Raw genomic sequence first — 57,360 nt, 5'->3', positions numbered from 1 at the left:
CGGCCGCGCCCGCGGGCCCGACCCCGTCTTCGGCTCCGGCTCCGGCTCCGGCTCCGGCCGCGGCCTGCTCCGCGATGCCGCCCCCGCCCTCGCCCCACGCCCGGGCCCCGGCGGGCCCGCCGGGGCGGGCCCCTCCCGTGCCCCCTGCGCCGGCGGGCACGGGGGCAGGAGCGGGAGCAGGAGCAGAGGCAGGGGCGGGCGCAGGGGCGGCGGCAGGAGCGCCGGGAAGCGGACCGGCTTCGGCCGCCGCCCCCGAGCCGGCCCCGCCCGAGAACCCGGCGGCCGCCGCGGTCGCCGTCCTGGCTGCGGGCTCGGCGGTGGCGGGCACCGCCCCGGCGCCGGTGCGCGCCTGCGGGACGGCGGCCGGGGCCGGGGGCGCCACCCGGGCGTCGCCCGTCTCGTCGGCGAGCTGGTGGACCAGCACCCCGTGCCGGAAGGCCGCTTCGCCGACCTCGGCGCAGCTGCTGCCGTACACGCAGAGCCGGGTACCGCTCTCCTCGACGATCTCCACCACCCGCCGGCCGGCCCGTGCCTCCCGGCCCAGCACGTCGGCCAGCCGCGCTGCGTGCGGGGTGTGCACGGCGACCCGCGGCCGCAGCCGGGTCCGGGCGAAATCGGCGACGTCCTGGTCGGCGACGAGCCGGCCCGAGGCGATGCTGACGACCCGGTCGGCGCTGCGGGCGGCCTCCTTGGCGTCGTCGGTGGTGAACAGCACCGCCCCGCCGAGCTCCGCATGCCCGCGCAGCAGCCCGTACAGCCAGCCGCGGTCACGGGCCGACAGGCCTGCGGCGGGCTCGTCGAGGAGCAGGGTGCACGGGTCGGCGAGCAGTGCCGCGGCGAGCGCCAGCCGCCGGTCCATGCCGAGCGAGAGCGAGCCGAGCGGCTGGTCCCGAAGGCCTGCGATGCCGACGACCTCCAGCAGGGTGTCGGCGCGGGAGGCCGGCACTCCGGCCGCCGCGCACAGCATCCGCAGCTGGCCGCGGACGGTGCGCGCCGGGTTGCCGGGGACGTCGCCGAGCAGCACGCCGACCTCGCGGCCGGGATGCGGGATCCGGTGCAGTGGGCGACCGCGGAAGTAGGTGACGCCGCGCCCCGGTTCGAGCTCCAGCATCAGCCGCAGCGCGGTGGTCTTGCCCGACCCCGGCTCGCCCAGGAGCGCGGTGACGGTTCCCGGGCGGGCCTCGAAGGTGAGGTCGTCCACGAGGGGCGGGAGGTTTCGACGGGGTCTGCTGGTGAGTCCGATGGCCTGGAGCATCGCTTCTCTCGCGGGGGGTGAGACCGCTCTGCGGCAGAGTGAATACCCTAAGCAAGATAACGCGATATGTCCGATTTTCGCCGTATCTGGTGTACGGGCGCGGTCGTGTCGGCGCTGGGGCGTCAGGCTTCCGGGCGCAGCATCGGCGGGTTGAGGAGGGTGGCCCCGCCGGCGCGGAACAGCTGGGCGGGCCGCCCTCCCTGACGGGTCGTCGTCCCCCCGGCCGGCACCAGGAACCCGGGGGTTCCGGTGACCTTGCGGTGGAAGTTGCGCGGGTCGAGGGCCACGCCCCACACGGCCTCGTAGACCCGGCGCAGCTCGCCGACGGTGAACTCGGGCGGGCAGAAGGCGGTGGCGAGGGAGGAGTATTCGATCTTGGAGCGGGCGCGCTCCACACCGTCGGCCAGGATCCGGGCGTGGTCGAAGGCGAGGCCGGAGGCGGCCTCCTGCTCGGCCGCGAGCAGCTCGTCGACGGGGGCCCAGCGGGCGCTGTTGGCGTCTCCGCCGGCCCGGGGGGCGGGCAGGTCCGGGGCGAGCACCAGGTGCGCCACACTGACGACGCGCATCCGCGGGTCGCGCTTGGGGTCGCCATACGTGGCCAGCTGCTCCAGGTGCGCCCCGTTTCCGGCGCCGGGGGCGGCGGGGTCGTGCGCGCACAGTCCCGTTTCCTCGGCGAGCTCCCGGGCCGCGGCCGCCGACAGGTCCTCCTCTCCGCGCACGAAGCCGCCGGGCAGGGCCCAGCGGCCCTGGAACGGCTGTTCACCGCGCCGGACGACGAGGGCACAGAGCGCGTGGCGCCGAACGGTGAGGACGACCAGGTCGACGGTGACGGCGAACGGCGGGAAGGCCGACGGGTCGTAGGGAGACATGCCGCGATCATAGTCGTCTTCCTGACGATAAACAGAGCTTTGGTGATCCCGAAGACGACGACCCGCAGGCTACCCGCCCAGTTGCAGGGCATCTGCCGCCTCCTCCACCATGCCGAGGCCGAGCCGGCTGATCCGCACGGCGAACGGCTCCCCCGCCACCCGCAGGCCCGCGAGGCGCAGGGCGCCGAGGGGCGCGCCGGGCATCGGGACGAGGGCGACCGTGCCCGCGGGGGCGTCGGGGCGGATCCCGGCCAGCGCGGCCAGGGCGTGGACCCCGGCGGCCGCGGCGACCGCGGCCGGGCGGCACGCGGCGGGGTGCGGGAGCGGCGCGCTGCCGGCGGTGCGCTGCTCGGCGGCGTACATCTCGGGCAGCCGGTAGCCGAAGCGCTCGGCGGCGTCGAGCAGTCCCCGCAGCAGGGCGGCGGCCTCCTTCTCGAAGCCGGCCTGGGCGAGGCCGGCGACCGCGACGGCACTCTCGTGCGCCCGCACCGCGCCGGAGCGGTGGCCGAACGGGTTGTGCCCCGGCTCGCGGGCGGCCATGCTGCGCAACCCCCATCCGCAGTCCATCGCGGGGGCGCCGAGCAGGCGGGCGAGCTGCTCGGTGCGGACCCGGTCCAGCAGTCCCGGCGCCAGTAGGCCGCCGCCGAGCAGTCCGGTGTCCAGGAGGTGGGCCGTGGCGCCGGTCAGGCGGGGCAGCGGGCGCCCGTCGGGATGCAGGGCCGCGGCGGGCCGGCCGCCATCCGGACCGTCGATCCAGAACGCCTCCCGGAACCGCGCCCGCAGCGCTGCCGCCCGTTCCTGCCACTCCGCGGCGCCGGGCCGCCCGCATCCGGCGAGCAGGTCGGCGCCGAGCAGTGCGGCCCGGTGCGCATGGGCCTGGGTCTCGCAGCGGCGCGGCCCCGGGTCGGGATCGGCGAGGAACCCGTCCCCGCCGAGGGCGCCGCGCAGCCAGTCCAGGCACCGCTCGGCCGCGGGGAGCAGCCGCTCCACCTCCCCCTGCGGGAGCCCCCAGCGCCGTGCCTCGGCGAGGACGGCGGGGAAGGCGAGCGTGGCCTCGGTGCCGGTGCAGCCGGGCGGCAGGTGGGGGCCGGCCCCGCGCAGGGGACCGGGGATCTTCCCGGCGTCGGGGCCCCGGCCGCCGGTCTGGATCCGGGCCAGGGTGCGCAGGGTGGCCGCGGCGAGCCCGGTCCCGAGGGGCAGCGCCATGCGGGCGGCCCACAGCGACTCCGCCGGGGCCAGTCCGAGCCGCCACGGCACGCCGGCGGCGGCGTAGGCGTCGGCCGGCTCTTCGTGGTCGCGCAGGAGGAGGGCGCCGAGGTCCTCGACGCTGGTCCGGAACCAGGTCTCGGCCCGCGGGTCGTCCCCCTCGGCCCGGGCGTCGGCCAGCGGGTTCGCCACCTGCCCGGCCGGGGCCCGGGAGGCGCGGGCCTGGCCGGTGCGCAGTTCGATGGTGCGGGACTCCCCGGGCCCCAGTTCGAGTTGCCAGCGCAGCAGGCCCGAGGAGGCGAGGGCGTCGTCCGGGGCCGGTTCGGCGGTGGTGACGGCCTGGGCCTCCCCGGTGCTCCAGCGCAGCCCGGCCGCATGCACGCCTGCGGGCAGTTCCGGGCCGGCCCGGCCAGCGGCGACCGCGGCCAGCTGGGCGAGGTCGGTACCGAGCCGGATCTCCACCGGCAGCCGCAGCGGACGGGAGGCGAAGCTGCGCAGGGTGATCCGCTCGGTGCCGTCCGCGTGCCGCACCCGCTCGACGCCGATGTCGGGGTCGGGGCCCGCCTCGGCGCCGGTGCGGACGGTGGCGGTGAACGCCGCCCGGTCGGCGCCGAGGCTGCGCCCCTGCACCGCGACCGGGTCCCGGCCGCCGACCCGCAGCACGCAACGGGACAGCAGCCGGCGCCCCGAGCGGTAGATCCCGTCGAGCCCGTGCCCGGTCAGCTGGCCGTGCTCGGGCGAGATGACCAGGCAGGGCGCCGAGACGCAGATGACGGCGGCGTGCACGGGCGGCAACTCGGGCCTGCGGGCGGGAGGTACGGGAGGGGCCATGGGTCGCCTTGTCTGGAGGCTCTGCGCCCGGTCCGGTTGCACCGGGCGGCACGGCCGGGCCCGGGCCACCCTCCAGGGGAACGCCCTCGCCCCCGCCCGGGTCACGGGGACCGCCGCCGACCGGGTCTGCGGCCCGCGGTGCCCGCCCTGGGGCCGCCGTACCGGCTCCGCGGCCGGGCGCCGCCCTCCGGGATCCCGCCGGACACCGCCCCCGCAGCGGTGCCCGGCCTGCCGGCCGGCGGTGCGCGCCGCGTTCACCGGTCGCTCCGTGCGGTGCGGCGGGGGTCGCGCCGGGCCGGCTTGCGCTCGCGGCGGCCGGGCGGGCGCACGGTGGGGCGGCGCTTGCCGCCGGGCTCGCGGCGCTGCCGCTCGGCCCGCAGGCAGGCCCGCAGGCCCTCCGGGTCGATGCCTTCGTTGCAGGCGTGGTGGAGCAGTTGGGCGAAGCGGTACTCGGCGTCCGCCTGCAGGGCCATCCCGAAGGCGATGCGGGCGGTCGGCTCGTCCCCGGTGGACCACGAGACCCAGCCGGCGAGGGTCAGCGGGGCCGCCGCATGCTCCCCGTAGGCGCCGACGCACCGCCTGGCCAGCGCCCGCCACAGGCGCAGGGCGGGGGCCGCCTCCTCGTCCTCCATCCACTCGGCCGCGACGTCTCGGGTCTCGCGGTCCTGCAGGCCGAGGATCAGCGCGGCGGCCTCGTCGTGCCCGAGGAGGGCGTCGTCCCAGTCGTCCGCACAGGGGCCGCCCTCGACGGGGGGTGCGAGGGTCAGGCGCCGCATGAGGGTGCGGGCCAGGGTGACGGTCTCGGCGCCGACCTCCTGCCGGGTGGCCCCGTCGAGGATCTTCGGCACGAGCTCGGCGGCCGCCCGGTCCAGGGCCAGTTCCATCTCCCGCGCGACCGGCCCGCGCAGCGGTGCGAGCCGGCCTTCCAGCTCCCGCAGGGAGCCGCGGATCCTCAGCCCGGCGAAGGTGGCCGCCGCGGCCGCGACCGAGGTGCCGCCGGCAGCCAGCGCAGTGCCCTCGGCGGGGCAGCAGCGCTCGTCGGGGCAGCAGTACGACCAGTACCGGCCCGCGGAGAGGCACAGGGCCTCCAGGACGGGCACGTCCAGCGCCCCGCAGGCCAGCCGGATCCGCTGCGCCAGCGGCCGCAGCCGGGTCATCACCCGCTGGCCGCTCTCCCCCGCGGCCGGGTCCTGGCAGAGGAAGACGATGATCCCGTCGGGCTTGCCGGCGCGCCGCTCGCTGCCCTGGACCAGGCATTCGGCGACCTGCCGGGCGGTGTCCTCCCATTCCGCCGGGGACGGGGGGATGCCGAGGCGGAGCCGGCCGCCGAAGCGCCCGCCCTCCCCGTGCACGGCGACCAGGACGAGGGAGTCGGTGGGGTGGAACCCGAGCATGTAGGGCAGGGCGTCGGCCAGTTCGGCCGGACTGCGCAAGGTGATCTGGGGTTCGGCCGGTGAGCCGGAGGGGCTGATGCAGGGCCGTCCGGACGGGGTGCGAGGTGCGTGGTTGTTCGTCATGCCCCGACGGTCCCGCGCACCCGCCGATCCCGAAAGGGCTGTGGATAACTCTGTTGATCATTCAACGTCCACAGGTGCGCGCCGCCATTGGCGCGATGTCGGAGGCATCGGGTTGCATGGGGGCATGAACGCAGACCTGAGGTCCTCGGCCGACTCCGTACTCGCCCGTTTGGTGGGCGACCCCACGGGCAGCGCACGCCTGCGCGAGGACCAGTGGCGCGCCATCGAGGCCCTCGTCGCGCACAAGCGGCGCGCCCTGGTGGTCCAGCGCACCGGCTGGGGCAAGTCAGCGGTGTACTTCGTCGCGACCTCGCTGCTGCGGGCCGCCGGCGCCGGCCCCACCGTGATCGTCTCCCCCCTGCTCGCGCTGATGCGCAACCAGGTCGAGGCCGCCGCCCGCGCCGGGATCCACGCCCGCACGATCAACTCGGCCAACCCCGAGGAGTGGGAGCAGATCCAGGCGGAGGTCGCGGCGGGCGAGGTCGACGTCCTGCTCGTCAGCCCCGAGCGGCTCAACAACCCGGACTTCCGCGACCAGGTGCTCCCCAAGCTCTCCGCCGCGACGGGTCTGCTCGTGGTGGACGAGGCGCACTGCATCTCCGACTGGGGGCACGACTTCCGCCCCGACTACCGGCGCCTGCGCACCATGCTGGCCGACCTGCCGCCGGGCGTCCCGGTGCTGGCGACGACCGCCACGGCCAATGCCCGGGTGACCGCGGACGTCGCCGAGCAGCTGGGCACCGGAGCCGGCACGGACGCGCTGGTTCTGCGCGGCCCGCTGGACCGCGAGAGCCTGAGCCTCGCCGTGCTGTCGCTGCCGGACGCGGCGCACCGGCTCGCCTGGCTCGCCGACCACCTCGGCGAGCTGCCGGGCTCCGGCATCATCTACACGCTGACGGTGGCCGCCGCCGAGGAGGTCACCGCCTACCTGCGCCACCGCGGGCACACGGTGGCCTCGTACACGGGCAAGACGGAGAACGCCGACCGCCAGCAGGCGGAGGACGACCTCCAGGCCAACCGCGTCAAGGCCCTCGTGGCGACCTCCGCCCTGGGCATGGGCTTCGACAAGCCCGACCTGGGCTTCGTGGTGCACCTGGGTTCGCCCTCCTCGCCGATCGCCTACTACCAACAGGTGGGCCGCGCCGGCCGCGGCGTGGAGCATGCGGAGGTACTGCTGCTGCCGGGCCGGGAGGACGAGGCCATCTGGCAGTACTTCGCCTCGGTCGCCTTCCCGCCGGAGGAGCAGGTGCGGCGCACCCTCGACGTGCTGGCGCAGGCGGGCCGCCCGCTGTCGCTGCCCGCTCTGGAACCGCTGGTGGACCTGCGGCGCACCCGCCTGGAGACCATGCTCAAGGTCCTCGACGTGGACGGGGCGGTGCACCGGGTCAAGGGCGGGTGGACCGCGACCGGCGAGCCGTGGGTGTACGACGCCGAGCGCTACGCGTGGGTGGCCCGCCAGCGGGCCGCGGAGCAGCAGGCCATGCGGGACTACGCGGCGACCTCGGGCTGCCGCATGGAGTTCCTGCGTCGCCAGCTGGACGACGAGCAGGCCGCCCCGTGCGGGCGCTGTGACAACTGCGCCGGCGCCCGCTTCACGGCGGACGTCTCCAGTACGGCACTGGACACCGCCCGCGGCGAGCTCGGCCGCCCCGGCGTGGAGTTGGAGCCGCGCAAGATGTGGCCGACCGGGCTCGCCGCCGTCGGCGTCGACCTCAAGGGCCGCATCCCCGCGGCGGAGCAGGCCTCCACGGGACGGGCGCTCGGTCGGCTCTCCGACATCGGCTGGGGCAACCGGCTGCGCCCGATGCTCGCCGCGGGGGCCCCTGACCAGCCGATCCCGCCGGACGTGGCGCAGGCGGTGGTGGCGGTCCTCGCCGACTGGGCCCGGGGGCCGGGCGGTTGGGCGTCCGGCGCCCCCGACGCGTCCGCCCGGCCGGTCGGCGTGGTGTTCCTGCCCTCGCGCAGCCGGCCGCAGCTCATCGGCTCGCTGGCCGCCCGGATCGCGGAGGTCGGCAGGCTTCCGCTGCTCGGTGCGCTCGCGTACACCGACCGGGTCCCGGAGTTCGGCCTGCCCTCTTCCAACAGCGCCCAGCGGGTGCGCGGGCTCCACCAGGCCCTGGAGGTTCCCCCGGCGCTGGCCGCGACGCTGGCCGAGGCGGCGGGTCCGGTTCTCCTCGTCGACGACCGCTCGGAGAGCGGCTGGACGCTCGCGGTGGCCGCCCGGCTGCTGCGGCAGGCAGGGGCGAAGGAGGTGTTTCCGCTGGTACTCGCGCTCCAGCCATAGCCGTTTGAGTCATCCTCAGCGCGGCGGGGCAAGGATATGAACGGCATACCGGCGAATTCCGGTCGGCCGCGCCAATTGCTCGTTGCCGCATGCTCGCAGGCCACGCGAGAATCGGAGTGCTCCCGCTCGGCTCGACGGCACTCCCTGGGCCGTGCTGCGGCGCGCCCGCACGTCAGCTGTGCCCGTCCGCGGGCGAGTACCCGAAGGGAGGACCGTGGCCTTCGGATTCGCCCCGCCCTCGACGACGTCACTGACGACGACCGGCGGCGCCAGCCGGCACGGAAGACTGCTGGAGCCCGCCGAGTGGACGGCGGCGGGCATTCCCCTGCTGACCAATCCCCGCGAGGTCGTCAGCGGACTGCACTCCCGGCACGACCCGAGCCCCTCGACGGCGGTCATAGCCGTCCTCGGCCCGGAGGAACGGCTCGTGGCCAGCGCCTCGTTCGTCCCGCGGTCGGCCTCCGCCGACGGCTGGGACTACCGCAACGCCCTGCTGGCCGCCCTGCGCCGGGTCATCCCCCACGACCTGCGGCGCCGCACGCCGGTCCGCACGGCGGTGCTGATGTACTGCCGCGAGGGCGACGAGCGGTGGACCGAGGAGGACGGCGCCTGGATGTGGGGGCTGCGGGACGCCTGCACCCTCCACGGGCTGCGCTGCGGGGCGTACATCACGCTGACCCGAGGCGGCTGGCAGGTGCTCGGCGAGGGCCGGGGCGGCCGGCACCCCAGCTCGGATTCACGGCCCGAACGGCTCGGCGACACCGGGGCCGACTTCCCCCCGGTGAACCTGCGCACCGGGGGCGGCGCGGCCGAGGCCCTGCGCCGTACCGCTGCCCGCTGACACCGCGCTGCGCCGAGGCGCCCCTCGCCGAGCGGCCGTACGCCGGTACACGCCCGCCGTCCCGCGACGGCGACGGCGACGACTGCTACAGCCGCACCCCGTGCCACCCGCCGCGACGGCGGTGTCGGCCCCGCCACCGCGCACGTCCGGCGTGCATCCGGGCAGGCGTCGCGGCCGTACACCCCGGGAGCGGGCGTACGGCGGTCGGGCCGAGGGCTTCAGCGGGGCCGGCACCCGGCCAGCCCCGCCCCTCGCCCGCACCGGGTCACGGGGCGTCAGACGCCCGCGCCCAGTACGGAGTTGATCTCCTTCGGGTCGCCGCAGACGATCAGCAGCGCACCGGCCCGCGCGAGCGCGGCGGGCAGTGCCGCGGCGGCCGCTTCGGCAGGTCCGCCGTTGGCCGCGAAGACCACGACGGGACGGCCCGCAGCGCGCTCGACCTGCGCCGCGTCCGCGTAGAAGACGTCGTCCCCGGCGTCGTGCAGGGCCCAGTACGCGGCCTCGCCGAAGGACAGCTCGTGGGCGGCCCACGGGTGCAGGTCGCCGGTGGTGAGAACCAGGACGTCACCGGGAGCGCGCCCGGTGTCGAGCAGCAGGTCGACGGCCTCTTCGGCCGCGTCCAGCGCACCCTGGGCGGAGGCCGGGATCAGCTGGATCTGCGGAACCGCCGCGGAGACGGACGGTGCGGCGGTGGCGGGAACGGACCCGGGGGCGGCCTGTGGTGCCCGCTGCGCGGGCGGTGCGGGCCGGGCGGGGCCGGGGCGCCCGGGCCGCGGGACGGCGGCGGGACGCGGACCAGGTACGGGGCGGGGGGTCGGCGCGGTGCGGCTCGCGGCCGGCGTGACGCGGGGACCCTGGGCACTCTCGTGAATCTGAGGCTCCTCGTGGGTGAGAGGCATGAGTGGGTGACTTTCAAACACCGGTACGAAACGTACCGGCCGGTGGCACGTGGGTGCGATCAGAAATCGAAGCCGAGTTGGCCTCCGTTTTCCAGTTCCATCGACTCCTCGCTGCGGCGGACCTTCTTCAGGTGGCGCCAGCGCGGCAGGGCGTCGAGGTAGGACCACGAGAGCCGGTGGTACGGGGTGGGACCCAGCTCCTCGAGCGCCGCCCGGTGCACGGGCGAGGGGTATCCGGCGTTGTCGCCGAAGCCGAAGACCTCGAAGCCGCCGCCCTGCGTGCTCAGTTCGGCCATCATCCGGTCGCGCCGGACCTTGGCGATGACGGAGGCGGCTGCGACGGCCACGCACGACTGGTCCCCCTTGATCACCGTACGGACCTGCCAGGGTGAGCCGAGGTAGTCGTGCTTGCCGTCGAGGATCACCGCGTCGGGCCGGACCGGCAGCGCCTCCAGCGCGCGCTCCGCGGCCAGCCGCAGTGCCGCGGTCATCCCCAGCTCGTCGATCTCCTCCGGGGAGGCGTGTCCCAGGGCGTATGCGGTGACCCAGGCCTCCAGGACCTCGAGGAGGGCGTCGCGCCGCCTCTGCGTCAGCAGCTTCGAGTCGGTGAGCCCTGCGGGCGGGCGGCGCAGTCCGGTGATCGCCGCGCACACGGTGACCGGACCGGCCCAGGCCCCTCGTCCGACTTCGTCGACCCCGGCGATGACCTTGGCGCCGGTGGTTGCGCGGAGGGAGCGTTCGACGGTGTGGGTGGGTGCTTCGTACGGCATGGCGCCAGTTAGGTTACGCCGCCCCGAGCCGCCTGCACACCCCGGCCCGGGCACAGTGGGCGCGGCGGCTCACGGACTGCGCTGCGGCCCCCTCACCCGGTCGGGCCTTTCCTCGGCGCCCGGATCCCCTCCTTCGCTTCCGCACATCTTCGGGCGATGCATCAGGCATCACCGCAAGGACGTCCAGCGCAAACGGACCCGCCTCATCCGTTCGCCCATCACCCCTGTCAATCCCCTGCCACAGAAGATCCCCGATCATCCGGTTCGCGGCTGGCGCAGCCCCACCCGGATCGCGCCCGTGCACGCCGCACAGGGATGGGATCGCATTCGTGAAGGACCACACGGAGCGTCTGACCGTCGGGCGACCGCATGCCGCCCACACCCGCAATCGCAGCCAAAGCCACGGCCACAGCGGCACAGCCCGCCCCGGACCCACCCGCAGTCCGGGACCTCACCGATCGGCGTCCCAAGGCCGCGTCGGAAATCGCCCGTTCGAGTTCCGGGGCCGCCTGCACACCCGCGCGCCGTGCGTCTGTGCCGTCACTGCCGTCATAGCCGTCACAGCCGGCCCACGTGCCCCTCGCACGCATTTTCCGCCATGGCGAACGGTTGTCTCCGGTTACGGCTGCCTCCTACGGTGGCCCCCGGTGAACGGATGCGTTCACTCTTTCACTACGGGGGGTTCCATGGTGAAAAGCCAACAACTGGCCGCGGCCCGGATACCCGGCGCGGCCCGCCGCGAGGGCCGTCCCGGCGTGGCACTCGTCGTCATCGCCGCATGCCAGCTCATGGTCGTGCTCGACGCGACGATCGTGAACATCGCGCTCCCGCACATCCAGACCGCCCTCGCCTTCTCCACCACCGACCTCTCCTGGGTGATCAGCGCCTACACGCTGGCCTTCGGAGGTCTGCTGCTCCTCGGCGGCCGGGCCGGCGACATCCTCGGCCGCAGGCGGGTGTTCCTGACCGGAATCCTGCTCTTCACGCTGGCATCGCTGCTGGGCGGCTTCGCCCAGGAGCCGTGGCAGCTGCTGGCCGCCCGCGCCCTGCAGGGGGTCGGCGGGGCCATCGCCTCGCCCACCTCGCTGGCCCTGATCACCACGACCTTCGCCGAAGGCCCCGAACGCAACCGCGCCTTCGGCGTGTTCGCCGCCGTCTCGGCGGGAGGCGGCGCCATCGGCCTGCTGGCCGGCGGCATGCTGACCGAGTGGCTGGACTGGCGCTGGGTCCTGTTCGTCAACGTCCCCATCGGTGTCCTGATCGCCGTCCTGACCCCGCTCTACATCGCCGAGTCCGAGCGCCACCCGGGCCGCTTCGACATCGCCGGGGCGCTCACCTCGACCGGCGGCATGGCCTCGCTCGTCTACGGGTTCATCCGCGCCTCGGAGGACGGCTGGCGGGACGGGCTCACCCTCGTGTCGTTCACCGCCGCCGCGGTCCTGCTCGGGCTGTTCGCGGTCATCGAGTCCCGGGCCCAGGACCCGATCGTCCCGCTGCGGATGTTCGCCGACCGGAACCGGGCCGGCACCTATCTGATCATGCTGGGCCTCGCGGCCGCGATGTTCGGCATGTTCTTCTTCATCGTCCAGTTCGTACAGAACGTCCTGGACTTCTCCCCGATCGAGGCCGGATTGGGCTTCCTTCCGGTCACCGCGGCGATCATCACCGCCGCAGGCCTCTCGCAGCGCCTGCTCCCCCGGTTCGGCCCCAAGCCGTTCATGGTCGCCGGATCGGGCCTGACCGGCATCGGGCTGGCCTGGCTGGCGTTCATCCGCACCGACAGCTCGTACGTCTCCGGCGTCCTCGGGCCGATGCTGCTGTTCGGCTTCGGCATGGGCCTGAACTTCGTGACGCTCACCCTCACCGCCGTCTCGGGGGTCGCCCGGCAGGAGGCGGGCGCGGCCTCGGGGCTGCTCAACGCCAGCCAGCAGGTGGGCGGCTCGCTGGGCCTGTCGATCCTGGTGACCGTCTTCGGCACGGCCGGCCGCACCGAGGCCGAGAAGCAGGCCGCGGACTTCGCCGCCCGCGCCGACGCCGCCCAGCTGGCCGCCTTCGAGCAGACCGGGCGGCTGCCCGACCCCTGGGGGGACGTCGTCCTCACGCAGGGCATGGCGACGGCCTTCCTCGCGGCCGTCGCCATGGCCGGCCTCGCCCTGGCGACGGCGCTGCTGGTCATCCGGGTACGCAAGAGCGACCTGGCGGCCCTCGCCGGAGCAGCCGCCGAATCGGGACCGCCGGCCTGAGCCCGGCGGCCGCGGCCGGCGCCGCCGGACGGCCGGGGCCGCCGGACGGCCGGGCTCGGGAGCGCCGTGCCCGAACCGCGCCCGCTGCTAGCCCATGCTGCGCGCGAAGGTCCCCAGCCGCGAGCAGACCTCGTACGAGGCGGTCACCGGCCGCGAGTCGAGGATCCTGCGGGCCCGGTACTCGCCGAGGCTCATCGCGTACCACGGCACCCGGCCCGCCTTGGACAGGTCGTCGTTGATGCCGCGCAGCGCGCAGGAGCGATGGGGTTCGGGCAGCCGGTCCAGTGCCGGCACCGCGTCCGCCGACAGCGACTGGAAGTACGCCAGGTCGATCTTGCCGGTCCGGTGGAAGCGGTCCGCGTTGTTCTCGGCGACCATGCCGTCGGGCGAGAGCAGCCCGAAGGCGAGGACGGTGGCGGCCGCGCTGGCCGCCACCGCGCGCGGCAGCCAGCGCGCCCCGAAGGCGCCCGCGGCCATGATCAGGACGATGACCGCGCCCAGCCACAGTTCCATCGCGGCCACCGACAGCCGCAGCCGGGTCAGCCCGTACGCCTCCACGTACAGGTCCATGCGGCGCAGCGCGGAGGCGACCACGACCAGGGTGAGCACGCACAGGGTGCCGAGGACGGCGCGGACCAGCCGCCGGTCGCCGGATCCGGTGCGCGGGGCCCAGCGCAGTGCGAGCGCGATCACCGCGAGGGTGAGGAGGGTGGCCCACAGCAGCTGCCAGAAGCCTTGGCGGGCGTATTCGGCGTAGGTGAGCCCGGTGCTGCGCAGGACCTTGTCGTAGCCGCCGAACAGGACGGCCAGCTGGACCGCGTTGAAGCCGGCGAAGAGCAGGTCGAGCACGATGAGCGGAAGCGCCCATTCGACCCGGGAGCGGGGCTTGCCGGGGGCCGGCCGGATCCGGTCCCAGCGCGAGGGGGCCGCGGCGGTACGGGCGAGGGCCAGCGCGAGGACGGCCCCGACCGCGAAGAGCACCAGGCGCACCGGCCCGTCACCGACGGAGACGTCGGGGGCCAGCCCGCTCAGCAGGTCCGCGAAGGCGGCGTCGGCGGAGGCGAACAGGGCGCCGAACAGCACCAGCAGGACCGCGGCCACGCCGACCGCCTTGGCGACGGGCACGAAGCGCGCCCGGTCGACGCCGCTGCCGCGCGAGCGCAGCCCGGTCCAGGCCCAGTGGCTGCCGGTCACAAGGGAGTCGACGAGGCCCAGCGGACTGAGCAGCACACCGGCCCAGGTGCGGCTGCCGTGCAGGGCCAGCGCACCGGTGAGGACGGCGGCGAGCAGGGCGAGCGTGGCCGGCCAGCCGGCGTCGCGCAGCGCGGGCACGGCGAGCAGGGCCCAGGCCACGGTCCAGGGGTGTGCCGTGCGGCGGGCGGTGCGCGCGGCGGCGTACGCGGCGGCGACGGCCGGCACCGCGGCGAGCAGCAGGCCGAGGCCGAGGCCGTCGCCGAGGAAGAGGGCCGCGGCGAGGCCGGCGGCGCCTGCGGAGACCAGCACCGCCGTGGGCACGGGCGCGGCCTCGGCGGGCTCTGCGGCCGTGGCCCAGCGCAGCGGCGCGACGGACCAGGCGCCCTTGCGGGCCCGGTCCTGCCGGGTCCGATAGGCCTGCCAGGCCCGCGGATCCCATCCGGCAGGCACGGCGTCCGGGGCGGGGCCGGCCTGGCCCGGGGCGTGAGCGCCTGCCCCGCCGGCGGTACGGGCGGCCGCGGCCGACGGGTCGGCGGATGCGGCTAGGGCTCGTGATGCGAGTGGGTCTGCTGCTGCGGCTGGGTCTGCGGCTGCCGGGGCGGCGGACGCGGCCGGGGCACCTGCGGCTTCGCCCCCGCCGGCTGGGTCGGCCGCGCCGGCCACGTCGTCGGAGTGGGCGTCCGCCGCTCCGCGGGCGTTCTCTGACATCGGGTTCCCCTCCCTGTCAGCCGCCTCGTGGAACCATGGGGCGGCGAGGCGGACAGGGTAGGCCCGTGACGTGCGGCTTTACCGGCGCTTGGGCAGGCCTGTGGCAGGACCGTGACAATCTGCTCGGCGGCACGCCCGCTGCCACGGCGCCGTCGGCGGCGGGCGTCGTCGGGGGCGCGCCCGCGTCAGACCGCGTCAGACGGCCGGGGTCCGGGGCAGCCAGCCCGGGAGGTCCTCCGTCCGGGCCAGCCAGGCGGCCGGCAGCATGTCCTCCCCGCGCCCGCCCAGCACCCCGCCCACGATCGCGCAGGTGGTGTCGACGTCACCGCCCACCTGCGCGGTGGTCCAGAAAGCCCGCTCGTAGTCGTCCAGCGAACGGGCAGCCGACCACAGGGCGAACGGCACGGTGTCGTGGGCGCTGGTGCGCCGGCCGCAGCCGAGGACCGCCGCCACCGTGGTCGCGTCCCCGTAGTCGAGCATGTCCCGCGCCCGGCGCAGTCCGGCGCCGACCGCGCTGCGCGGCACGAGGGCGATCACGTTGTCCAGCAGGTCGGCGGCCGTGGGCGGGCCCAGCGGATCCGCCGCGAACGCCGCCGCCGCCGCGACGGCCATCGCCCCGCAGACCGCCTCGCGGTGCTGGTGGGTGGTGTAGGCGGAGATCTCCGCCTGATGGGTGGCCTGCTCCGGGTCGTCGGCGTACCAGGCGCCGAGCGGCGCGATGCGCATGGCCGCGCCGTTGCCCCACGACCCCTGCCCGTTGAACAGCTCGGCGGCCAGGGTGCGCCAGTCCTCGCCCTCCCGGATCAGGCGGAGCATCCGGTTCACGGCGGGACCGTAGCCGCGGTCGAAGTCGTGGTGGTGGGCGAAGGAGTTGGCGAGGGCGTCCTGGTCGATGCGTCCGTGCTCGGCGAGGACCGCAACGACCGAGCAGGCCATTTCGGTGTCGTCGGTCCACTGCCAGGTCCCGGGGCCGGCGGGCAGCTCGCGGCGCTTGAGCAGGGGGTAGTTCACGGGGACGAAGTACTGGGAGCCCAGGGCGTCCCCCAGGGCCAGCCCGCGGAGGCTGGCGAGGGCGCGTGCGTAGCGCCTTTCGGAAGAGGAGTCAGCGGTCATTGCGCGTCACTTTAGCCGTCCAGGTCGTAAGGCTCGGGTGTGGTCCACCGCTCAAACGGGCGGTCCATCCGGTAGCGGCCGTCCGGCCCGAGCAGGAGCATGCGGTACTCGCCGTTGCCCGGGTTGGACAGGGCCTCGAATTCGGCCACGGACCAGTGGAACCAGCGCATGCAGAACAGGCGCATGGTCAGCCCGTGCGTCACGAGCAGCACGTTCGGCGGGTGGTCCGGTGCCTCGAAGCTGCGGTGGAGGCTCTCCAGGAAGGAGCCCACCCGGTCGTAGACGTCCGCGCCCGACTCGCCTTGCGCGAAGCGGTAGAAGAAGTGGCCGTAGGCGTCGCGGTAGGCCTTCTGCAGGCGCACGTCGTCGCGGTCCTGCCAGTTCCCCCAGTCCTGCTCGCGCAGCCTGGGCTCCTCGCGCACCCGGACCCGCGCGGGGTCGAGGCGCAGCTCCCGGAAGGTCTGCAGGGTCCGGCGGTAGGGAGAGACGTACGCGCTGATGCGCTCGTCCCCGAAGATCTCACGCAGCTTCTCGCCGGCCTGCGCGGCCTGCTCGCGGCCGCGCCGGGTCAGCCGCAGGGCGTGGTCGGGCTCCCGCTCGTACACCGTGTCGTCGACATTGCCCTCCGATTCCCCGTGCCGGACAAGGACGATGCGCCGTGGTCGTACCATCCCACGACCCTATGCGGCCGGTGGCGCGCCCTGCATCCGGGCGCGCCGGTCGGCCTTCCGCTCTCCCTACGGTCATACCGTCCAGGCCGATTCGAGGTCGACGACGTCGCCGGTGAGGGCCTCGACGTCGGCCTCGGTCTGCGCGCGCAGGCCGAGGCGCTCGACCCGCTCCTGGCGGTACTTGCCGTGCTCGGCGGCGGCGTGCCACATGGACAGCACCAGGAACTCCCGGCCGGGGGCCTCCCCGAAGAGGCCGCGGATCATGCCGGGCGACCCGGCCATGGCCGGGTTCCACACCTTCTCCTGCATGAGGGCGAAGTGGTCCACGCGGCCCTCCCGCACCCGGGTGTGCGCCACGCGGACCACGTCGGCATCGGTGAAGCGCGGCTCGAAGCCGGTCTTCACGTCGAAGCGGTGGTCGAACAGGGTGACCCGGGCGTTCGTGTAGGTGCCGGTCTGTGCGGCGGCCAGACGGTCGTACGAGCGCGCCATGAACGAGTCGTAGAAGGAACGGCTCTCCCAGAACGCGAATACATGCGCGACCCCCTGCCTCCCCCGGCTCCAGCCACCGCCCTGTCCCCGGAATCCCGGTTCGCCGGGCAGCCCCGCCCATTTGCGCTGCCCGCGCTCGAACCCGCGTCGGTCCGTCACCGTGCAGCGAATCCACTTGACCAGCACGGCGTCATGGTACGGGCCCGGCGCGGCCGCGGTCAGTCCCCAGCGCGGTTGATCCGCGCCAGGTCCTCTACGTCCCGCTCGCCCAGCCGAAGCCCGAACTCCCGCTCGAGCACGGCGAGGAGCTCGCCGGGGGCGACGTGCTCGGACTCGGTGCGGCCGTCGGGATACAGGCGGGTGAGCTCGCTGCCGACGAGCGCCGTGCGGACGGCGTCGCCCGGCCGCTGCACGATCACCTGCCCGATGAAGGCGGAGCGGGGGTGCGAGGAGCTGTAGTGGTTGAGCAGGACGTAGTCGACGGGGTGGTAGCGCTGCGGTGAGAAGGCGTACAGGTCCCGCCAGCTCCGGCCGCGCCGCATGGACAGCGCGAGGATGCCGTCCTCCTCCTCGCGCACGGCGTACGTCCACTCCCCCTGCGTGCTCTCGGTTCCCGGGCGCGCGAGCGGGACGGGCTCGCGCGGCCCCTGGTGGCCGAACCCGGTGTCGCACAGCCAGGGTTCACCCTCCACGGTGGCGACGAGGACGGCGTGCGTCACCGGCAGGAGGGTGTCGCCCCGGGTGCGGTTGCGGGCGCCGCGCCCGGAGACCTCGAAGCCGATCCGCTCCAGGGCGGCGGCCAGCAGCAGGTTCTGCTCGTAGCAGTAGCCGCCGCGGCGGCCGTGCACGAGCTTGTCCTCGATGTCCTTGACGTCCAGCCCGACGGGGCGGCCGAACAGCACGTCCAGGCTCTCGAAGGCGATCGCACCGGTGTGGGCCCGGTGCACTGCGTACAACGTCGCGAGGTCCGGCCGGAGTTCCCCGTCGTCGCCGACGGGTCCGTCGTACCCGATCCGTGCCAGATACGCGTCGAGATCCAGCTCGTCACCGCTCCACATGACTCCCCCGCTCCCCGTGTCTTCGCTCTCGAAGCCGCGGGGCGCCTGTGCACCCCGCTGCCCACCATGATCGGCACGACGGCTCTGCACGCCAACCGCCGGCCTCCCCCGACGCCACCGACACCGAAGGGGACCGACCACCGGTCGGTCCCCTTCGTGCCGTCTTGCCCGGCCGCCTGCGCGGCTACCCGGCCGACGGGCGGATCAGCGGATCAGCAGGTCAGCTGCAGCCGCTGGTCGAGCCGCAGCCCTCGCAGATGTAGCAGGAGCCGGCGCGCTGCATCTTCGTACCGCAGGAGAAGCAGAGCGGGGCGTCCGCGGAGACGCCGAGCTGCATCTCCACGAGCTCGGCGCTGGAGTGCGCCGTCTTCGGGGCCGGGACCGACACGGGCTGCGCCTGCGGGGCCGCGGGGACGGCCGTCAGCGGGGCGGACTGGGCCAGGGACTCCGTGTCGACCTCCTCCTCGAGCGGCTCGTAGGAACCGGTGTCGAGGTGGCGCTGGCGCTCCTCGGCGGTGTGGATGCCGAGCGCCGAGCGGGTCTCGAAGGGCAGGAAGTCCAGGGCCAGGCGGCGGAAGATGTAGTCGACGATCGACTGCGCCATCCGCACGTCCGGGTCGTCGGTCATGCCGGCCGGCTCGAAGCGCATGTTAGTGAACTTCGAGACGTACGTCTCCAGCGGCACGCCGTACTGGAGGCCGACCGAGACGGCGATGGAGAAGGCGTCCATCATGCCCGCGAGGGTGGAGCCCTGCTTGGACATCTTCAGGAAGACCTCGCCGAGACCGTCGTCCGGGTAGGAGTTGGCGGTCATGTAGCCCTCGGCGCCGCCGACCGTGAAGGAGGTGGTGATGCCCGGGCGGCCCTTGGGCAGGCGCTTGCGGACGGGGCGGTACTCGATGACCTTCTCGACCGCCGCGCGGATCGTCTCCTCGGCCTTCTCGGTGACCTCGGCCTCCTCCTCCTCCTTCTTCTTGGCGGAGAGCGGCTGGCCGACCTTGCAGTTGTCGCGGTAGATCGCGAGCGCCTTGACGCCCATCTTCCACGCCTCGAAGTAGATCTCCTCGATCTCCTCGACGGTCGCCGACTCCGGCATGTTGACCGTCTTCGAGATCGCGCCGGAGATCCACGGCTGGATCGCGGCCATCATGCGCACGTGGCCCATCGGGGAGATGGAGCGCTCGCCCATGGCGCAGTCGAAGACCTCGTAGTGCTCGGTCTTCAGGGCGGGGGCGTCGATGACGTTGCCGTGCTCGGCGATGTGGGCGACGATCCCCTCGATCTGCTCCTCCTGGTAGCCCAGGCGGCGCAGGGCCTGCGGGACGGTGCCGTTGACGATCTGCATCGAGCCGCCGCCGACGAGCTTCTTGAACTTCACCAGCGCCAGGTCCGGCTCGACACCGGTGGTGTCGCAGGACATCGCCAGACCGATGGTGCCGGTCGGCGCGAGGACGGAGGCCTGGGAGTTGCGGAAGCCGTTCTTCTCGCCGAGGCGCAGGACGTCCTGCCAGGCCTCGGTCGCCGCGGCCCAGATCGCGTTGTCCAGGTCCTCGGTGCGCGGAGCCGCCGCGTTGGCGTCGGCGTGCTGCTTCATGACGCGCTTGTGGGCGTCCGCGTTGCGGGCGTAGCCGTCGTACGGGCCGACGATGGCGGCCAGCTCGGCGGAGCGCTTGTACGCGGTGCCGGTCATCAGCGAGGTGATGGAGGCGGCGAGGGTGCGGCCGCCGTCGGAGTCGTACGCGTGGCCGGTCGCCATCAGCAGGGCGCCGAGGTTGGCGTAGCCGATGCCGAGCTGGCGGTAGGCGCGGGTGTTCTCGCCGATCTTCTGCGTCGGGAAGTCCGCGAAGCAGATGGAGATGTCCATGGCGGTGATGACGAGCTCGACGACCTTGGCGAAGCGCACGGCGTCGAAGGACTGGTTGCCCTTGCCGTCGTCGTTGAGGAACTTCATCAGGTTCAGCGAGGCGAGGTTGCAGGACGTGTTGTCCAGGTGCATGTACTCGCTGCACGGGTTCGACGCGGTGATGCGGCCGGACTCGGGGCAGGTGTGCCAGTGGTTGATCACACCGTCGTACTGGATGCCCGGGTCGGCGCAGGCCCACGCGGCCTCGGCCATCTTGCGGAAGAGGGCCTTGGCGTCGACCTGCTCGATGACCTCGCCGGTCATGCGGGCGCGCAGGCCGAAGGTGGTGCCGTTCTCGACGGCCGTCATGAACTCGTCGTTCACGCGGACGGAGTTGTTGGCGTTCTGGTACTGGACGGACGTGATGTCGTCGCCGCCCAGGTCCATGTCGAAGCCCGCGTCGCGCAGGGCGCGGATCTTCTCCTCCTCCTTCACCTTGGTCTCGATGAAGTCCTCGACGTCCGGGTGGTCGACGTCCAGCACGACCATCTTGGCCGCGCGGCGGGTGGCGCCGCCCGACTTGATCGTTCCGGCGGAGGCGTCGGCGCCGCGCATGAAGGAGACGGGACCGGAGGCGTTGCCGCCGGAGGAGAGCAGCTCCTTGGAGGAGCGGATGCGGGAGAGGTTCAGGCCGGCGCCGGAGCCGCCCTTGAAGATCATGCCCTCTTCCTTGTACCAGTCGAGGATCGACTCCATGGAGTCGTCGACGGACAGGATGAAGCAGGCGGAGACCTGCTGCGGCTGGGGCGTGCCGACGTTGAACCACACCGGCGAGTTGAAGCTGAAGATCTGGTGGAGGAGGGCGTACGTGAGCTCGTGCTCGAAGATCTCCGCGTCGGCGGGGGACGCGAAGTAGCCGTAGTCCTCGCCGGCCTTCGTGTAGGTCTTCACGATGCGGTCGATGAGCTGCTTCAGACCGGTCTCGCGCTGCGGGGTGCCGACGGCGCCGCGGAAGTACTTGCTGGTGACGATGTTGACCGCGTTCACCGACCAGAAGTCGGGGAACTCGACGCCGCGCTGCTCGAAGTTGACCGAGCCGTCGCGCCAGTTCGTCATGACGACGTCACGGAGCTCCCAGCTCACCTCGTCGTACGGGTGCACGCCCGGGGTGGTGTGGATGCGCTCGATCCGCAGGCCGCCCTTGGCGGCCTTGGTCCCCTTGGTGCGGGAACCACGTGCCGAGCTGCTCGCCGTCTCTGTCATGCCGCCTGCCTCCCATATGCGGGCAAAAACGCCCTAAAGTGCCAGCGTTATTCCTGGTCCGCGGCACAGTGCTGTGTCTTGTTACGTTTCTTCGCCAGACCGGTCGGGCGGGCCGCGGCGGGATGCGCGGCCGCCGTCCGCTCAGTCGGCGGCGGAGGCGGGCACGGGGACCTGACCGGTCCCGCCGGGCCCGCACTCTTCGGGCTGAGGCCGCGGCACGCGCAGTTCGGCGATGGCGGTCTCGAAGTCTTCAAGGGTGTCGAACGCTTTGTACACGGACGCGAACCGCAGGTACGCGACCAGGTCCAGCTCCTGCAACGGGCCGAGTATGGCCAGACCCACGTCGTGGGTGGTCAGCTCGGCGCTTCCGGTGGCGCGCACCGCCTCCTCGACCCGCTGGCCGAGCTTGGCGAGGGCGTCCTCGGTGACGGGCCGCCCCTGGCACGCCTTGCGCACGCCGGAGATGACCTTGGTACGGCTGAAGGGCTCGGTCACCCCGCTGCGCTTGATCACCATCAGCGAGGCCGTCTCCACCGTCGTGAAGCGACGGGAGCAGTCGGGGCACTGGCGGCGTCTGCGGATCGACGTGCCGTCGTCCGTGGTGCGACTGTCGACGACGCGGCTGTCGGGGTGCCTGCAGAAGGGGCAGTGCATGGTTCCCTCACCCTCCCTCTTGGCACGACTGAATCACCCCACCAGGCACCGGAACGACGGAGACGGGCTCTGTCGGGGGCCTGCGGAGCAGCCACAAGCATATGCGATCCCGGAGACCTCGCGAGACCGCGGACCACTAGTTCTGGGTGGCCGGGCTCATCCAACCACTAGATCTTGGGTTGCGGTGGATTTGGATCGTTCCGCGTGTCGAGGCGTCCGGTCACCGGACACGGGGGCCCGCGGTGCCACACTGGGGGCAGGACCGGAAGCCATCGGCCCGACCGACCCGCCCGGATCCGACCCGGATCCGACCCGGAAGGGTACCGTAAGCCGCGAGCGGACGACCGAACCCGCGTTCGGCCGGTTGATCGCCCATACACCTCTCGATGCGAACACGACGGGCGATCTGCGATTTTTCACTCGAACGTGTGTTTGGCGCAACCTTTCGAAAGCAACTACCGTTGTCCAGCTAGGGAGAACATTTCGAGAGGGGCCGACGTGACCACCACCGCAGACAGTGCCGCCATCACTGCCCAGAACCGCTCCCAGAGCCGACTCGAGCCGGTGCATGCCATGAACGACGCAAGCCCGAACCCGGAGACGGAGGCCCTGCGCCCCGCACGCTCGCTGCCAGGACGACCTCCAGGCATCCGCGCCGACAGCTCCGGGCTCACGGACCGGCAGCGGCGGGTCATCGAGGTCATCCGCGATTCGGTGCAGCGCCGCGGCTACCCGCCGTCGATGCGCGAGATCGGTCAGGCGGTCGGCCTGTCCAGCACCTCCTCCGTCGCCCACCAGCTGATGGCCCTCGAACGCAAGGGCTTCCTGCGCCGCGACCCGCACCGCCCGCGGGCGTACGAGGTCCGAGGCTCGGACCAGCCCAGCTCCCAGCCCACCGACACCACCGGCAAGCCCGCCGCCTCCTACGTTCCCCTCGTCGGCCGGATCGCGGCCGGCGGCCCCATCCTCGCGGAGGAGTCCGTCGAGGACGTCTTCCCCCTCCCGCGGCAGCTCGTCGGTGACGGAGAGCTCTTCGTCCTCAAGGTCGTCGGCGACTCCATGATCGAGGCCGCGATCTGCGACGGCGACTGGGTCACCGTCCGCCGCCAGCCCGTCGCCGAGAACGGCGACATCGTCGCCGCGATGCTCGACGGCGAGGCCACGGTCAAGCGCTTCAAGCGCGAGGACGGCCACGTCTGGCTCCTCCCGCACAACGCGGCCTACCAGCCGATCCCCGGCGACGAAGCGACCATCCTCGGGAAGGTCGTCGCCGTACTGCGCCGGGTCTGATCCCGCGCCCCCTGTCCAGCTCCGGGACCCACTGCGCCGGTCCCGGAGCTGTCCTATGTCCGGCTGCCGGTCACTTCCCGTCGGCGGGTGCCGGTCACTTCCCGTCGGCCCGCGCGGCCGCGTCGATGGCCGCCAGCGAGCGGCGCACCTGGTTGCGGTCCACCGTGTACCAGAAATCCGGCAGCGTGGCCTTCAGGAAGCTCCCGTACCGGGCCGTGGCCAGCCGCGGATCCAGGACCGCCACGACACCCCGGTCACCGGCCGCCCGTACGAGCCGGCCCGCGCCCTGGGCCATGAGCAGAGCCGCATGCGTCGCCGCGACGGCCATGAAGCCGTTCCCGCCGTGCTCCTCGACCGACTTCTGCCGGGCGCTCATCAGCGGGTCGTCGGGCCGCGGGAACGGGATCCGGTCCATCACGACCAGCTGGCAGCTGGGACCGGGCACGTCCACGCCCTGCCACAGCGACAGCGTGCCGAACAGGCAGATCTTCGGGTCCGCCGCGAAGTTCTTGATCAGCTCGCCCAGCGTCTCCTCCCCCTGGAGCAGGATCGGGAAGTCGAGCCGGGTGCGGAGCTCCTCGGCGGCCGCCTTGGCTCCGCGCATGGAGGAGAACAGGCCGAGGGTGCGGCCGCCGGCCGCCTCGATCAGCTCGGCGAGCTCGTCCATCATGTCGCCGCGGGTGCCCTCGCGGCCCGGCGTGGCCAGGTGCTTGGCCACGTAGAGGATGCCCTGCCTGGGGTAGTCGAACGGGGAGCCCACATCCAGGCCGCTCCAGACCGGTGCGTCGTCCGCCTCGACGCCCTCGGGTGAGAGGCCCAGGGAGGCCGCCACCCCGTTGAAGTCCCCGCCGAGCTTGAGCGTCGCCGACGTCAGGACAACCGAGCGGTCCTCGAACAGCTTCTCGCGGAGCAGGCCGGACACCGACAGGGGGGCGACGCGGAGGGTGGCGCCGAACCGGTCGTGCCGCTCGTACCAGACGACGTCGTACTCCGAGCGGAGGGTGATCCGCTCCGCCACGGCGTGGATGTTCTCCACGGCGGCCAGGGCCTGCTTGCGGACCGCGTCCTCGTCGTGGACGGACTTGTCCCTGGTCGCCCCGATCGCCGAGATCACGTTGCGCGCGGCGTCGCGCAGGGACATCAGCGCGTAGCTCAGGTCCTCGGGGATCTCCTCCAGCCGGCCGGGCAGGGCCAGCTCCATGACCCGCTCGAAGGTTTCGGCGGCGGTCTGCAAGGCATCGGCCGTCTTCTCGTCGACCAGCTTCGCGGCGCGCTTCACCCCGCGGTTGACCTGGCCGGGCGTGAGCTCCCCGGTGGCGACGCCGGTCACCCGGGAGACCAGCTCGTGGGCCTCGTCCACGATCAGCACCTCGTGCTGCGGCAGCACCGGGGCGCCCTCGATCGCGTCGATGGCGAGGAGCGCGTGGTTGGTGACGACGACATCGGCGAGCTTGGCCCGCTCGCGGGCGGCCTCCGCGAAGCACTCGGCGCCGTACGCGCACTTCGTCGCGCCCAGGCATTCGCGGGAGGAGACCGAGACCTGTCCCCAGGCCTTGTCGGAGACGCCGGGGGTGAGGTCGTCCCGGTCGCCGGTCTCCGTCTCGTCGGCCCAGTCGCGCAACCGCAGCAGGTCCTTGCCGAGCTTGCTGGTCGGGGCGGCCGCCTCGAACTGGTCGAAGAGCCCCTCCTCCTCGTCCTGCGGGGCGCCCTCGTGGAGCCGGTGCAGGCAGAGGTAGTTCGAGCGGCCCTTGAGCATGGCGAACTGCGGGCGGCGCCGGAGCTGCGGATGCAGCGCCTCCACCGTCCGGGGCAGGTCGCGCTCGACGAGCTGGCGCTGGAGGGCCAGGGTCGCGGTGGCCACGACCACGCGCTCGCCGTGTGCGAGGGCCGGTACCAGGTATCCGAGGGACTTTCCGGTGCCGGTGCCGGCCTGGATCAGCCGGTGCGTGTTGTCGTCGATCGCTTCGGCGACGGCTTGGGCCATGGCGACCTGGCCGGGGCGCTCCGTGCCGCCGACGGCGGAGACGGCGGCGTGCAGCAGGTCGGTGAGGGAGGGCTTCGTCATAGCACCTCCAACCCTACGGGGCGCCACCGACAGTGACGGCCACAGCGGCACATCATGGCCGATACAACGGAGGGGGCGCGGTGCCGTGCCGGACCGCCTGCGGGCGGTCGGCGCGGTCCCGGTAGCCGTCCGCGTACAGGCGGTTGCGGTTCAGGCAGAGCCGGCCGATGCGCGGTGGGAGCAGGTCGAAGAGCTCGTGGCGCGGGCCGAGCTCGGGGAAGCGCTCCCGTGGCGCACGATCTCCGCCCGTACGAGGGACCAGAACGCGGGTTCCGGGACGCCGAGGCCGTCCTCGCACAGGGCGGCGAGGCAGCAGAGGACTCCGACGAACAGTTCGGCGGGGAGGTGCTGGGGCAGACAGTCCGCGGGTTTGTCGCGCAGTACGGCGCGGACCGGGGCCGGCATGGGGGCGAGCTCGGGCAGCGGCTCTCGGCTGATGTCGATGTCGTCGACGAAGTCCTTCAGGGCGATCAGAACGGGGACGCGTCGCGCTCGTCGAAGATCACGGTGGTGTTCTCCCCGTGCGGGGAGAAGACGGTGCCCTAGCGGTGGAGGAAGTGCAGGAGCGGCGGCAGGAGCGCGGCCAGGAGCTGCTCCAGCCAGGGGACGGTGACCGAGGCGACCTCGCCGAGCGGGACGACCCGGCATTCCTCGCGCAGGAAGGGGTCGGCGTCGCGGAGGGCAGGCGTGGGGCCAGGGGGTGACGGCGGGAGCCGCGAGGCAGAGGTCGGGGGCAGGCCGCGCCAGACCATGGTGTTGAGGACGCTGAGCGGCAGCATGATGCCGCCACGGCTGGACGGGCAGGAGGAACAAAGCGCGGGGGTCGAGCCCGCGCTCGCGCAGGGTGCCGTCGAAGGCGGCCTGGGTGGCGGGGTCGAGTTCCACGGCGTGGAGACGTGCGGGGTCCTCCAGGCCGGCCGTGCCACGGTGGGCGGCCAGGGAGGTGTGGACGACGAGCCAGGGCAGCCGCTGGCGGGTGCGGGTCTCGGGGCCAGGCGGCGGTGTCGGCGGCGGACAGCCCGGTGCAGCCCTTGCTGAGGACGAGCCAGGGGTGTCCGGTCTGGTGGCCTTCGCGCTCGGCGTGGTCGAGATCGGCGAGGACGGCGGCGGTGAGCGCGGTGTGGGCGATGCGGGCGTCGGCGGCGAGGTGGCACTGAGCTCGCGGACCAGGTGGTCGAGGGTGGCGCCGTCGAGGCCGAGGAGCCGGCGCGCACGGAGGAGGAAGGCGAACGGGTCGGCGAAAGCGGTCGGGGGGCCGTGGAGGGGGCGGGAGGTGTGAGGGTGAGGGTGTCTGCTGCGACCTGCCAGCTGTTGTACGCGCGGCGGCGGGCGCGGAAGCCGAGGCTGCTGCCGTCGTCGAGGACCAGCTGCCAGACGTGCCTGCGGCGGCGCGGGCGGGGACGTGTCGAGGGCGGCGGAGAAATTCGGCACGGTACTCCTCGGAAACCGGGAACTTTGCTGCGCGGCGCAGAGTTTTCGATGTGAGGCCGTCGGCCGGGACGGGACGGAGCAGCGGGTAGTGGGGGGCGAGACGGTGGGGAGCGGGGTCGGGACGGAGCGGGTCGGAGCGGTCGGAGCGGTCGGAGCAGGGTGCGACGGAGCGGAGGCGGAGCGGTGAGGGGCAGTCAGAGGAGGTTGCGGAGCGCTCGTTCCCGGACCATCAGGGCGGCGTGCTTCGCGGGGAGCTCGATTTCGCCGGCGCAGCGGAAGCCGGAGTTGAGGAAGGCCGACAGGCAGGGGGTGTTGCGGATGTCCGGTTCGGCGATGACGCGGGTGCAGCGCGGACGGTTGTCGAGCACGAGGTCGGCGACGGCGCGCAGCAGCGTGGTGCCCAGGCCGCGGCCGCGGTTCGTGCCGTCTCCGATGAGCAGGTGGATACCGGTGTCGTGAGGGCGGGCGGGGTAGTGGCGGGCGATCGGGTCGAGGTCGGCCCGGTAGATCTCCCAGTAGCTCATGGGGATCCCGTCGAGGAGGCCGAGGCAGGGGATGCTGCTGCCGTCGCCGTCGAGCTGGGCCCGCAGGTGGGCGGCGGTGGTGGAGGCGGGCCCGGCGAGTTCCCAGTAGGCGTCCACGGCGGGGTCGTTCATCCAGCCGGTGAGGAGTTCCAGGTCGCGCCCGAGGCGGACGGGTTCGAGGCGGAAGGCGCCGGCGGGGGTGGCGGCGGTGCTCCATGCAGCCGGGGAGTCGAGCAGGTCTGCCTCGGCGAGCAGCGGCAGCAGCTGGGCGGTCAGGCGCAGCTCGGCGGTGAGGTGCAGGGCGGCCGTGTCGGTGGTGGTGGGGCCGAACGGGGCGGCGGGGGTGTCGGTGGAGGGCATCGGCGCTCAATCGTGGAGGGGGTTGGCGATGGTGACGTAGACGGACTGGGAGTCGACGGGGCCGACGAGTTCGTCGAGGCCGCCCAGGCGGGTGAGCAGGTTCGCCTTGCAGCGCAGGGTGGGTGAGTCGAGCAACCGTGCGGGCACGGGTCCGAGGGCGCAGGCCTTGCCGAGGAAGCGGCGGAAGGCGGCGAGCAAGACGCGTTCGTCGGCGAGCCGCTGCGATCCGAAGGCCCCGATGAGGCCGAGCACGTTGTTGATGCCGAGGTAGTAGGTGAAGCGTTCGTCGGTGACGGCGTCGGAGACGAAGGTGTCGCTGGTGCTGCCGATGCCGGGGAGCCGGTGCTGCAGTTCCGTGCGGCGGGAGGCGCGGAAGTAGTAGCCCTGGTTGTCGCGGTAGCGGCCGCCGACGGGCCAGCCGGCCCGGTCCAGGACGACGAGGGTGTTCTGCTGGTGTGCTTCCAGGGCGATGCCGGCGAGGGCGTCGAAGGCGAGGACGGGCCGGATGACGTGGTCGAGGTAGCGCAGGAACCACTCGGCGGCGACGGCGGAGGTCGGCCGTCCGGTCATGGCGGCGAGCCGGGAGACGGTCTCGGCGAGACGCGAGCGCAGGGTGGCGCGCCCCGGCCTGGGTCGGGGCGCGGTGAGTGCGGCGATGCAGACGGCGTCGTCGTGGGAGCGGAAGGGGTTGTGGCGCAGTACGACGTCGAGTCCGGGGACGGGGGTGCCGTCGGGGGCGTCGACGGCGACCCAGGCGGGGTCGCGCACGATGTCGAAGCCGGGGTGGGCCGCCTGCCACTGTTCCGCCAGGCCGGTGCGGAGCAGCCGGTGCACCTCGACGCCGCGATGGAGTTCCTTGCGGAGGTTCTCGCGGCGGGAGTTGGTGATGCGCAGGCCGAGGGACAGCTTGAGCATCGCCGGGGCACCGGGGCGCAGGACGGTGCGCACGGAGGAGGTGGGATACCAGGGCTCACCGTAGGGGCCGAGGTCGTGGAGGAGTCCGGCATCGCGCAGGGCGCTGACGGCTGGTCGTTGGAGCAGGTCGCGGGCCTGCCAGGGGTGCAGGGGAAGGGGGGTGGTGCCGTCGGGCAGCGGGAGGCCGGGGGCGAGCCGGCCGAGGAGCCTGGCGGCGGAGACCGGGCGGCCGCGTTCGGTCCAGGCGGAGTCGGTGGCGAGGACGGTGGGTGCGACGGCGAACCAGTGCAGGGGGAAGGAGCCGTGGAGTTCGGGTGAGTAGAGGCGCACTTCGGCGTCGGAGAGTCCTTCGCGGCTCTTCGGGTCCGGTTGGAGGGGGTGGCCGAGGAGGAGGGACTGTTCGGCGGTGAGGAAGAGTTCGCCGGCGACGGGCGGGGGCGGAGTGGGCCGTTCGCGTCGGTCGGCGATGAAGTCGGTGGTGCGGCGCACCGAGTCGGCGACCCGGGCGACGAGGTCGGTGCCGCCACGGCCGCCGGCGTGGCCCTCGCGGGCGAGGAGGGAGGCGAGCGTGACGGCGTCCAGGGCCGGGGCGGTGGGGGGTGTGCCCTCGAGCCGGGCCGGGGCGAAGCGGTGCCAGCCGGTCGGGGACCAGTAGCGGACGGCGACGAGAAGTGCGGTGCCGGAAGCGGGAAGGGGGATGCGCAGCAGGGTTCCGGCGGGGCCGTCGGGGCGGCCGAGGCCGGTCTCCCGTACCCAGCACCGCAGGAGGTTCTCCACGGCGGCGGCCTCGGCGGCCACGGCCGGATCGGGGTGGTCCAACGGGTCGGGCAGCAGAGCCGGTTCGGGCCCGGGCAGCCCGGTCGCGCCGATCCGGGGGCGGAGCGTGCCGTGGTTCTGCCGGGGAACCATGGCTGCGGCGGCGGTGGCCGGCTGCGCCTGGGCGACCGCCGGGTCTGCGCCGGGGCCGCCGCCCCCGTCCCGGCCGACCGGGCGCGGGCCGGCCGGCCCCTGCGGCAGGGCCCCGGCTGCGGGTGCCTGCGGCGCCCGGCCGGCGACCGGCACGTCCGGTGCCGCGGCGACCGGCCGGCCCGCTCCGGCCCCCTCGCCGCCGGCGGCGGGGATGCCGGCACCCGCAGTGTTGCGGGTGCCGGCGGCCGCCGCGATCTCGGGGGCACCGGCTGCTGCCGCGATGTCGGGGGTGCCGGTCGGTCCCGCGGAGGCGGGGGTGCCGGTCGCTCGCGCGTTGCCCGGGGCGGCGGCGGGCGCGGGGCCCGCCGACCGGTCGGGCTGCGGCGCCGGGTCGGCCTGTGGGGTCCGGTGGCCCAGCGGGCCGGACCCGGACCGGCCTTCGCCGTCGACCGTCGGCCGCCCGGAGTCCGCCGCGCCGGGCCTGCCCCTGCTGCCCGCAAGCGGCTCCGGGGCCGTGCCCGGCTCCCCCGCGGCCGCATGGGCGGGAGCTGGGGGGTCGGCCTTGGGCGCGGGGTCGGCCTGTGGAGGCTGGCAGCCCAGCGGGCCGGATTCGGGCCGGGCTCCGCCGCCGCCCGTCACCTGGCCGGAGTTGGCCGCGCCGGGGCGGCTCAGGCTGCCTGTAAGCGGCTCCGGGGCCGTGTTCGGCTCCCCCGCGGCCGCGTGGGGGCCGGCGGGGGCCGGGGTGCCGACCTCGGGCGCGGGGTCGGCCTGTGGAGGCTGGCAGCCCAGCGGGCCGGATTCGGGCCGGGCTCCGCCCCCGGCCGTCACCTGGCCGGAGTGGGCCGCGCCGGGCCGGCTCAGGCTGCCCGCAAGCGGCTCTGGGGCCGTGCCCGGCTGCCCCGCGGCCGCGTGGGCGGGGGCTGGGGTGCCGGACTCGGGCGCGGGGCCGGGGGTGCCGGTCGGACGCTGCGGGTCCGCCGGCACCGCGTTTGCGGGTGCCTGCCCCGCCGCCGGAGGCCATGGGGGCGGCACGGTGGCCGTCTCCGGTGCTGCCGCATGCCCTGCGGCAGGCCGGGCCGCGGGGTCCGTTGTCGCTGCGGCGTTCGCCGTCGGGGGCTGGGCCGGGGTGGCAGGTCCCGGCCCTGCCGCCGGAGGCCATGGGGGCGGCACGGTGGCCGCCTCCGGTGCTGCCGATCGAGGCCGCGGGTGCGCCGCGGCGGTCGCCTCGGCTGCTGTGGCAGGCCGGGCGGCGGGGCCCGTCGGGGGCAGGGGCTTCGTTGTCGGCAGCGGGGCCGGGGTAGCGGGTCCTTGGGGTGTGGTCTGCGGTGCCGCCGGAGGGTGTGGGTGTGCAATGTCGGCCGCCTCGGCCGCTGCGGATTGCGCCGCAGGCAGCCGGGGGGTGGCTGCCGGGGCTGCGGTGTGGGGCGGCGCCGGGCGGGGTGGGGGCGCGGTGGGCGGAGTTGCCGCAGGGCCGGCCGCCGATTCCCGAGCCGGTGCCGCTGCCGGTCCCGGCGGCAGCAGGTGGAGGGTCGGTTGGGGGGCGGGTGTGGTTCCGGCGGCTGGTGGCGGGCCTGGCGGTGGGGGTTGGGGTGGTTCGGGGGGTGTGGGGTGGGCTGTCGTCTGGGTGTGGGGGGCGGCCTGAGTGGCCGCGCCCGGGTGCAGAGATGGCCGGGTGGGTTCGGGGCGGGGCGCGGGGTCGGGCATGGGGGTCCTTGTCAGGGCTGGGGGGCGGCGGCGGGGATGGCGTCGGCCAGGCGGTCCAGGACGGCCGCGGCCTGTTCGTCGGTGAGGGTCAGCGGGGGGAGGAGCCGCACGACGCTGGCGTGGCGGCCGCCGAGTTCGACGATCAGGCCCCGCCGCAGGCACTCCCGGCGGACGGCCGCGGCGAGCTCGGGGGCGGCGGCCCGGGTCTCGGGGTCGGCGAGTTCGACGCCGAGCATCAGGCCGCGGCCCCGGACCTCCCCGATGCAGGGGTGTTCGGCGGCCAGGGCCCGCAGCTGCGCGAGCATCCGCCCGCCGAGCTCGGCGGCGCGCTCGGCGAGACGGTTCTGCCGTACGTACGCAAGCGTCGCCGTCCCGGCGGCCATGGCCAGCTGGTTGCCGCGGAAGGTGCCGGCATGGGCCCCGGGGCCCCACACGTCGAGCCCGGACCGGTACACGATCACCGCGAGCGGGAGGCTGCCGCCGATCGCCTTGGACAGGACCATCACGTCCGGCACCACCCCGGCGTGGTCGACGCCCCAGAAGGCGCCGGTGCGGCCGACGCCGGTCTGCACCTCATCCGCGATCAGCGGGATCCCGCGCGCCCTCGTGATCTCCCGCATGCGGCGCAGCCAGGCGTCGGGGGCGGGGTGGACCCCGCCCTCGCCCTGCACCGGTTCGACGATCATCGCGGCGGGCGCCGGCACACCCCCCTTGGGGTCGTCCAGCAGGCTCTCGGTCCACCGGGCCCCGAGCCGGGCCCCTTCGGCGCCGCCGACGCCGAAGGGGCAGCGGAGGTCCTGCGGGTACGGCAGCCGGGTGACCCGGACGTCCGGGGCCCCGCCCGAGGCCCCGAGGGCTCCGGCGGTCATGCCGTGGTAGGCGCCGGTGAAGGCGAGCAGCCCGGAGCGCCCGGTCGCGGTGCGCACGAGGGTCAAGGCGGCCTCGACGGCGTCCGTTCCGGCGGGCCCGCAGAACTGGATGCGGGCGTCGGAGGCGAGTTCCGCGGGCAGGGTGGCGAACAGCTCGGTGGTGAAGGCGTCCTTGACGGGGGTGGCGAGGTCGAGGACGTGCAGGGGGGCGCCGGAGTCCAGTACGCCGCGGATGGCTTCGAGCACCACGGGATGGTTGTGCCCGAGGGCCAGCGTGCCGGCGCCGGAGAGGCAGTCGAGGTAGCGCCGCCCGTCCGCGCCCTCGATGGTCAGGCCGCGCGCCCGTACGGGGACGATGGGCAGCGAGCGGGCGTAGGTGCGGGCGGCGGATTCCCGCAGGGCCTGCCGGCGCAGGATGCCCTCCGCCGCGCCGGGGCCGCCCCCGGCCCTGTCCGGCTGCGGCGGTACCTGCGCCGAGGCTGCGTCCTGCTCGGTCAGCGCCACGAGTGTCGACCTCCCGCACGGATTGCTCCACCGGTTCCGCCGGCTGCCCCGGCTCGGCCGGATTGCGCCTCGGACATCACACCGTCCCCCCATCCCCCGTACGTACCAACGACGGTGACGGCGGCGGAACACGGGCGAGAGCCAAGATCCTTGCGTGGTGCGGCGGTACGGCGGTGGCCGGGCGGAACCGCGGCCCCCGGCTGTGTCGTCCCCAACGGCAGCGGCATAGTGGGGTGCTGCACTCAGCGGCCGGCATGTCCCGTCGGCCGCGTCCCACGCCCGGAACCACCAGGGGGATTCACGACATGCGACCGAACCGACCGGTCACCGCGATTCTGTGCGCGGCGGCACTCGCGATGACCGCCGCCGCCTGCGGCCCCGGCGACGGGGAGGCCGGCGGCGACGCCAAGCCCACCGTGGCGGCGAGCCTCCCGTCCGGAGCCGACGGGACGATCAAGATCCCGGACCAGCTCAAGGACAAGCTCAAGCAGCACGGCTTCGACCTGGAGAAGTGGCGGGGAGGTGAGTGGAAGAACTGGAAGAAGGAGGACTGGCTCCGCGAGGCGGGCGACTACATCAACCCGATCATCGAGGGCCTGTGGGACCCGGACCGCATGCGGGAGGCCGACAAGATCCCGCAGCCTCCGGCCGTCGACCCGGACGCGGGCAAGGACCAGGGCGTCACCGACCCCACCCCGGCCGCGGTGACGGCGAAGGCGGCGGCCACGCCGTACCACACGAGCGTCCCGGTGTCGGGCAAGGTGTTCTTCGACGGCCCCGAGGGCTCGATGGTCTGCTCGGCGACCGTGGTGAAGGACCCGGCCCACCCGGGCAAGTCGAACCTGGTGTGGACGGCGGGCCACTGCGTGCACGCGGGCAAGGCGGGCGGCTGGTACCGCAACATCGCCTTCGTCCCCTCCTACAACAACCAGGGCAAGCCGACCGCGCAGCTCAAGGGCGCGCCGCGGCAGGAGGTGGCCCCGTATGGCGTGTGGTGGAGCGACTGGGCGCAGACCTCGGACCAGTGGATCGCGACCGGCGGTCCGACGGGCGGCGCTGGTGCCCCGTACGACTTCGCGGTGCTGCACGTGACCCCGGAGAAGAGCACGGGCAAGTCGCTGGAGGAGACGGTCGGGGCGGCGCTCCCGGTCGAGTTCAACGCCCCGGCGGTGCCGAAGGTCGCGTCCATCACGGCGACGGGCTACCCGGCGGCGGCTCCGTTCGACGGCCAGAAGGCGTTCCAGTGCACGGACAAGCCGGGTCGGCTGACGCTGAAGGCGAATGACCCGGTGATGTACCGGATCGGCTGCACGATGACGGGCGGCTCCTCCGGCGGCGGCTGGGTGGCCGCCGGCAGTGACGGCAAGCCGGCGCTGGTGTCCAACACCTCGATCGGCCCGGCGAAGGCGGGCTGGCTGGCCGGACCGCGGCTCGGCCCGGAGGCCAAGGGCATCTACGACGCCGTGAGCGCCAAGTTCAAGTAACCCGGGAGGACCCGGGAGGACCCGGGGAAAGAGGCGAGGGCCCCCTGCCGGATGCAGGGGGCCCTCGTTGTCGCTTGTTGCTGCCGGTTGTTGCCGGTTGCAGCTGTTGTTCCTGTTGTTCTTTGTTCCCCGCTACCGCTCGGCGGGGACGAACGCGGCCAGTTCCGCCGCCAGTTCGGGGTGGACCCGGGCCTTGAGCAGCGTGCCCTCCGGGGTGTGTTCCTCGGAGACCACCTCGCCCTCGGCATGGGTACGGGCCACCAGCGAGCCGTGCGTGTACGGAACCAGCACCTCCACCTCGACCGCGGGCCGCGGCAGTTCGGCGTCGATGAGCCGCAGCAGCTCCTCGATGCCCTGCCCGGTGCGCGCCGAGACGGCGATGGAGTGCCGCTCGATCCTCAGCAGCCGCTGCAGGACGAGCGGGTCCGCGGCATCGGCCTTGTTGACGACCACGATCTCGGGCACGTCGACCGCGCCGACCTCCCGGATGACCTCGCGGACGGCAGCGAGCTGCTCCTCCGGGGCCGGGTGCGAGCCGTCCACGATGTGCAGGATCAGGTCGGAGTCGCCGACCTCCTCCATCGTGGAGCGGAACGCCTCGACCAGGTGGTGGGGCAGGTGCCGGACGAAGCCGACCGTGTCGGCCAGGGTGTAGATCCGGCCGCTGGGCGTCTCGGCCCGGCGCACGGTCGGGTCGAGGGTGGCGAACAGGGCGTTCTCCACCAGCACGCCCGCACCCGTGAGGCGGTTGAGCAGCGAGGACTTGCCGGCGTTGGTGTAGCCGGCGATGGCGACCGAGGGCACCTTGTTGCGGCGGCGCTCCTGCCGCTTGATGTCGCGGCCGGTCTTCATCTCCGCGATCTCCCGGCGCATCTTCGCCATCTTCTCGCGGATCCGGCGCCGGTCCGTCTCGATCTTGGTCTCACCGGGGCCTCGGGTGGCCATGCCGCCACCGCCGCCGCCGCCCATCTGCCGGGACAGCGACTGACCCCAGCCGCGCAGGCGCGGCAGCATGTACTGCATCTGCGCCAGGGCGACCTGTGCCTTGCCCTCTCGGGACTTGGCGTGCTGGGCGAAGATGTCGAGGATCAGCGCGGTCCGGTCGACCACCTTGACCTTGACGACGTCCTCGAGGGCGATGAGCTGGCCGGGGCTGAGTTCGCCGTCGCAGACGACGGTGTCGGCTCCGGTCTCCACGACGATGTCGCGCAGCTCGCGCGCCTTGCCGGAGCCGATGAAGGTGGCCGGGTCCGGCTTGTCGCGGCGCTGGATGACGCCGTCGAGGACGAGGGCGCCCGCGGTCTCGGCGAGGGCGGCGAGCTCCGCGAGGGAGTTCTCGGCGTCCTGCACCGTGCCGGAGGTCCACACGCCGACGAGTACCACGCGCTCCAGGCGCAGCTGGCGGTACTCGACCTCGGTGACGTCCTCGAGCTCGGTGGAGAGGCCGGCGACGCGGCGCAGCGCGGCACGCTCGGAGCGGTCGAACTGGTCGCCGTCGCGGTCTCCGTCGATCTCGTAGCTCCAGGCGACGTCCTCTTCCATCAGGGCGTCGGCCCGAAGGCTCTCGGTGAAGCTCTGCGAGTCGCGCACGTGCTGCTCCCGTGCGTCCCGCGCGTCCTGGGAAGGGGAAGAAGAGGAGGTCATTGGATCCTTACGTCGTTGCGTCGATGTCGGTGCGCCCGCGGCAGCGGGTGCCGGGCCACAGTACGCGGCCGGGGCGTCCGCCCCGGACGCGGCCTGCACGGCTGCGACCTGCGAGGCCGAGACCCGTACGGCCGCGTGCTGCCGCTGTCGTGTCCAACGTCTCGCGCCGCCCGCGGATTCCCCACAGGTGCCCTGCAGGATTCCTGCGGCGTGCGGCCGGCCGCCCGGCCCTGTTGATGGTGGCATGCCCGTTCCCCGGGGGTCACATGCTTTTCGTGCCGCCCCATTCCGGGTGCCCGGGCATCGCCGGGGTGGTCTTCCCGTACAGCCACGGCTGCAGGAAGGGCCCGAGGTCGCGCCCGGCCTCCGCCGAGGCGAGCCGGACGAAGTCCGCCGTTCCGGCGGTGCCGTCCTTGTGCTCGGCCACCCAGCGCCGCTCCAGGCGGTCGAAGGCGGCGGCGCCGATCTCCTGCCGCAGGGCGTAGAGCACCAGGGCGGCGCCGTCGTAGACCACGGGCCGGAACAGGCCGATCTTCTCGCCGGGGGCGGCGGGCTTGGGGGCGGCCGGGGGCCCGCCGGCCGCCCGCCACTGGTCGGAGCGCTGGTACGCCTCGCGCATGCGCCGCTCCATGGAGTACGTGCCGAGGCCGTCGGCGTACAGCGCCTCGTACCAGGTGGCGTGCCCCTCGTTGAGCCACAGGTCGGACCAGGTCCGCGGGGTGACGCTGTCGCCGAACCACTGGTGGGCGAGCTCGTGGACCATGACGGCCTCCACGTACCACTCGGGGTAGCCGTCCCCGCCGAACAGGCCGCTCTCGAAGAGGGAGAGGGTCTGCGTCTCCAGCTCGAAGCCGGTCTTGGCCTTGGCGATCAGCACGCCGTAGTTCTCGAAGGGGTAGGGGCCGACGCGCTGCTCCATCCACTCCACGTGCCCGGCGGTCTTCTTCAGCCAGGGCTCCAGCCGCTGCCGGTCCGCGGCGGGCACCACGTGGCGCAGCGGCAGCCCGTGCGGCCCGGTGCCGCCGACGACGGCCGAGTCGCCGATGGAGACCTGGGCGAGCTCGGTGGCCATGGGGTGCAGGGTGCGGTACGTCCACGTGGTCGCGGCGCCCGCGATGCGCAGCGGCAGCGCCCCGGCCACGCCGTTGGCGACGGCCGTCTTCCCGGCCGGGGCGGTGATGCGGAACGTGAAGTACGCCTTGTCGGCGGGATGGTCGTTGCAGGGGAAGACGCGGTGGGCGGCGTCGGCCTGGTTGGCCATGGCGAGGCCGTCCTCGGTGGGCACCCAGCCGCCGTCGGCGATGCCGCGCGGGTCGCTGGTGTGCCGGATGGTGACGTGCAGCGGCCCGCTGGCCACCACCGGGGTCGCCGGGGTCAGGACGAGGTCCTCACCGACGGTCTCGAAGGCGGCCGGCAGCCCGTTCACCTCGGCGGACGCGACCGTGCCGTGGGTGAAGTCCAGGTTGATCCGCTCCAGCGGCTCCAGGGCTCGGGCGTCGATGCGGGTGACCGCCTCGAGGGGGGTCTGGTTGTCCTTGTACGTGAGGGACAGGTCGTACGAGAGGACGTCGTACCCGGGGTTCCCCAGCTGCGGGAACAGGGGGTCGCCGATGCCCAGCGGCGTCGGCGGGGGCAGCGCGGCGGCGACGAGGGTGAGGGAGGCCGCGGCGAGCAGGGCGGCGCGCAGGCGCGGGGAGGTGAGCTGCATCCCCCACCGCATACCAGCGCCCGCCGCGCGCCCGGGTACGGCGCGCGACGGGTCCACCCGAACGGGGCCCGCGACGCGCCGCACCTGACGGCCGGGTGCGCGGCGCGCCGCCGCCGAGGGCCCGGGGCGCCCCGGTCACGGCGCTAGGCGCGGCTGACGTCGTAGACGCCGGGTACGTCCCGCATGGCCCGCATGAGCGCCGGGAGGCCCGTCGCGTCGGGGAGCTGGAGGGTGTAGGTGTGCCGGACGCGCTGTTCGACGGGGGGGTCCACGGTCGCGGAGACCACCTCGACACCCTGGCGGGCGATGGCCTCGGTGAGGTCGGCCAGCAGGTGCGGGCGGCCGAACGATTCGGCGAGCAGGGTCACCCGGCAGTCCGCGGTGGCCCGCCAGTGCACGGCGACGGAGGTGCGCCCCAGGGACCGCATCCGGGCGACGGCTGCGCACTCGACGCGGTGGACGGTGACGGCCCCGCCCCGCACCACGAACCCGGCGACGGCGTCCGGCGGCACCGGCGTGCAGCAGCCGGCGAGCCGGACGGTGGCGTCGGGCAGGTCGGCGACGGCGTTCGCGCCGCCGCCGCGGGCCCCGACCACGGACAGCGGGGCCCGGGCGGGGGCGGGGGTGGGCTTGGGCCCGTCGGGATGCTGTTCGAGCCAGGTGGTGATGGCGATCCGCGCGGCCTGGGTCCGGGCGTGGTCCAGCCAGTCGGCGGCGGGCCCGGAGGAGGAGTCCTGGGCGAGGAGCAGCTGCACGGTGTCCCCGTCGGACAGCCGCGCGCCCAGGGAGGTGAGGCGCCCGTTGACCCGGGCGCCGATACAGCCGTGGGCGGCTTCGCCGTACTGGGCGTAGGCGGCGTCGATGCAGCTGGCGCCGGCGGGCAGGCCCAGGGGGCCGCCGTCGGCACGGAAGACGGTGATCTCCCGGTCCTGGGCCAGTTCGGCGCGCAGGCCGCTCCAGAAGGCGTCGGGGTCGGGGGCGGAGCGCTGCCAGTCGAGCAGCCGGGCCAGCCAGCCGGGCCGGGTGGGGTCGACCCGTTCCTCGTCGCCGTCGGCGGCTTCGGCCGGGCCCGCAGCGGAGCCCGTGGCGGACCCGGCGGTGGAGGTCGCGTACGGGTTGCCGAGGGCGACCACGCCGGCCTCGGCGACCCGGTGCATCTGCCGGGTGCGGACGATGACCTCGGCGACGTACCCCTCGGGCGTGGCCACGGCCGTGTGCAGCGACTGGTACAGGTTGAACTTGGGGGCGGCGATGAAGTCCTTGAACTCCGAGACGACCGGGGTGAAGCAGGTGTGCAACTCCCCCAGCACCGCGTAGCAGTCGGCGTTCTCGCCGACGAGGACGAGGATGCGGCCGAAGTCCGAGCCGCGCAGCTCCCCGCGTTTGAGCGCGACGCGGTGCACGGAGACGAAGTGCCGCGGCCGCACCTGCACCTCGGCGGCGATCCCGGCGTCGCGCAGCACCGCGCGCACGGAGTCGGCGATGCCGGGCAGCGGGTCGCTCTCTCCGGCGTGGGCGGCGATGAGGGCGCGGGTGTGCTCGTACTCCTCGGGGTGCAGGATCGCGAAGACGAGGTCTTCCAGCTCGGTCTTGAGGGCCTGGACGCCGAGGCGTTCGGCGAGCGGGATGAGGACGTCGCGGGTGACCTTGGCGATGCGCGCCTGCTTCTCGGGGCGCATCACGCCGAGGGTGCGCATGTTGTGCAGCCGGTCGGCGAGTTTGATGGACATCACGCGGACGTCGTTGCCGGTGGCGACGAGCATCTTGCGGAAGGTCTCGGGTTCGGCGGCGGCCCCGTAGTCGATCTTCTCGACCTTGGTGACGCCGTCGACGATGAAGGCGACCTCGTCGCCGAACTCCGCGCGGACCTGATCGAGGGTCACCTCGGTGTCCTCGACGGTGTCGTGGAGCAGAGAGGCCGTCAAGGTGGTGGTCTCCGCGCCGAGTTCGGCGAGGATCAGGGTGACGGCGAGCGGGTGTGTGATGTACGGCTCACCGCTCTTGCGCATCTGACCGCGGTGCGAGGTCTCGGCGAGCAGGTACGCGCGGCGCAGGACGGACAGGTCGGCGTCCGGGTGGTGGGCGCGGTGCGCCTCGGCGACGTGGCCGATGGCGTCGGGGAGCCGGTCCCGGGGCGCGGGCCCGAGGAGGGCCGCGCGCCCGAGTCGGCGCAGGTCAATGCGGGTCCGGCCCCGTCTGCGGAGTTCGGGGCGCGCGTCGGGTCGTGCTTCGGGGTTTGTGGCCTCTGCACTCATGGGCACCTCCGGCGGCTTCTACCGGCTGCGGTGGGCATGGGGTGAAGCCCTCAGGGCCGGTGTCTGATGCTACCGACCCCACCACGTGGCGCAGTCCACCTCTCGCAGAGCGTGAAACGGATCACCCATGAGAGGGAACCTTCAGGCGAAAGCCGTTTCGGTGAGCCAGGAGGGGTCGAACTCGCCCGCCGCGACGATCACGGCCGGCCCGGTCATGTCGATCCGGCCGTCGGGGTGTTCGGTGATGACCAGGGTACCGCCGGGCAGGTCCACGGTGTACGTGACGGGCTCTCCGGTGACCGAGGGGTCGGCGCCGTCGCGGCGGATGGCGGCCACGGCGACGGCGCAGGCGCCGGTGCCGCAGGAGCGGGTCTCGCCGGAGCCGCGCTCGTGGACGCGCATGGCGACGTGGCGGGGGCCGCGGTCGACGACGAACTCCACGTTCACCCCGGTCGGGTAGACCTCGGCGGGGTGGTACGGCGGCGGCTCGTACAGGTTGCCCGCGTGGTCGAGGCTCTCGACGAACGCGACGGCGTGCGGGTTGCCCATGTTCACGTTGCGGGCGGGCCAGGCGCGGTCGCCGACGACCACGGTGACCTGGTCCTCGGGGAGGACGGCGCGGCCCATGGAGACGGTGACGTCGCCGCTCTTGTCGAGGTGGACCCGCTTGACGCCGCCGCGGGTGGCGACGGCGAGGTCGCCGGGCTCGACGTGGCCGGCGTACTGGAGGTAGCGGGCGAAGACGCGGACGCCGTTGCCGCACATCTCGGCGACGGAGCCGTCGCTGTTGCGGTAGTCCATGAACCACTCGGCCTCGTCGGCCAGGTGCGCCGCCTCGGGGTGGGCGGCGGAGCGGACGACGTGGAGCACTCCGTCGGCGCCGATGCCGGCGCGCCGGTCGCACAGCCGGGCGACGGCGGCCGCGGGCAGCTCGACGGTGTTGTCCGGGTCCGGGACGATCACGAAGTCGTTCTCGGTGCCGTGGCCCTTGAGGAAGGAGAGGCTCTTCTGCGTCACGCGCTCATGGTACCGAGCGGGCCTTGGCGCAGGTCGGCGGCGTCCGGGGCGTGGACACGGGCGTCGCCCGGGCGGCGCAGGAGGCCCTCGCGGTCCCCGGCGGGGAGTGCCGTCGGGGCGGCTAGCGGAGCCGGGCCACCCGGTACACGGCCAGGCCCACGACGACCAGCGCGACGAGGGCGTACAGCGCGGCCATGCGCCAGTCGGGGCGGCGGCCGCTGCCGCGGGGCGGGAGCCCGGGCCAGGTGTAGCCGACGCGCCGCGCGGCCATCATCCCCCAGCCGCCGGCGCAGGCGCAGATCAGGAAGCCGAGCATGGCGACCACGGCTCCGCCGTCGCCGAACTCGAAGGCGAGCGGGAAGGCGAACATCAGGGAGCCGGCGGCGGCCAGCATCACGATCGGGGCGATCTGCCAGATCCGCAGGCGGCGCTGCGGGCGCAGTTCGACCTCGAACTCGGGGCCCGCGGGGACCTCGCCGTCGGCGGGGTCGGGGGCGTCCGGGCCGTCGGAGGTCAGCCGGGCCGGGTCGGCGGGCAGGCCGAGCTCGTCGGGCACGGGCGATTCGCCGAGAAGCGTCGGGTCCGCTTCCCGCTTCGTCCCGTCCCGGCCGGTGTCACGAGGGCCGGCCTCCATCGCCACGCGCCCTCCCCACTCGGACTCCGTTGCCGCCGTTCACCGCTGGTGACCACACCTGCGGAATTTGATGATGGCACGGCTCGGGGCCCCGAACGGGCGCGCGGGGCGTCCCGATGCCATCACGTGATCAGGCTGTAACCGCTCGTTCGACCAACGACTGCGCAAGCCCGGGGAGTTCCCCCCGGTCGGCGGCGGCCCCGCTGAGCCAGTGCACGCGCGGGTCGCGGCGGAACCAGGAGTCCTGGCGGCGGGCGAAGCGCTTGGTGGCGCGGACGGTCTCGGCCCGGGCCTCGTCCTCGGTGCACTCCCCGGCGAGGGCGGCCAGCACCTGCTGGTAGCCGAGCGCCCGGGAGGCGGTGATCCCGTCGCGCAGGCCGCGGGCCTCCAGCGCCCGGACCTCGTCGACCAGGCCGGCCTCCCACATGCGGTCCACGCGCAGCGCGATCCGCTCGTCGAGCTCGGGCCGGGCGACGTCGACGCCGATCTGGACGGTGTCGTACACCGACTCGTGGCCGGGCAGGTTGGCGGTGAACGGCTTCCCGGTGATCTCGATGACCTCCAGGGCGCGGACGATGCGGCGGCCGTTGCTGGGCAGGATCGCCTCGGCGGCGGCCGGGTCGGCGGCGGCCAGGCGCAGGTGCAGGGCGCCGGGGCCGCGCTCGGCGAGCTCCTCCTCCAGGCGGGCGCGGACCTCGGGGTCGGTGCCGGGGAACTCCATGGCGTCGAGGGCGCCGCGGACGTACAGGCCGGAGCCGCCGACGAGGACCGGCGTACGGCCCTGGGCGAGCAGCTTGTCGATCTCGGCGCGGGCCAGGCGCTGGTACTCGGCGACGCTGGCGGTCTCGGTCACGTCCCAGATGTCGAGGAGGTGGTGCGGGATCCCGCCCTGCTCCTCGGTCGTCAGCTTGGCGGTGCCGATGTCCATCCCCCGGTACAGCTGCATGGAGTCGGCGTTGACGACCTCGCCGTCGAAATGGCGGGCCAGGGCGACGCCCAGATCTGACTTTCCGGCCGCGGTGGGGCCGACGACGGCGATGACCCGCGGGGCGGGGGCTGCATTCCTCACTGCCCCAGTCTCGCAAACACTCCGGCATGTACCCGATCGAGTTACGTGACGGGGCGGTGGCGGCGTCGTTGCCCTGGCGAGGTTCCGCCGGGCGTGCGCCGGGCGCAGGCGGGGCCGGACCGGGCGGAACTTCACCCGCACGAGTAACGTTAGGGGAGTAAACATGGGCGTTTTTGATCGGTTTTTTCGCCGTAAGGCCGCCGACGCGACGGATGGGATCGCGGCGGAGGAGGTGACGGCGGAGAAGGAGTCCGAGGAGACGGAGTCCGAGGAGACGGAGTCCACGGAGACGCAGTCCGCGCAGACGCAGTCCGCGGATTCCGGGGCGGCGGCCGCCGAGGCGGCCGGGACCGGGGACCGGCCGGCCGAGGCCCAGGCTCCGGCGGCGGAGGCCGTCGAGATCCCGAAGCAGCAGTCGGCCCAGGCCGCCGCGGACACCGGGGCCGGGGAGAGCGCCCGTACGTAGCTACCGCCACTGGAAGGTGACCCATGGGCCTGCTGGACACTCTGAAGGCCAAGCTCGAGCCGGCGAAGGAGAAGGTCGGCCACAAGGTCGGCCACCTCGCGCAGCAGCACGAGGGCAGGATCGGCGAGGGGCTGGACAAGGTCGCCAGGGCCGTGGACTCCAAGACCCACGGGAAGTACAGCGACCGGATCTCGAGCGGCACGGGCAAGGCGAAGGACACCCTGGGCAGGATCGCGCACAAGGACGCCCCCGGCGGGCCGACGCCGCCGCCGGCCTCCTGACGCGGTTCACGGCACAAAGGGGCGCGGGCCGAGCGGGCCCGCGCCCCTTCGCGCGCCTCAGGACCAGGCGGCCACGAAGTACCCCACCCCGTACGGGGCGTCCTCGTACAGCAGCCGGCCGTCCAGGCCCGCGCCCTCGGCGGCGCCGGCCAGCACCTGCCAGGGGGCGCGGCCGGCGGCCTGGAGCTCGCGGGCGAGACCGGCGTCGAGCGCGGCGAGAGCCGCCGTGTCGGCGGCGGCGAGGGCGTGCCCGGCGGCGGCGTCGAAGGCGGCGGCGCGCTCGTCCAGGTAGCCGGGGGCCTTGAGGGTGCGGCAGGCGCTGCCGTCGCCCATGACGAGGAGGGCGACGCGCTCCGCGCGCGCGGCGAGGCTGCGGCCCGCCTCCAGGCACGCGGCGGGGGCGAGGTCCGCGGCCACGGCGAGGCCTTCGAGCGGGGCGGCGCCCCAGCGGGCGCGTTCGAGCAGCCAGGCGCCGACGGCGAGGGCGGTCGGCAGCGGGCGGGAGCCGCCGTCGCCCGGCCCCAGGCGTACGTCGGCCGCGACGCCGAAGCCGCGGAAGCCGCCGACGGCTCCCTGGGGGTGGTGTCCGGCGGCGTCCGGGGTGTCGGCGGAGCCGACGACGACCAGGAGGTCGGGGCGGGACGCGGCGAGCACCGCGAGGGCGTCGGAGCAGGCGGTGCGGGCGTCGCCGAGTTCGGCGGCGGCCCCTGCGGCGACCTCGGGCACGAGCAGTGGCGGGGCGGGGCAGACGGCAGCGGCAACGAGCATGTCCCGACCCTATCCGCCGCCCCGACGCCCCCCGGGGCCGCCCGTACCCGCGCCCCGAACCGTTCCCAACCCGGCGGAGCCGCCGGACCGGAAGGGGGTCGCGGGTCAGGAGGTGATCAGGAGGTCACGAGGATCAGGAGGTGATGCCGCAGGACGGGGCCGTCGCGGGGGCGGGGGCCGGGGCGCCCACCGTGGGCAGGCCCAGCATGACGCCCTTCGGCTGCGGGGCCGCGTTGCGCTTCTCCCACGCGTCGCCGGCCCGGGTGCGGCGGACCGACTCCGTCGGGCCCTCGGCCAGCAGGTGGTGCGGGGCCGCGTACGTGATGGAGACGGTGACCACGTCGCCCGGCCGGACCTCCTGCTCCGGCTTGGTGAAGTGGACCAGGCGGTTGTCGGGGGCGCGGCCGGAGAGCCGGTGCGTGGCGCCGTCCTTGCGGCCCTCGCCCTCCGCGACCATGACCTCCAGCGTCCGGCCGACCTGCTTCTTGTTCTCCTCCCAGGAGATCTCCTCCTGGAGCGCGACCAGCCGCATGTAGCGGTCCTGGACGACCTCCTTGGGGATCTGGCCCTCCATGTCGGCGGCGGGGGTCCCGGGGCGCTTGGAGTACTGGAAGGTGAAGGCGCTCGCGAAGCGGGCCTCGCGGACGACGTGCATCGTCTGCTGGAAGTCCTCCTCCGTCTCGCCGGGGAAGCCCACGATGATGTCGGTGGAGATCGCGGCGTGCGGGATGGCGGCCCGCACCTTCTCGATGATCCCGAGGAAGCGCTCCTGCCGGTACGAGCGCCGCATCGCCTTCAGGATCGGGTCGGAGCCCGACTGCAGCGGCATGTGCAGCTGCGGCATCACGTTCGGCGTCTCGGCCATGGCGGCGATCACGTCGTCGGTGAAGTCGCGCGGGTGCGGGGAGGTGAAGCGGACCCGCTCCAGCCCCTCGATCCGGCCGCAGGCCCGCAGCAGCTTGCTGAAGGCCTCGCGGTCGCCCAGGTCGGAGCCGTACGCGTTCACGTTCTGGCCGAGCAGGGTGATCTCGGAAACGCCCTCGGCGACCAGGGCCTCGACCTCGGCGAGGATGTCGCCGGGGCGGCGGTCCTCCTCCTTGCCGCGCAGCGCCGGGACGATGCAGAAGGTGCAGGTGTTGTTGCAGCCGACGGAGATCGAGACCCAGGCCGCGTACGCGGACTCGCGCCGGGTCGGCAGCGTGGAGGGGAAGGCCTCCAGCGACTCGGCGATCTCGATCTGCGCCTCCTGCTGCACGCGGGCGCGCTCGAGCAGGACGGGCAGCTTGCCGATGTTGTGCGTACCGAAGACGACGTCGACCCAGGGGGCCTTCTTGACGATCGTGTCGCGGTCCTTCTGCGCGAGGCAGCCGCCGACGGCGATCTGCATGCCGGGGCGCTTGGTCTTCATCGGGGCGAGCCGGCCGAGGTTGCCGTACAGCTTGTTGTCCGCGTTCTCGCGGACGGCGCACGTGTTGAACACCACGACGTCGGCGTCGCCGTCGGAGCCCTCGGGGGCCCGGGTGTAGCCGGCGTCTTCCAGCAGCCCGGAGAGTCGCTCGGAGTCGTGCACGTTCATCTGGCACCCGTAGGTGCGCACCTCGTATGTTCCCTTGACGTCCACTGCCGTGCTCCGGTCGCTGCTGCTGGTCATGGAACAAGGGTAGGCGGTTGGCGGACACCCTCCGGTCCCCCCTGCCGCCGGGCGGCCCGTGACAGGTCGGCCGGTCGGTGGCAGGATCGCGCCCATGGCTCACGTTCCGCCCCGTTTCGGCAGGCGCACCGCCCTGTGGGGGCTGGTGGCCGTGCTCGCCGTGCTCGGGCTCCTGGTGTGGTGGCTGCGGCCCTTCGGGGAGCCGGAGCTCAAGGGCGGGCTGACGTTCAGCACGGGTGTGCGCACCGGTGTCTACCACCGCTACGGCCAGCTGCTGGAGCAGGCGCTCGCCCGGGACATGCCGGGGGTGCGGGTCCGGCTGGAGACGAGCCAGGGCTCGCAGGAGAACCTCCAGCGGGTGGCCTCGGGGCAGGCCGACTTCACGATCGCGACGGCGGACGCGGTGTCCAAGTACCGGGCCGACGGCAAGCCGGGCGCGGAGCAGCTGCGCGGCTGCGCGCGGCTGTACGACGACTACGTGCAGCTGGTCGTGCCGGCGGGCTCTCCGGTGCAGTCGGCGCGCGACCTGAAGGGCAAGCGGGTCGCGATCGGCCAGCCCGGCTCGGGCGTGCGCCTGATCTCGGAGCGGCTGCTGACGGCGGCCAAGCTGGATCCGGCGCGGGACATCACGCCGGTGTCCATCGGCATCGACACCATGCCCGCGGAGCTGGAGGCGGGGCGGATCGACGCGTTCTTCTGGTCCGGCGGCCTGCCCACGAACGCGGTGCGGGAGCTGTCGGAGCGGTTCGACATCCGGCTCGTGCAGCTCGGCGACCTGGTGGAGGCGCTGCAGGGCAGCGGCAGCCCGGCGCGGTACTACCGGACGGCGGTGATGCCGCAGGACGCGTACACGCGGGCGCGCAACACCTCGCCGGTGGCGACGCTGGCGGTGCCGAACCTGCTGGTGACGACCGAGGACACGGATCCGGAGCTGACGGAGCAGTTCACGCGGACGGTGATCAACAGCCGCGACGGGATCGGGCACGAGGTGCACGCGGCGCAGCTGGTGGACCTGCGGACGGCGATCTACACGGACCCGCTGGACCTGCACGAGGGCGCTCGGCGGTACTACCGCTCGGTCAAGCCCTGAGCGGGCCCGGCGGGGTCGGGGTTCCCGCGGCCGTCACCCGGCCGGCAGCAGCATGATCGCCGCCGCGGCCGCGCCGATCAGCCCCGCGTGGGTGCCCAGGACGGCCGGGACCACCTCCAGGCCGCGGGTGAAGGACAGCGCGGCGTAGTCGGCGAGGTGGCGGCGGATCGGTGCGAGGAGGGTGTCGCCGGAGGTGGCGACGCCGCCGCCGATGACCGCGATGTCGGTCTCGACGAGGGTCGCGGTGGCCGCGATGGCGGCGGCCAGCGCGCGCCCGGCCCGGTCGAAGGCGGCCCGGGCGACGGGCTCCCCGGCCTCGGCGGCCGCGGCGACGCCCGCCGCGGTGGCATCCCCGTCGGGAGTCCAGCCCTGGGCCAGGGCCCACCGGGCGATGGCCGTGCCCGAGGCGAGGGACTCCACGCAGCCGTGGCCGCCGCACACGCACCGCTCACCGTCGAAGGCGACGCTGATGTGCCCGATGTGGCCCGCGTTGCCGGTGGGGCCGGGGTGGAGCTGGTTGTTGAGTACGAGCCCGCCGCCCACGCCGGTGGAGACCACCATGCACAGGGCGTTGGCCCGGCCGCGGGCCGCGCCCAGCCAGTGTTCGGCTGCGGTCATGGCCACGCCGTCGCCGACGAGCACGGTGGGGACGGGGGCGCCGTGGCGGGCGAGTTCGGCCGCGATCCGCTCGCGGACCGGGTAGTCGCGCCACGCGCCGATGTTGACCGGGCTGACGGTGCCGCGGGAGGCATCGACCGGGCCCGCGCTGCCGATGCCGCAGCGGGCCGCCGAGGCCCACAGCGGCGATCCGGCCAGTTCCGCGACGACCGCGGCGACGGCGGCGAAGACCCCCTCGGCGTCCGTACCGCGCGGGGTGGGGCGGCGGGTGGCGTCCGTCATGGTGCCGTCGGGGTGGACCAGCGCGCCGGCGATCTTCGTGCCCCCGATGTCGATCGCCACCGTGGGGCCGGACGCCGCGGCGGCTCCGACGGCGCGGGAGGTGGGGAAGGCGGGGCGGGGAGTGGTCACGGCGGCGCTCCAGGACGGGGTGGACTTCAGTATGCGGCCGGGCTTGGGCCCGTACTCTGCCGGGTCTCGGGCCGTACCCTTCCGGGGCTCGGGCCGTATCCTTCCGGGTCTCCCGCCGCGCCGCTCGCCGTCGGCCAAAGGCGGCCCGTGGCGGCATCGGCATGGTTGACGCCTGTGCGCGCGGCCCGGCACGTTGGGGCGTCCGGCGCATTCCCCGAACTCACGGGACCTCCCATGTACGACGGCACCGTCGTTGCCCCGCCCGCCCAGGCCGCCCCGCCCGGCCCGCCCGCCCGCCGGGTGCGTTTCGGCGCCAACTACACGCCCTCGCGCGGCTGGTTCCACCACTGGCTCGACTTCGACCTCGACGAGGTGGGAGCCGACCTCGACTCGATCGCCGCCCTCGGCCTGGACCACGTCCGGGTGTTCCCGCTGTGGCCCCTGTTCCAGCCGAACCGGAGCCTGATCCGCCCGCGCGCCGTCGAGCAGTTGGTCGCGCTCGCGGACGCGGCGGCCGAACGCGGCCTCGACGTCGCCGTCGACGGGCTCCAGGGCCACCTGTCGAGCTTCGACTTCCTGCCCGCGTGGACCGGGACCTGGCACCGGCGCAGCCTCTTCACCGACCCGGACGTGGTGGCCGGGCAGGAGGAGTACCTGCGCACCCTGGCCGCCGCCCTCGCCGACCGGCCCAACTTCCTGGGCCTCACCGTCGGCAACGAGGTCAACCAGTTCTCCGACGCCCCGCACCCCGACCCCGACCGCATCACCCGCGAGCAGGCCGGACGCTGGCTGCAGCGGATGCTGGCCGCCTGCGAGCAGGGGGCACCGGGCCGGTTCCACCTGCACGCCGCGTACGACGCCGCCTGGTACCGGGACGGGCACCCCTTCACGGCGGCCCAGGCGGCCCGGCTGGGCGCGGCCACCGCCGTGCACGCGTGGGTGTTCAACGGCACCGCCCAGCGGTACGGGCGTACCGGCACGGCGACCGAGCAGCACGCCGCGTACCTGATCGAGCTGTCCAAGGCCTTCGCGGCGGACCCGCACCGGCCGGTGTGGCTCCAGGAGGTGGGGGCGCCCGCGCCGCTGATCCCTCCCGAGCACGCGGCCGCGTTCACCGGCGCCACCCTCGCCGCGGTGCTGGACTGCGCGGACCTGTGGGGCGTGACCTGGTGGTGCTCGCACGACGTGTCGCGGGAGCTCGCCGACTTCCCGGAGCTGGAGTACGGGCTCGGCCTGCTCACCAACGACCGCCGGACCAAGCCGGCCGGCGCCGCCGTCGCCCGGATCGCGGCGCAGTGGCGGGGCCGGGAGCACCGCCCGCCGGTCCGGGCCACCGCGCTGGCCGTGGACGTCGGCGGGGCGGAGGACGCGCCGCGGCGGTCGGTGTGCGCGCCGGGCGGCGCCTTCTTCGAGGCGTGGGCGGCGCTGGCGGCCGCCGGGGCCCGCCCGGCGGTGGTGCTGGCGGAACGGGCGGAGGACCCCGCCCACCTGTCCTCCCGGGGCATCACGGAGGTCGTCAGGGTCCACGACGTGGCGTGACACCGGAGCCCGGCGATTCCCCTGCCGACGGCCCCTGCCGGCCCCTGCTGCCCGGCTCCCCCAGCTGCCTGGTCCCCAGCCTCCTGCTCCGTCTTCCACGCCGTTGCACGCCGTTCCACGCCCCCACGCGGGCGCGCACCCCCGCGCGCCCCCCACCCGATCGCCTCACGGAGGAGCCCGCATGTCCGAGACCGGCAACGGCGCCGGGGCTCGTACCGCAGCCCCCGCACCCGCACCCGCACCCGCACCCACACCCACAGCCGTACCCGCCCCGGCACCCACCCGCGCCCCCTTGGCCGCACCCCCGGACGCCCCCGCGCGCCCGACCCGGCGCGGCCTGATCGCCACCGGGGCCGGCGCCGGCGCCGGGGCCCTGCTGGGCGCTTCCGCCCGGCCGGTGCAGGCCTCCCCGCGACCCGCCGCCGCACCCGGGCCCGCCGCCACGGCCCCGGCCTCCGCGCCCCCGGCCGGCCCGGCCCCGTACGCCTCCTACTGGTTCCCCGACTCGCTCCCCCACGGAACCCCCGGCCCCGGCATCGTGTGGCGGTCCCTGCTGCAGTGGAGCCCCGAGGCGGATCCGGACCTGGCCCACAACACCGCGACCGTTCCGCTCGCCCAGCGGTTCACGCCGGTCCCCCCGCACCCGCAGGTCCGCGCCGGACAGGCCCGGATCGCCTCGCTCGTCTCCTTCGGGCCGACCGCGCAGAACCCCGCGCAGGGCTCCGCGACCGCCGACACGTACGCCCTCACGCACTGGGCCTACCTCGACGAGCTGGTCTTCTGGGGCGGCTCCGCCGGCGAGGGGATCGTCCTCGCGCCGAACGCGCCGGTCGTGGATGCCGCCCACCGCAACGGCGTCCGCGTCCTCGGCACTGTCTTCCTGCCGCCCGTCGCGTACGGCGGCGACCTGCAGTGGACCCGCGACCTGGTGCAGCGCGACGCCCTCGGCCGGTTCCCGGTGGCCGAGAAGCTCGCCGAGGTGGCGGCCGCGTACGGCTTCGACGGCTGGTTCGTGAACGCCGAGACCGACGGCGGGGACAGCGCGCTCGCGACCCGGATGCGGGAGTTCCTGCGGGCCCTGCGCGCGGCCGGCGCGCCCCGGGGCCTGCGGATCACCTGGTACGACGCGATGAACAGCACCGGCCGCGTCGGCTGGCAGGGCGCCCTGAACCAGCTCAACCAGGAGTTCTTCGAGGACCGGGCGGGCCCGGTGGCCGACACGGTGTTCCTCGACTTCCGCTGGAGCGCCCCGAGCCTGCTCTCCTCCGGTGCGCTGGCCGACCGGCTGGGGCGCAGCCGGCACGAGCTGTGGGCCGCCGTCGACACGGAGTCGCGCGGCTGGGACTCCCCGGTGGACTGGGAGGCGATCGTCCCGCGCGGGCGCGACCACGTCGTCAGCTACGGCTTCTACCGCCCCGAGTGGACCCGCAACCACCTCGCCGACCGCTCCCCCGGCGCCTTCCACCGCGCCGACGACCGGTTCTGGACGGGCGAGTCCCTGGACCCGGCCCGGCCGGCGCCGCCGCCCTCCCCCTTGGCCTCCTCCGCCTCCCTGGATTTCCCGGACTTCCCGGACTCCCCGGACTCCCCGGACTCCCCGGCGCCCTCGCCGTCCTCGCCGTCCCCCGCGGGCCCGGGCGGCTGGCGCGCGCCCGCGGGCGTCGTCGCCGACCGGTCCACCGTGTGCGCCCTCCCCTTCGCCTGCGCCTTCAACACCGGCCACGGCGAGCGCTGGTACGAGGACGGCCGCGTCGCCTCCGACGCCCCCTGGAGCCACCTCGGCCTGCAGGACCGCCTCCCCGGCCGCCGCTGGGTCGTGGAGACCGCCGGGGAGCGCCCCGAGGTCACCTTCGACTTCGACCGGGCCTGGCGCGGCGGCTCCAGCCTGCTCGTGGCGGGCCGGCTCACCGCACCGGCCGCGGTCGGCCTGCACTGCACCCGCCTGGTCCTGCCCCGCCGCGCCGTCCTGGAGCTGGTGCACGGCGCGGAGCCGGGCTCTGCGCCGGTGCGCGTCGAGGTCGGGGTGGCCGTGCGCGAGCCGGCCGCCGCCGGGGAGCCGGTCCCGTACACCTGGTTCGCGGCGGACACCGCCGGTCCCGGCGGCGGCTGGCGCAGGGCGCGGGTCGGCCTGGCGCCGCTGGCGGGCCGGACCGTCCACGGGCTCGCCGTACGGATCACGGCGCGGGGGGCGGCGGCGGTGTCCTGGCGGGTCGGTGCCGTGTCGGTGCGCGACACCGCCGCCGGCCGGCGCCCGTCGGCTCCGGATGCCCTGACGGTGGACGCGGCGACCCAGGCGGACGGCGCGGCCGCGGTCCGGCTGTCCTGGCGGGCGGCGGCCGGCCCGGTCCGCCACCACGAGCTGCACCGGCTGCTCCCGGACGGCAGCCGCCGCTTCCTCGGCGGCACCTGCGGCACCGCCCTGTACCTGCCCCGCGTCGTGCGCGCCGGGCGGGAGCGGGCGGCCGTCTTCGAGGTGCGGGCCGTGGACGAGCTGTACGCGGCCTCCACGCCGGCCCGCACCGCCCTCACCTGGACGACGGCCTGAGCACCGCCCCCCGCGGCCTGCGCGTCATCCGCCGTGCGGGGCGCTGCGCGGCACGCTCACCGTGACCCGCAGCCCGTGCGGCGGGTTCGTCTCGTACGCCAGGGTCCCGCCGCCCGCGGCGAGCAGCGCCCGGGAGATCGACAGGCCGAGGCCGGAGCCCTTGATGTTCTGGTGGCGGCCGCTGCGCCAGAACCGGTCGCCGACGCGGAGCAGCTCCTCTTCGGTCAGGCCAGGGCCGCGGTCGGCGACGACGACGTGGACGGAGGATCCGGCCGCGGCGACGGAGACCTCGACCTCCTCGCCGGCCGGGGTGAACTTGAGGGCGTTGTCGATCACGGCGTCGAGGGCGCTGGACAGCGCGACGGGGTCGGCCCATCCGGTGACGGCGCAGCGGCCCGCTTCGGTGAGCCGTACGCCCTTCTCCTCGGCGTAGGGGCGCCAGGCGGCGACCCGCTCGGCGGTCAGCGCGCCGATGTCGGTGAGGGTGAGCTCGGCGGAGGCGTGCTCGGCCAGCGCCAGGTCCAGCAGGTCGTCGAGGACCTGGGCCAGCCGCTTGCCCTCGGTGCGCACGGAGGCGATCTCCTCGTTGCCCTCGGGCAGTTCCAGGGCGAGCAGCTCGATCCGCAGGAGCAGCGCGGCGAGCGGGTTGCGCAGCTGGTGGGAGGCGTCGGCGACGAACGCCCGCTGCTGCTCCAGGACCTCTTCGACGTTGTCGGCCATCTCGTTGAACGAGCGGGCGAGCCGCCTGAGTTCCGGCGGGCCGCTCGCGGCGGCGACGCGCGAGTTCATCCGGCCGGTGGCGATGCCGTGGGCGGCGGCGTCCAGGGTCCGGACGGGCTTGAGGACCCAGCGGGTGAGCTGGAGGGCGGCACCGAAGGCCAGCAGCATGGCGGCGGCCAGCCCGGCGACGATGAGCAGCCACCCGTTCAGGATCCGGGCGCGCATCTGGTCGGTGGGCGACTCGGTGACCACGACCGCGACGACGTCGCCGTCGAGGACGACCGGGGAGGCGACGAGGAGCTTGCCCTTCGTCTGCCAGGGCCAGACCTGTGCCGGGTCGTGGCTGCGGCGCCCGGCGAGGGCCTCCTCGAAGGCCCGGCGGCCCTCGCCCTCCTCGGGCAGCTGCCACCAGCCGGGGGCCCGGACCATGGCGTTGTCGTCGCGGTAGAAGATGCCCGCGCGGATGCCGTACAGCTCCTGGTAGCGGGCGAGTTCGAGCTGGAGGGTCTCGCGGCGGTCGGCCGCGCCGCTGCTGCCCGAGCCCTCGGCGTCGATGACGAACTGGGCGAGGGCGGCGAAGCGGGCGCTGTCGTCGATCCGGTCGACGACCACCCGCTGCTGCTGCCCGGCGGCCAGGCTGACGGCGAGGGGGAAGCCGAGGGCGAGGAGCACGCCCGCCATCAGGACGACGAGCAGCGGGAGCAGCCGGGCGCGCACGGCCGGGGCCCGCTAGGGGGCGGCGGGGGTGACGAGCCGGTAGCCCACCCCGCGGACGGTCTCGATGAGCGCGGGCATGCGCAGCTTGGAGCGCAGCGAGGCCACGTGCACCTCCAGGGTCCGCCCGGTCCCCTCCCAGCTCGTGCGCCACACCTCGCTGATGATCTGCTCGCGGCGGAAGACGACCCCGGGGCGCTGCGCGAGCAGGGCCAGCAGGTCGAACTCCTTGCGGGTGAGCGGTACGTCGGTGCCGTCGACGCTGACCCGGCGGGTGGGCAGCTCGATGCTGACCGCGCCGAGCCGGACCACGGCCGGGGCGCCGGACGCGGCGGCGGCCGCCGCCTCCTCGGAGGCGCCGGTGCGCCGGGCGACGGCGTGGATGCGGGCGAGCAGCTCGCCGGTGTCGTACGGCTTGACCACGTAGTCGTCGGCGCCCATGTTCAGGCCGTGGATGCGCGAGCGGACGTCGGAGCGGGCCGTGACCATGATGACGGGGGTGGAGGTGCGCTTGCGGATCTTGCCGCACACCTCGTAGCCGTCCTGGTCGGGCAGGCCGAGGTCGAGCAGGACCACGCCGAAGGGCGGGGCGCCGGCGGGCAGCAGGGCCTGCAGCGCCTCCTCGCCGTTGCGGGCGTGCGTCACCTGGAAGCCGTGCCGGGCGAGGATCGCGGACAGGGCGGCGGCGACGTGGTCATCGTCCTCGACGAGCAGCAGTCTCATTGCGTCCCCCTCTCCTGCCTTTCCTTCCTCGGTCGCGGCCCCCGGTCAAAGGGCCACAGAGCATCCACGCCGATGCGGCGTCCCACGTCAAGGGGGTTCCGGCCCGGGGCGCCTTCCGTTATGTACCCGGTACGGGGCGGGTGACCCCGACCGCCGCGGCGCGCACAGAGCGTATCGGTGCGAGGCCGTTTCGTTATGCTCAATTCTCCCTCAGATGTGATGACGGTGTGAGCGCCTCGTCACTACTGTCCTGCCAACCGAGGAGGACGGAGCAAGAGGCCGATGAGCGGAGATTCAGTGACCGAGGACGTGCAGGACGCGGCGCCCGCCGCTGACGACCTGGTCGTACTGAGCAACGTCAACAAGCACTTCGGCGCGCTGCACGTGCTTCAGGACATCAATCTGAGCATTGCCCGCGGTGAGGTCGTCGTGGTGATCGGCCCCTCGGGGTCCGGCAAGTCCACGCTGTGCCGGACGATCAACCGCCTGGAGACGATCGACTCGGGCACGATCACGATCGACGGCAAGGAACTGCCCTCGGAGGGGCGGGAACTGGCCCGGCTGCGCGCCGACGTCGGCATGGTCTTCCAGTCCTTCAACCTCTTCGCGCACAAGACGGTCCTGCAGAACGTGATGCTGGGCCAGATGAAGGTCCGCAAGACGGACCAGGCCGCGGCCGCGAAGAAGGCGCAGGCCCTGCTGGACCGGGTGGGAGTCGGAACACAGGCCGACAAGTACCCGGCCCAGCTCTCCGGCGGCCAGCAGCAGCGCGTGGCGATCGCCCGCGCGCTGGCGATGGACCCGAAGGTGATGCTCTTCGACGAGCCGACCTCGGCCCTCGACCCGGAGATGATCAACGAGGTGCTGGAGACCATGCAGCAGCTCGCCGCCGAGGGCATGACGATGGTCGTCGTCACGCACGAGATGGGCTTCGCCCGGTCCGCGGCCAACCGCGTCGTCTTCATGGCGGACGGGAAGATCGTCGAAGAGGCCGAGCCCGAGCAGTTCTTCAGCAACCCGCGCAGTGACCGCGCCAAGGACTTCCTTTCGAAGATCCTGCACCACTGACGGCTTCGTCTGGTAGTGATCCCGTGGCGGCTCAGAGCACGTGTGTCGTCGCTCGTCGTCCAACAACGTCTCATCCGAGGGAAGTTCACCCATGAAGGTTTTCAAGGCCGGCGCGGCCGCTGCCGTGGCCGTCGTCCTCTCGCTGACCGCGACCGCGTGCGGCGGGGGTGGCGGCGACAAGGCCGCCGAGGGCGGCAAGGACAAGATCGTCATCGGCATCAAGTACGACCAGCCGGGTCTGGGTCTGAAGACCCCGGACGGCAAGTTCACCGGTTTCGACGTCGACGTGGCGACCTACGTGGCCAAGGAGCTGGGCTACAAGCCCGAGCAGATCGAGTTCAAGCAGGCCGTCAGCGCCGAGCGCGAGAACCTGATCGCGAACGGCGACGTGAAGCTCGTCGTCGCGACCTACACGATCAACGACAAGCGCAAGGCGCGCGTCGACTTCGCCGGCCCGTACTTCCTGGCCCACCAGGACCTGCTGGTCCGCGCCGACGACAACTCGATCACCAAGCCCGAGGACCTCAACAAGAAGAAGCTCTGCTCGGTCACCGGCTCGACCTCGGCGCAGAACGTCAAGACCAAGCTGGCTCCGGAGGCCGACCTGCGCGAGTACCCGGGGTACTCGGAGTGCCTGACCGGCCTGGAGAACGGTTCCGTCGATGCCCTGACCACGGACAACTCGATCCTGGCCGGCTTCGCCGCGCAGGAGAAGAACAAGGGCAAGTTCAAGCTGGTCGGCCTGAAGATGAGCGACGAGCCCTACGGCATCGGCCTGAAGAAGGGTGACAAGGACCTCCAGACCAAGGTCAACGCCGCGCTCAAGAAGATGGTCGAGGACGGCTCCTGGCAGAAGGCGGTGGACGCGAACCTCGGCCCCGCCGGCTACAAGGCCGAGCCGGCCCCGCAGATCACCGAAGGCAGCTGATTCATCGGTGAGGTGCGCCGCCGCCCGCCTGCCGTGGGCGGCGGCGCACCTCACCGGCCATCCTGGGGAGAGCGCAGGGCAACGTGTTCGACTTTCTTACTTCCGGGCAGTACGACGTGCTCGGAGCCTTCTGGGTGACGGTGCAGCTCACCCTCTACTCGGCGGTCGGATCCCTGATCTGGGGTCTGATGCTGGCCGGCATGCGGGTCAGCCCGGTACCGCTGATGCGGACCTTCGGTACGGCGTACGTCAACATCGTGCGCAACACGCCGCTGACCCTGCTGGTCCTCGGCTGCTCGCTGGGCCTGGATCAGACCTTGGGCATCACGCTCGCAGGCGGTAACTCCAAGGAGATCGGCTTCCGCCTCGCGATCCTGGGCCTGATCGCCTACACCGGCACGTTCGTCTGCGAGGCGCTGCGCTCGGGCATCAACACGGTCCCCGTGGGGCAGGCGGAGGCCGCCCGCGCGCTGGGCCTGAGCTTCTTCCAGGTGCTCACCCTGATCGTGCTCCCTCAGGCCTTCCGGGCGGTCATCGCGCCGCTCACCAACGTACTGATCGCCCTCACCAAGAACACCACGGTGGCGGCGACCATCGGCGTGGCCGAGGCGGCCCTGCTGATGAAGGAAATGCTGGAGAACGAAGCGGACGCGCTCTTCGCGGTCTTCGCGGTCTTCGCCCTCGGCTTCGTCGTGCTGACCCTGCCCACCGGCCTGCTGCTGGGCAGGGTGGCCAAGCGAGTGGCGGTGAAGCGATGAGCTCCGTTCTGTACGACACCCCCGGCCCCAAGGCCAAGGTCCGCAACTGGATCTACACCGGCGTCTTCGTGGTGGTCCTCGGGCTGGCCCTGTGGTGGATCCTCGACCGCATGGCCGAGAAGAACCAGCTCGCGGCCGACAAGTGGAGCCCGTTCGTCACGGATAGCCAGATCTGGACGACGTTCCTGCTGCCCGGCCTCGGTGAAACCCTCAAGGCCGGCGTGATCGCGATGGTGATCGCACTGCCGCTCGGCGCGCTCCTCGGCATCGCACGGCTCTCCGACCACGCGTGGGTGCGCATACCGGTGGGTGCGGTGGTGGAGTTCTTCCGCGCCATCCCGGTCCTGATGCTGATGATCTTCAGCTCCGCGCTGTACGTCATGCTCGGCACGGTCAGCTCCGACCTGCGGCCCCTGTACGCAGTGGTCACCGGCCTGGTCCTGTACAACGCCTCGGTCATCGCCGAGATCGTCGTGGCCGGTATCCAGTCGTTGCCGCGCGGCCAGACCGACGCCGCCAAGGCGATCGGCATGCGCAAGGGCCAGATCATGACGTACGTCTTGGTCCCGCAGGCCGTCACGGCGATGCTGCCGGCGCTGGTCAGCCAGCTCGTGGTGATCCTCAAGGACACCGCACTCGGCGGCGCCGTCCTCGGCTTCGGCGACCTGATGTCGATGAACCGGCAGATCTCCGCCAACTACAGCAACACCATCGCGACCATGGTCGTGATCGCCCTGCTGTACATCGCGGTCAACTTCACGCTGACCGCCCTGGCCTCCTGGGTCGAGCGGCGGCTGCGGACCTCGAAGAAGGGCACCGGCGCCATCGTCGAGGGCGATGTGGCCGAGGTCGACGCCGGCGGCGCGGCCGGCGTGGGCAAGGCGCCCTGACACCCGGTCAGTAAACTGGCGTGGCACATGTGGTGGGGGGGGCGGGAGGACCCCCCCCCCCCCCCCCCCCCCCCCCCGGGGGGGCTATTAGATCGCA

Annotated in this window: 44 protein-coding genes (1 of these 44 only partly in view); 14 read left to right on the top strand and 30 right to left on the bottom strand. The window is 74.0% G+C overall.

Annotation, left to right across the window (positions count from 1 at the left end):
- The 4 genes from AB0953_RS23475 to AB0953_RS23460 form a co-directional block, all read right to left on the bottom strand.
- Positions 1 to 1,255 carry the 5' portion of an ATP-binding cassette domain-containing protein gene (locus AB0953_RS23475; RefSeq protein ID WP_366861501.1) on the bottom strand. The gene continues 839 nt to the left of window position 1, outside the view, so the window shows 1,255 of its 2,094 coding nt (coding positions 1-1,255); the start codon lies at positions 1,253 to 1,255; the stop codon falls past the left edge of the window.
- Between the two features lie 122 nt (positions 1,256 to 1,377).
- A complete protein-coding gene (locus AB0953_RS23470) occupies positions 1,378 to 2,124 on the bottom strand; it encodes an NUDIX domain-containing protein (protein WP_366861500.1) in 747 nt (248 codons plus the stop codon).
- 69 nt (positions 2,125 to 2,193) lie between these two features.
- The gene (locus AB0953_RS23465; protein ID WP_366861499.1) at positions 2,194 to 4,161 is read right to left on the bottom strand and encodes a glycogen debranching N-terminal domain-containing protein; all 1,968 of its coding nucleotides are present in this window, start codon (positions 4,159 to 4,161) and stop codon (positions 2,194 to 2,196) included.
- A 254-nt stretch (positions 4,162 to 4,415) separates the two neighbouring features.
- Positions 4,416 to 5,678: a DUF4192 domain-containing protein gene (locus tag AB0953_RS23460; protein ID WP_366861498.1), complete on the bottom strand. Its 1,263-nt coding sequence runs from the start codon at positions 5,676 to 5,678 to the stop codon at positions 4,416 to 4,418.
- Positions 5,679 to 5,802: 124 nt separating this feature from the next.
- Between AB0953_RS23460 and AB0953_RS23455 the strand changes: the two genes are divergently transcribed.
- Positions 5,803 to 7,962: a RecQ family ATP-dependent DNA helicase gene (locus AB0953_RS23455; RefSeq protein ID WP_366861497.1), complete on the top strand. Its 2,160-nt coding sequence runs from the start codon at positions 5,803 to 5,805 to the stop codon at positions 7,960 to 7,962.
- 214 nt (positions 7,963 to 8,176) lie between these two features.
- On the top strand, positions 8,177 to 8,803 hold the full coding sequence (locus AB0953_RS23450) for a hypothetical protein (protein WP_366861496.1): 627 nt from the start codon (positions 8,177 to 8,179) through the stop codon (positions 8,801 to 8,803).
- A gap of 275 nt (positions 8,804 to 9,078) precedes the next feature.
- On the opposite strand, the gene AB0953_RS23445 is transcribed toward AB0953_RS23450, so the two are convergent.
- Together AB0953_RS23445 and AB0953_RS23440 are read right to left on the bottom strand one after the other, a co-directional pair.
- The gene (locus tag AB0953_RS23445) at positions 9,079 to 9,702 is read right to left on the bottom strand and encodes a hypothetical protein (protein ID WP_366861495.1); all 624 of its coding nucleotides are present in this window, start codon (positions 9,700 to 9,702) and stop codon (positions 9,079 to 9,081) included.
- 59 nt (positions 9,703 to 9,761) lie between these two features.
- A complete protein-coding gene (locus AB0953_RS23440; RefSeq protein WP_366861494.1) occupies positions 9,762 to 10,472 on the bottom strand; it encodes a ribonuclease HII in 711 nt (236 codons plus the stop codon).
- Between the two features lie 686 nt (positions 10,473 to 11,158).
- Here AB0953_RS23440 and AB0953_RS23435 point away from each other — a divergent pair.
- A complete protein-coding gene (locus AB0953_RS23435; protein WP_366861493.1) occupies positions 11,159 to 12,715 on the top strand; it encodes an MFS transporter in 1,557 nt (518 codons plus the stop codon).
- An 87-nt stretch (positions 12,716 to 12,802) separates the two neighbouring features.
- On the opposite strand, the gene AB0953_RS23430 is transcribed toward AB0953_RS23435, so the two are convergent.
- The 7 genes from AB0953_RS23430 to nrdR all read right to left on the bottom strand — a co-directional run bounded on the left by AB0953_RS23430 (position 12,803) and on the right by nrdR (position 21,711).
- Positions 12,803 to 14,617 (bottom strand): DUF4173 domain-containing protein, encoded by a 1,815-nt coding sequence (locus tag AB0953_RS23430; protein WP_366861492.1) that lies wholly within the window; start codon positions 14,615 to 14,617, stop codon positions 12,803 to 12,805.
- Between the two features lie 195 nt (positions 14,618 to 14,812).
- Positions 14,813 to 15,730 carry an ADP-ribosylglycohydrolase family protein gene (locus AB0953_RS23425; RefSeq protein WP_366861491.1) on the bottom strand — a complete coding sequence of 306 codons (918 nt, stop codon included), beginning with the start codon at positions 15,728 to 15,730 and terminating at the stop codon, positions 14,813 to 14,815.
- Positions 15,731 to 15,741: 11 nt separating this feature from the next.
- On the bottom strand, positions 15,742 to 16,401 hold the full coding sequence (locus AB0953_RS23420) for a histidine phosphatase family protein (protein ID WP_366861490.1): 660 nt from the start codon (positions 16,399 to 16,401) through the stop codon (positions 15,742 to 15,744).
- Positions 16,402 to 16,473: 72 nt separating this feature from the next.
- Positions 16,474 to 17,079, bottom strand: a complete 606-nt coding sequence (locus AB0953_RS23415; protein ID WP_361904870.1) for a YdbC family protein — start codon at positions 17,077 to 17,079, stop codon at positions 16,474 to 16,476.
- Between the two features lie 32 nt (positions 17,080 to 17,111).
- Positions 17,112 to 17,951, bottom strand: a complete 840-nt coding sequence (locus AB0953_RS23410) for an arylamine N-acetyltransferase (protein ID WP_366861489.1) — start codon at positions 17,949 to 17,951, stop codon at positions 17,112 to 17,114.
- A gap of 220 nt (positions 17,952 to 18,171) precedes the next feature.
- The gene (locus AB0953_RS23405; protein WP_366861488.1) at positions 18,172 to 21,057 is read right to left on the bottom strand and encodes a vitamin B12-dependent ribonucleotide reductase; all 2,886 of its coding nucleotides are present in this window, start codon (positions 21,055 to 21,057) and stop codon (positions 18,172 to 18,174) included.
- A 141-nt stretch (positions 21,058 to 21,198) separates the two neighbouring features.
- Positions 21,199 to 21,711, bottom strand: a complete 513-nt coding sequence (nrdR, locus tag AB0953_RS23400) for a transcriptional regulator NrdR (RefSeq protein WP_366861487.1) — start codon at positions 21,709 to 21,711, stop codon at positions 21,199 to 21,201.
- Positions 21,712 to 22,209: 498 nt separating this feature from the next.
- Between nrdR and lexA the strand changes: the two genes are divergently transcribed.
- On the top strand, positions 22,210 to 23,001 hold the full coding sequence (gene lexA / locus AB0953_RS23395) for a transcriptional repressor LexA (protein WP_366861486.1): 792 nt from the start codon (positions 22,210 to 22,212) through the stop codon (positions 22,999 to 23,001).
- Positions 23,002 to 23,095: 94 nt separating this feature from the next.
- On the opposite strand, the gene AB0953_RS23390 is transcribed toward lexA, so the two are convergent.
- The 6 genes from AB0953_RS23390 to AB0953_RS23365 all read right to left on the bottom strand — a co-directional run bounded on the left by AB0953_RS23390 (position 23,096) and on the right by AB0953_RS23365 (position 32,195).
- Positions 23,096 to 25,066, bottom strand: a complete 1,971-nt coding sequence (locus AB0953_RS23390) for an ATP-dependent DNA helicase (RefSeq protein ID WP_366861485.1) — start codon at positions 25,064 to 25,066, stop codon at positions 23,096 to 23,098.
- A 150-nt stretch (positions 25,067 to 25,216) separates the two neighbouring features.
- Positions 25,217 to 25,714, bottom strand: a complete 498-nt coding sequence (locus AB0953_RS23385; RefSeq protein WP_366861484.1) for a ferric iron reductase — start codon at positions 25,712 to 25,714, stop codon at positions 25,217 to 25,219.
- Positions 25,609 to 25,845, bottom strand: coding sequence for a hypothetical protein (locus AB0953_RS23380; RefSeq protein ID WP_366861483.1), 237 nt, complete (start codon positions 25,843 to 25,845; stop codon positions 25,609 to 25,611). Before AB0953_RS23380 ends, AB0953_RS23385 begins: the two co-directional genes overlap by 106 nt.
- A gap of 846 nt (positions 25,846 to 26,691) precedes the next feature.
- The gene (locus AB0953_RS23375) at positions 26,692 to 27,381 is read right to left on the bottom strand and encodes a GNAT family N-acetyltransferase (protein ID WP_366861482.1); all 690 of its coding nucleotides are present in this window, start codon (positions 27,379 to 27,381) and stop codon (positions 26,692 to 26,694) included.
- A gap of 6 nt (positions 27,382 to 27,387) precedes the next feature.
- Entirely contained in the window at positions 27,388 to 29,487 is a 2,100-nt protein-coding gene (locus tag AB0953_RS23370; RefSeq protein WP_366861584.1) for an IucA/IucC family protein, read from the bottom strand.
- Between the two features lie 1,433 nt (positions 29,488 to 30,920).
- On the bottom strand, positions 30,921 to 32,195 hold the full coding sequence (locus AB0953_RS23365; protein ID WP_366861583.1) for a diaminobutyrate--2-oxoglutarate transaminase family protein: 1,275 nt from the start codon (positions 32,193 to 32,195) through the stop codon (positions 30,921 to 30,923).
- Positions 32,196 to 32,587: 392 nt separating this feature from the next.
- Here AB0953_RS23365 and AB0953_RS23360 point away from each other — a divergent pair, with 392 nt between their 5' ends.
- A complete protein-coding gene (locus tag AB0953_RS23360) occupies positions 32,588 to 33,766 on the top strand; it encodes a hypothetical protein (protein WP_366861481.1) in 1,179 nt (392 codons plus the stop codon).
- 132 nt (positions 33,767 to 33,898) lie between these two features.
- Here AB0953_RS23360 and hflX read toward each other — a convergent pair whose 3' ends face one another.
- The 6 genes from hflX to miaA all read right to left on the bottom strand — a co-directional run bounded on the left by hflX (position 33,899) and on the right by miaA (position 42,093).
- Positions 33,899 to 35,410, bottom strand: coding sequence for a GTPase HflX (hflX, locus tag AB0953_RS23355; protein ID WP_366861480.1), 1,512 nt, complete (start codon positions 35,408 to 35,410; stop codon positions 33,899 to 33,901).
- 262 nt (positions 35,411 to 35,672) lie between these two features.
- Entirely contained in the window at positions 35,673 to 37,118 is a 1,446-nt protein-coding gene (locus AB0953_RS23350; RefSeq protein ID WP_366861479.1) for a M1 family metallopeptidase, read from the bottom strand.
- Positions 37,119 to 37,261: 143 nt separating this feature from the next.
- Positions 37,262 to 39,373, bottom strand: a complete 2,112-nt coding sequence (locus tag AB0953_RS23345; protein WP_366861478.1) for an HD domain-containing protein — start codon at positions 39,371 to 39,373, stop codon at positions 37,262 to 37,264.
- 141 nt (positions 39,374 to 39,514) lie between these two features.
- Positions 39,515 to 40,390, bottom strand: a complete 876-nt coding sequence (gene dapF / locus AB0953_RS23340; RefSeq protein ID WP_366861477.1) for a diaminopimelate epimerase — start codon at positions 40,388 to 40,390, stop codon at positions 39,515 to 39,517.
- A 121-nt stretch (positions 40,391 to 40,511) separates the two neighbouring features.
- Positions 40,512 to 41,024 carry a hypothetical protein gene (locus AB0953_RS23335; protein ID WP_366861582.1) on the bottom strand — a complete coding sequence of 171 codons (513 nt, stop codon included), beginning with the start codon at positions 41,022 to 41,024 and terminating at the stop codon, positions 40,512 to 40,514.
- 130 nt (positions 41,025 to 41,154) lie between these two features.
- Positions 41,155 to 42,093, bottom strand: a complete 939-nt coding sequence (gene miaA / locus AB0953_RS23330) for a tRNA (adenosine(37)-N6)-dimethylallyltransferase MiaA (RefSeq protein WP_366861476.1) — start codon at positions 42,091 to 42,093, stop codon at positions 41,155 to 41,157.
- 163 nt (positions 42,094 to 42,256) lie between these two features.
- On the opposite strand from miaA, the gene AB0953_RS23325 reads away from it, so the two are divergent.
- Positions 42,257 to 42,559 (top strand): hypothetical protein, encoded by a 303-nt coding sequence (locus AB0953_RS23325; protein WP_366861475.1) that lies wholly within the window; start codon positions 42,257 to 42,259, stop codon positions 42,557 to 42,559.
- 23 nt (positions 42,560 to 42,582) lie between these two features.
- Complete coding sequence (locus AB0953_RS23320) at positions 42,583 to 42,840, top strand: antitoxin (protein WP_366861474.1); 258 nt, start codon at positions 42,583 to 42,585, stop codon at positions 42,838 to 42,840.
- A 57-nt stretch (positions 42,841 to 42,897) separates the two neighbouring features.
- Here the strand turns inward: AB0953_RS23320 and AB0953_RS23315 are convergent, their stop codons facing one another.
- Positions 42,898 to 43,608, bottom strand: coding sequence for a hypothetical protein (locus tag AB0953_RS23315; RefSeq protein ID WP_366861473.1), 711 nt, complete (start codon positions 43,606 to 43,608; stop codon positions 42,898 to 42,900).
- A gap of 133 nt (positions 43,609 to 43,741) precedes the next feature.
- Positions 43,742 to 45,259 (bottom strand): tRNA (N6-isopentenyl adenosine(37)-C2)-methylthiotransferase MiaB, encoded by a 1,518-nt coding sequence (miaB, locus tag AB0953_RS23310; protein WP_366861472.1) that lies wholly within the window; start codon positions 45,257 to 45,259, stop codon positions 43,742 to 43,744.
- 94 nt (positions 45,260 to 45,353) lie between these two features.
- Between miaB and AB0953_RS23305 the strand changes: the two genes are divergently transcribed.
- Entirely contained in the window at positions 45,354 to 46,349 is a 996-nt protein-coding gene (locus AB0953_RS23305; RefSeq protein WP_366861471.1) for a TAXI family TRAP transporter solute-binding subunit, read from the top strand.
- Between the two features lie 33 nt (positions 46,350 to 46,382).
- On the opposite strand, the gene AB0953_RS23300 is transcribed toward AB0953_RS23305, so the two are convergent.
- Positions 46,383 to 47,309, bottom strand: coding sequence for an ROK family protein (locus AB0953_RS23300; protein WP_366861581.1), 927 nt, complete (start codon positions 47,307 to 47,309; stop codon positions 46,383 to 46,385).
- 303 nt (positions 47,310 to 47,612) lie between these two features.
- Here AB0953_RS23300 and AB0953_RS23295 point away from each other — a divergent pair, with 303 nt between their 5' ends.
- Positions 47,613 to 48,917 carry a glycosyl hydrolase gene (locus tag AB0953_RS23295; RefSeq protein ID WP_366861470.1) on the top strand — a complete coding sequence of 435 codons (1,305 nt, stop codon included), beginning with the start codon at positions 47,613 to 47,615 and terminating at the stop codon, positions 48,915 to 48,917.
- 181 nt (positions 48,918 to 49,098) lie between these two features.
- The gene (locus AB0953_RS23290; RefSeq protein ID WP_366861469.1) at positions 49,099 to 51,462 is read left to right on the top strand and encodes an endo-beta-N-acetylglucosaminidase; all 2,364 of its coding nucleotides are present in this window, start codon (positions 49,099 to 49,101) and stop codon (positions 51,460 to 51,462) included.
- A gap of 24 nt (positions 51,463 to 51,486) precedes the next feature.
- On the opposite strand, the gene AB0953_RS23285 is transcribed toward AB0953_RS23290, so the two are convergent.
- Complete coding sequence (locus tag AB0953_RS23285; RefSeq protein WP_366861468.1) at positions 51,487 to 52,899, bottom strand: HAMP domain-containing sensor histidine kinase; 1,413 nt, start codon at positions 52,897 to 52,899, stop codon at positions 51,487 to 51,489.
- 12 nt (positions 52,900 to 52,911) lie between these two features.
- Positions 52,912 to 53,619 carry a response regulator transcription factor gene (locus AB0953_RS23280; protein ID WP_366861467.1) on the bottom strand — a complete coding sequence of 236 codons (708 nt, stop codon included), beginning with the start codon at positions 53,617 to 53,619 and terminating at the stop codon, positions 52,912 to 52,914.
- A gap of 282 nt (positions 53,620 to 53,901) precedes the next feature.
- On the opposite strand from AB0953_RS23280, the gene AB0953_RS23275 reads away from it, so the two are divergent.
- From AB0953_RS23275 to AB0953_RS23260, 4 genes are all read left to right on the top strand, one after another.
- Positions 53,902 to 54,687, top strand: coding sequence for an amino acid ABC transporter ATP-binding protein (locus AB0953_RS23275; RefSeq protein ID WP_366861466.1), 786 nt, complete (start codon positions 53,902 to 53,904; stop codon positions 54,685 to 54,687).
- A gap of 91 nt (positions 54,688 to 54,778) precedes the next feature.
- Positions 54,779 to 55,615, top strand: coding sequence for a glutamate ABC transporter substrate-binding protein (locus AB0953_RS23270; protein ID WP_366861465.1), 837 nt, complete (start codon positions 54,779 to 54,781; stop codon positions 55,613 to 55,615).
- 83 nt (positions 55,616 to 55,698) lie between these two features.
- The gene (locus AB0953_RS23265; RefSeq protein WP_366861464.1) at positions 55,699 to 56,373 is read left to right on the top strand and encodes an amino acid ABC transporter permease; all 675 of its coding nucleotides are present in this window, start codon (positions 55,699 to 55,701) and stop codon (positions 56,371 to 56,373) included.
- The gene (locus tag AB0953_RS23260; RefSeq protein WP_366861463.1) at positions 56,370 to 57,263 is read left to right on the top strand and encodes an amino acid ABC transporter permease; all 894 of its coding nucleotides are present in this window, start codon (positions 56,370 to 56,372) and stop codon (positions 57,261 to 57,263) included. Before AB0953_RS23265 ends, AB0953_RS23260 begins: the two co-directional genes overlap by 4 nt.
- The last annotated feature ends 97 nt before the right edge of the window (positions 57,264 to 57,360 follow it).

The organism is Streptomyces sp. NPDC046866, assembly GCF_040704625.1.
GTDB lineage: Bacteria > Actinomycetota > Actinomycetes > Streptomycetales > Streptomycetaceae > Streptomyces.
Note: the sequence above shows the minus strand (reverse complement) of the source record. Positions and strands in the feature narration are given on the sequence as shown.

Excerpts from the sequence above, each read along its gene's own strand:
- AB0953_RS23470 (WP_366861500.1), bottom strand. The coding sequence starts at position 2,124 with ATGTCTCCCTACGACCCGTCGGCCTTCCCGCCGTTCGCCGTCACCGTC.
- AB0953_RS23465 (WP_366861499.1), bottom strand. The coding sequence starts at position 4,161 with ATGGCCCCTCCCGTACCTCCCGCCCGCAGGCCCGAGTTGCCGCCCGTG.
- AB0953_RS23460 (WP_366861498.1), bottom strand. The coding sequence starts at position 5,678 with ATGACGAACAACCACGCACCTCGCACCCCGTCCGGACGGCCCTGCATC.
- AB0953_RS23455 (WP_366861497.1), top strand. The coding sequence starts at position 5,803 with ATGAACGCAGACCTGAGGTCCTCGGCCGACTCCGTACTCGCCCGTTTG.
- AB0953_RS23445 (WP_366861495.1), bottom strand. The coding sequence starts at position 9,702 with ATGCCTCTCACCCACGAGGAGCCTCAGATTCACGAGAGTGCCCAGGGT.
- AB0953_RS23440 (WP_366861494.1), bottom strand. The coding sequence starts at position 10,472 with ATGCCGTACGAAGCACCCACCCACACCGTCGAACGCTCCCTCCGCGCA.
- AB0953_RS23435 (WP_366861493.1), top strand. The coding sequence starts at position 11,159 with ATGGTGAAAAGCCAACAACTGGCCGCGGCCCGGATACCCGGCGCGGCC.
- AB0953_RS23430 (WP_366861492.1), bottom strand. The coding sequence starts at position 14,617 with ATGTCAGAGAACGCCCGCGGAGCGGCGGACGCCCACTCCGACGACGTG.
- AB0953_RS23425 (WP_366861491.1), bottom strand. The coding sequence starts at position 15,730 with ATGACCGCTGACTCCTCTTCCGAAAGGCGCTACGCACGCGCCCTCGCC.
- AB0953_RS23420 (WP_366861490.1), bottom strand. The coding sequence starts at position 16,401 with ATGGTACGACCACGGCGCATCGTCCTTGTCCGGCACGGGGAATCGGAG.
- AB0953_RS23410 (WP_366861489.1), bottom strand. The coding sequence starts at position 17,951 with ATGTGGAGCGGTGACGAGCTGGATCTCGACGCGTATCTGGCACGGATC.
- AB0953_RS23405 (WP_366861488.1), bottom strand. The coding sequence starts at position 21,057 with ATGACAGAGACGGCGAGCAGCTCGGCACGTGGTTCCCGCACCAAGGGG.
- nrdR (WP_366861487.1), bottom strand. The coding sequence starts at position 21,711 with ATGCACTGCCCCTTCTGCAGGCACCCCGACAGCCGCGTCGTCGACAGT.
- AB0953_RS23390 (WP_366861485.1), bottom strand. The coding sequence starts at position 25,066 with ATGACGAAGCCCTCCCTCACCGACCTGCTGCACGCCGCCGTCTCCGCC.
- AB0953_RS23385 (WP_366861484.1), bottom strand. The coding sequence starts at position 25,714 with ATGCCGGGTCGTCCCGCTCGGCGAGGTCGCCTCGGTCACCGTCCCCTG.
- AB0953_RS23380 (WP_366861483.1), bottom strand. The coding sequence starts at position 25,845 with ATGCTGCCGCTCAGCGTCCTCAACACCATGGTCTGGCGCGGCCTGCCC.
- AB0953_RS23375 (WP_366861482.1), bottom strand. The coding sequence starts at position 27,381 with ATGCCCTCCACCGACACCCCCGCCGCCCCGTTCGGCCCCACCACCACC.
- AB0953_RS23360 (WP_366861481.1), top strand. The coding sequence starts at position 32,588 with ATGCGACCGAACCGACCGGTCACCGCGATTCTGTGCGCGGCGGCACTC.
- hflX (WP_366861480.1), bottom strand. The coding sequence starts at position 35,410 with ATGACCTCCTCTTCTTCCCCTTCCCAGGACGCGCGGGACGCACGGGAG.
- AB0953_RS23350 (WP_366861479.1), bottom strand. The coding sequence starts at position 37,118 with ATGCAGCTCACCTCCCCGCGCCTGCGCGCCGCCCTGCTCGCCGCGGCC.
- AB0953_RS23345 (WP_366861478.1), bottom strand. The coding sequence starts at position 39,373 with ATGAGTGCAGAGGCCACAAACCCCGAAGCACGACCCGACGCGCGCCCC.
- AB0953_RS23335 (WP_366861582.1), bottom strand. The coding sequence starts at position 41,024 with ATGGAGGCCGGCCCTCGTGACACCGGCCGGGACGGGACGAAGCGGGAA.
- AB0953_RS23325 (WP_366861475.1), top strand. The coding sequence starts at position 42,257 with ATGGGCGTTTTTGATCGGTTTTTTCGCCGTAAGGCCGCCGACGCGACG.
- AB0953_RS23320 (WP_366861474.1), top strand. The coding sequence starts at position 42,583 with ATGGGCCTGCTGGACACTCTGAAGGCCAAGCTCGAGCCGGCGAAGGAG.
- AB0953_RS23315 (WP_366861473.1), bottom strand. The coding sequence starts at position 43,608 with ATGCTCGTTGCCGCTGCCGTCTGCCCCGCCCCGCCACTGCTCGTGCCC.
- miaB (WP_366861472.1), bottom strand. The coding sequence starts at position 45,259 with ATGACCAGCAGCAGCGACCGGAGCACGGCAGTGGACGTCAAGGGAACA.
- AB0953_RS23305 (WP_366861471.1), top strand. The coding sequence starts at position 45,354 with ATGGCTCACGTTCCGCCCCGTTTCGGCAGGCGCACCGCCCTGTGGGGG.
- AB0953_RS23295 (WP_366861470.1), top strand. The coding sequence starts at position 47,613 with ATGTACGACGGCACCGTCGTTGCCCCGCCCGCCCAGGCCGCCCCGCCC.
- AB0953_RS23290 (WP_366861469.1), top strand. The coding sequence starts at position 49,099 with ATGTCCGAGACCGGCAACGGCGCCGGGGCTCGTACCGCAGCCCCCGCA.
- AB0953_RS23280 (WP_366861467.1), bottom strand. The coding sequence starts at position 53,619 with ATGAGACTGCTGCTCGTCGAGGACGATGACCACGTCGCCGCCGCCCTG.
- AB0953_RS23275 (WP_366861466.1), top strand. The coding sequence starts at position 53,902 with ATGAGCGGAGATTCAGTGACCGAGGACGTGCAGGACGCGGCGCCCGCC.
- AB0953_RS23270 (WP_366861465.1), top strand. The coding sequence starts at position 54,779 with ATGAAGGTTTTCAAGGCCGGCGCGGCCGCTGCCGTGGCCGTCGTCCTC.
- AB0953_RS23260 (WP_366861463.1), top strand. The coding sequence starts at position 56,370 with ATGAGCTCCGTTCTGTACGACACCCCCGGCCCCAAGGCCAAGGTCCGC.